Source organism: Velocimicrobium porci (assembly GCF_009696045.1).
GTDB lineage: Bacteria > Bacillota > Clostridia > Lachnospirales > Lachnospiraceae > Velocimicrobium > Velocimicrobium porci.
This window is the reverse complement of record NZ_VUMT01000014.1, coordinates 1-57,671: the sequence shown is the minus strand read 5'-3', so window position 1 is coordinate 57,671 and position 57,671 is coordinate 1. Positions and strand designations below refer to the sequence as shown.

Here is a 57,671-nt window from a genome sequence, read left to right as displayed (position 1 = left end):
TAACAACACGATTCATAACTTCGAAATATAAAATTTCATTCAATGGTATCTGAAAAAATGAATGACCTTTTTTAAAGCGAAATAACTTTTTCTTATTTTCATTAACAATTGAAATAGCTTTATTTAAAACTTCTTTTAAATCCTCCAATGTCAGTTGTTCTTTTAGTAAATAATGCAACGGCATAACGTCAAAACAGTCAAACACATATTCTTTATTCATAGAAAAAAATATTATCTGTTCTATTTGGCTTCTTTTTCTAATTTCTCTTGCCAATTGAATTCCATTTTCCTCTTTAATAAGAATATCTAAAAAATAAATGTCTATTTTCTTATTTAATTCATCAAGCTCAAATAGCAACTGTTTTGCATCTGTATAACATTCAACAACAAACTCCACATCAAGCTCTTTCATAGCTAAAATTAGCATTTTTTTAAAATACTCTAAAAATTCTATATTATCATCACAAATACAAATAGAAATCATATCCATACCCCCTCTTACACTCCATATAGTATAATTTCAACACAAAAATATTGTTCATCATAAAAAATTTCGAATTCACCATCATATTTTTTTACAATTTGCCGTATACTCTCCAAGCCAATTCCATGAAAGTCTTTTTCTTTTTTTGTAGTCATATAACGATTTCCAACCTTTTTAACCATCCCATTATAAGAATTTTTTATTTTAATAATGAACAAATTCTTCTTTGTCAAAATATGAATATCTAATAAACGCTTTTCTTTCTCTAATTTTTCTAGTGCTTCTAGTGCATTGTCCAAAAGATTCCCAAATAAAATACTACAATCTGTTAATTCTATTTGTAATTCTTTTTTTATCATAATCTCCATTTTGGGTTCTATCCCCATTGAATTTGCCTTTTCTAGCTTTTCTGTCAAAATAGCATCTAAAAGATAATTTCCTGTATCAACGTGAGATTTTGTTACTTTAAAACTGTCTACAACTGTTGTTAAATATTCCTTCGCCCGTTCACCCGACTCATTTAATAAATGCTCTAAAGTAAACCATTGGTATTTCATATCATGATGGACTCTACGTAACCTATCCTTCTCTTGCTGCAATCTGTCATAATGAGTTTTATGCTGTTTAATCTGTTCTTTCAAAATCTCATTATCCACACGAATTTTAAATAACTTACTTAATTCATAAAAGAAACTGAGTAGAAAATAAAATATAAATGCAATCACTATAAACAATAACAAATCATAAATTGCAACCTCAGTCTTTTCAGCAAATATAAAGGAATTAAACACAATTAATAAAATAATAAGTACAAGCCATGAAACAATAGTTACCAATTTCTTATTTTTTGCAATTTCTCTCAAAAGAAAATAGCAACTCATTAATAGTGTTATTCCAAAGCAACCTAAAAGAATCCATTGCAAAGTAAAAAAGTCTGTAATTCCAGTAACCTGGCCTAACAATGCAAGAAAAAAGAAAATAAAATGAAATTCACCTAGCCTCCAAATTTTCTTACTACATTTCAACTGATAAAAGTAATAAATAAAACGATAAATAAAAACCGGAAATAAAAATAATGCAATAAATTCTGCATAATAGTCAAAAGCATAATTAAAGAAAAAAAATACTAATCCTTGGCTCTCTACTAAAATAAAAATAGCAAGTGCCAAAATAAGTAACCCTAAATAAATACTTCCCAAACAAAAATAACGTGAAACTTTCCAGAAATGAGCACTCAGAGAAAATATAATAATTGCCAATAAAAATAAAAAACTACCTACAATTAACTCCTTATTGGATAATGTAAATAATTCGTACATTAAATCACTTTTATTGCCAAAATATATTTGAGATATCGCACCAGAAGTTTCCTTATACGAAGAACGAATTCGAATCTGAATTTCCTTTCCTTCACAATTTTTAGGCATTTTAATTAAAAACCAGCCAAGTCCACTCGTTCTTCCATAATTAATTCGTTTCATTCCTTCCATTGAATACAGATGTTCTCCATCCAAATCAACGACAAACTCTTGTTGGGAACTTCCTACCATGAGATATGGTTTGGAATATTTATTTTCCTTTTCTATCCTCTTTCGAAGAATAATCCATTGATTCGGTTCTACATCTTCAATAATTTTGGGAAAATTCGCTTTATAAGTTTCCTTTTTTCCATCGATTTGCACCTGCCATGCATCAGAAAAGTCAACGTTCTCTGCTCTTGTCCACTTATATGGACTTCCAGAATAATCTTTTGTCTGAAAAAACAAAAAAAGAACCATGAAGGTACAAATGACAAATATTATCTTTCGAATAGTATTTCGCAATTGTCTTTTCCTTTCAAAGAATCTTTCTTTTATTACAAAATTCTATCTGATGCAACCTTTTTTGTCAATTTTCTTTTTTCATATTTTTTGTTATAATATTTTCTTTTCTATCTTCATACATGTTATAATAATAAAAAAACAGATTGGATTGGATAAAAATATGAAAGTAATTGATATGCACTGCGATACAATTTCTGAATTGGGAACTCAAGATGCCGTTTTAAGAAAAAACGCTCTTCACATCGATATTGAAAAATTAAAACGTGGAAATTATTATTTACAGAATTTTGCTCTATTTGTTCCGCTGCAAGAGGCAGACTCAAAACCAAATTGCGAAAAAGCAAAACATTTAGCAAAAAACCCCTTGGAAGAAGTTCTCTTTTTAATAGACCTTTTTTATACAGAATTAAAGAAAAATACGGATATTCTTGCTCCGGTTTATAAATTCACTGATATTATGAACAATGAAAAAAACGGAAAAATATCTGCATTTTTGACAGTAGAGGAAGGTGGAGTATGTAAGGGTGAATTAGCAAACTTAAGAAATCTATATCGGCTTGGTGTCAGGATGTTGACGCTAACATGGAATTTTCCAAATGAACTTGGATTTCCAAATCTAACATTTGATTCTGCAACCAACATTCCCGATTTTACTAAGCCAAATACAACCGATGGATTGACAGAAAAGGGATTGGAATTTCTTGATGAAATGGAACGGCTCGGTATGATAATAGATGTTTCCCATCTATCCGATGCCGGATTTTACGACGTATTACATAATACAAAAAAACCATTTGTAGCAAGTCATTCCAATTCCAGAGCAATCTGCCCTAATATACGAAATCTGACTGATGATATGATTCAATCAATGGGAAATCGAGGCTGTGTTACAGGACTTAATTTCTGTGAAGATTTTCTTTTTGAAAAAAATTCCGCTACAGAAAACTCTTATGATTGGATTCTTTACCACGCAAAACATATTGTTGATATTGGAGGAATCGAATGTCTTGGATTAGGGAGCGATTTTGATGGAATTCCTACCAATCATGATATTCCTGATGCTTCTTTTATGCCAACGCTATACGATTCCTTTTTAAAAGCCGGCTTTTCTTCCTCACAGACAGACAAAATTTTTTATGAAAATGTACTGCGTGTGTACAAAGACAATTTATAATTTCCAAACTTATTTTGCACTGCGAACAGACAGTATAACATCCTGTTTTAGTAGCTGCTCTAACAACTGCATCTGATTCAACGCCACTGGAACAATAACTTCAACTTCAATTTGAATTGTTTTCTCTTTTTTACGTTCCATTTTTATATTGGTAACTTGAATCTGATGCTTTTTTAAAATTTTCTGTATGTAATGAATTCCTTCCTCCCCATCAGCAACTACAAAATATAAATGTTCCCTCATTGGTTCTTTCGTGACAAAAAATTTCCGATGCATAACTACCTGAACAAGTAAAATTAAAACCGTCGATACGACCCCTATAATATATAGTCCTGCACCAATTGCCATTCCAATACCGGAAGTTGCCCAGATTCCGGCTGCTGTTGTCAAACCACTGATGCTTTGATTTCTCACAAAAATAATACCTGCACCTAAAAAACCAACTCCAGACACAATCTGCGCTGCAACCCTCGCAGCATCATAAGAATTTACATCAGAAAAACCATATTTTGAAATTATCATAATCATTGCGGCTCCCAACGCAACAATTGCATGTGTTCGGATTCCCGCTTCTTTATAGCGATTCGTACGCTCATATCCAACAACGCAGCCACATATACAAGCTGCCAAAATTCTTAAACATAAGATTCCTTCAAACTGAACTGATTCAAATGACATATTTTTTTCCTTTCTATTGATTCTTTAAACTTTAACTCTCTAATTGAAAATATACTATATTTAAGCTACAATATCTATATCTTTTCATATTAGGAGTGAATTACAATGGAGCAACAAGATATTTTTGAATTGTTAGTCAAAGTACAAGAGCACACCCTATCTCCAGAAGAGGCGTTAAATAAATTAAAGCTAAGCCCTTTTGAAGACCTTGGATATGCGAAAGTCGATCACCATCGCTCATTACGGCAAGGAACTTGCGAAGTTATCTATGGCGCGGGTAAAACCCCCGAGCAAATTCTTGGCATTGCCACTTCCATGGACAAGCACGGCGAAACTAATATTATCATTACCCGATTGTCAGAACAAACTGCCGATTTTTTAAGCGATAAACTACAGCTTTTTTATGATTCTACATCTAAAATAGGTATTGTAAATCGCAAAATCAACTATACAGCGTCCGGTTCCATTGTTATTGCAACCGGCGGTACCAGTGATATCCCCGTAGCAGAAGAAGCCGCTTTGACCGCAGAAGCACTAGGAAACCATGTATTGCGACTTTATGATGTAGGAGTATCCGGAGTTCAAAGGCTTTTTCACAATATGGAATTTATCACAAATGCAAATGTTATTATTGCCGTTGCAGGAATGGAAGGAGCTTTAGCAAGTATTATCGGTGGTCTTTCCGACTGTCCGGTTATAGCCGTTCCGACTAGTGTAGGATATGGCGCTAATTTTGGTGGTCTTTCTGCTCTGCTTGCAATGTTAAACTCCTGTGCAAGCGGTGTCAGTGTTGTAAATATTGACAACGGTTTTGGTGCCGGCTATCTTGCAAGCATGATTAATCACATGGGAGGTAAAAAATCTTGAAATTAATCTTTCTTGACTGTTCTTCCGGAGTTTCTGGCAATCAATTAATTGGGGCATTATACGAATTATGCACATCAGTGCAAAAAAAGAACTTTTTAACTGCAATTTGCTCCGCTTTTCCAGATTCAGAGATAATAACGCCTCAAATCGTTCCTTGTCCTAATCACTCTGCGTCTGGCTTAGCGATAACGGTTTCTTCCGAAATATTAAATCAACCATACTGGAATGAGGAAATTACATTTTCTTCCATCCGCAACTACATTAACACACTTCCCGTATCGTTTGTTATAAGAAAACAGATAGTTGCTATCTATACCTTGATGCAGAAATCCGTTTCAAAAACCCGGAACATTCCAGAAGAACAAATCTTTTTTCCGCCTCTTAAAACTTATAAAACAATTATTCTAATAACCGGGTGCTGTCTGCTCTTTTCAATCCTGCAACCTGACAAAATATATGCTTCCCCTGTTTCACTCTGTTTTGGAACCAGCTCTCCTCCAGTGCCAGAGATGCTCGAATTATTAGCAAACATTCCTGTTTCTATTCAGTATTCTCAACCAGCCATATGCACTTTAGAAGGGGTTGCTATCTTGAACTATTTTGTTACAAATTACGAACCGCTTCCTACTGCTGATATAGAATCCTATGGATTTGGAATTGATTCTAATGAATCAAAAACCTGCCTCTGTGCTATTCTTTTACATAAAAATCAATCGGAGCATGACCAGCCTAAACTTCAAATGCCCGCAATCACAGACACAATTGTTGAAATTCGTTGTAACCTTGATGACATGACCCCTGAATCAATCGGATATGTTTCTTCTCTCCTATTAGAGCAGGGGGCACTTGACGTATATACAACGGCAATCGGCATGAAAAAAAACCGCCCTGCCACCATGCTCACCTGCTTATGTAAAGAACCACTTGTCACAAAATTAAGTCATTTAATCCTTTTACATACAGCGACTCTTGGTATTCGTTTGTACCATTGCGACCGAATAACTTTAAACTCGGAAAAAGTTCCGATTGAAACTTCCTATGGTACTATCCATTTTAAAATCAGCAAAGGATTTGGAATCGAAAAATTAAAACCGGAATATGAAGATTTGCGCTCTTGTGCCGAATGTCATAATCTTCCTCTATCGGTAATCAAAGAAGAAGCTTACCGCTGTTTTTATCATATTTAATTCATTCTAACATTTTAACAATAAGGCTGTTATACGATAAAAACTTTTTTCTTTTATTGTATAACAGCCTTATCACTTTTCTTTTTTATTTTACAATCACTTTTCTAAAGTTTTTCTTACCGCGCTTTACTACAATTCCTTCCCCAGTTAGCGTATCTCTTTCGATTTCAAAGTGAATATCTGTAATTTTTTCTCCATCAATCGAAACTCCACCTTGCTCAATTGCACGTCTTCCCTCTGAACGGGATGGAACAAGTTCAGATTTTACAAGAATAGAAATTAAATCAATTTTTCCATCTTTAAAATCTTCTTCTGCTAATTCTGCTGTTGGCATATTAGCAGCATTTCCGCTGAAAAATAATGCTCTTGCAGCCTCTTTTGCTTTCACTGCCTCTTCTTCGCCATGAACCATCTTAGTTAATTCGTAAGCTAAGATTTCTTTCGCTTCATTTAGCTGACTTCCTTCCCATTTATCCATTTCATCAATTTGTTCAAGTGGAAGGAATGTAAGCATACGAAGACATTTTAGTACGTCAGCATCTGCTACATTTCTCCAGTATTGGTAAAAATCAAATGGAGAAGTCTTATTTGGGTCAAGCCATACTGCACCAGACTGTGTTTTTCCCATTTTTTTGCCTTCGGAATTAAGCAATAATGTTATCGTCATTGCATAAGCATCTTTACCAAGTTTACGACGAATTAATTCCGTGCCTCCAAGCATATTGCTCCATTGGTCATCTCCGCCAAATTGCATATTACAGCCATATTTTTGGTATAAAGCGAGGAAATCATAACTTTGCATTATCATGTAGTTAAATTCTAAGAAGCTAAGACCTCTTTCCATTCTCTGTTTGTAGCACTCTGCTGTAAGCATACGGTTTACACTAAAATGTGGACCTACTTCTCTTAATAACTCCACATAGTTAAGATTCATTAACCATTCTGCATTATTTACTAACAACGCTTTTCCATCAGAAAAGTCAATAAACCGGCTCATTTGTTCTTTAAAGCAGTCACAATTATGCTGAATTGTTTCCGGTGTCATCATTTGACGCATATCTGTTCTTCCGGATGGGTCACCAATCATTCCTGTTCCCCCTCCAAGAAGTGCAATCGGCTTATTTCCCGCCATTTGAAGACGTTTCATCAGGCACAATGCCATAAAATGTCCTACATGCAGACTATCCGCTGTTGGGTCAAAACCAATGTAAAATGTTGCTTTTCCATTGTTAATGAGTTCCTTAATTTCTTCTTCATCTGTCACTTGGGCAATTAACCCTCTGGCAACTAATTCTTCATATACTGTCATGTTTTCACCTGTATGATATCGTATCGTTGTAATACACTCATACTTTTCCTTTCTTTTATTTTTCTCTATTTTCTTTCGATTGACGAAGCGATTTCCGATAAAAGTTCCTACTAATAAGATAGAATCCTGTTTCGCAAGATTCTCCGCCTGCGGCGAGTCGCTTTGGCGACATAATTCATCTCCGACGCAGTGCGTTCCCTCCCGGAAGGCTTTTTGCTTTATAGGAGACGAAGTTTCCTATAAAGTAAAAAAACCCCGTCCTATTAAAAGGACGAGGTATATCTCGCGTTACCACCTTTTTTCTCAAATGGTTCACACCATCTGACTCATCAAGTACAGCCTAATAAAAGCGATACCCTTGCACTATAACGTGTGCCAAGACATCTTTCTGTCTTTCGTCCGTCACTGCCTACTTACAAATCCAATTGTGTTCAGAGTGAAGCTCAAAGAGGTATTCATTATCTGTCTTCCCTGCACCTCTCATCACCCGGTCACTTTCTGTCGGTTCCTCAGATAACTACTTATTCTTATCATCGCCTATGTCAATTAATTGCTATTATAACAGATTATTTTTATTTGTCAAATTATTTACTAAATTAGTTTATCTTTTCATCATGCGAATTTTCTGTTTTTCTTCCTTTGCCACACGTGTTGATTCTATTATCTTTTGTAATGCCTTATTGTAAGTATCAATATCCAACTTGCAATGCTCAAGATACACAATTGTTTCATTCTGATATTTGATGTAACAAATAGAGATCGCCCACGCAACTGCCATCTTTACATAATACTTTTCCCTATTTATTTTATCAAAATATCCAAATCCAATTTGCAAGTATTCTTTTTCCACATAATAATTTAAAAACATAACAACTGCAAATCGCAAGTCATACTCCCGTTCCGAATGAAAATACTCCTGAAGGAATTCCCACATTTGTTCTTTTTCTTTCGCAGTTCTTTTCAAACTGCTACAAAAACTGTCACATACAGACCAGTTATCAATTTTATCAATAAACTCTCTCATATAAGGAATTAGTTCTTCAAGCTCTGCTTTTACAGAACCTATTACCATTCCCTGAAGCATAATTTCTTCGAATGTATCATCTTGTGCTACCTGAAGATACGTCTTCCAGTCATCTTTTGCTATCGTTTTTGCCAAACTTCTCAACTTTGGGAACCGTACTCCCAGTATATTTTCTGTCCCAGGAAGCAGTTTGCTGCTAAATCTTTGATACTTTTGCTCTGACAATTGATTTAAGCAAACTCTTATCTCCTTATGATATCGCTCTTTTGTCCATTCCATTTAAAATTACTCCTGTTAAAGGTTTTTGTTAAAATCAATTTGAGTTTCCTCTGTTAGAGGGACTTTCTCATCCTTTCTGATTAACAAGATGAAAATTACACTGATTCCCATTAAAACAGGATAGAATAAGTATGGAATTATATTTACTGGCGAAAGTTTCGTTAAGCCTGCCGCCAGTAACAGCTGGGCACCATACGGTATCAATCCCTGCGTCACAGAAGTAAAAATATCCAACAAAGAAGCTGTTCTTCTTGGTGATATATTATAATCCTCACTAATTTCCTTTGCTATTGGTCCTGCCATAACAATCGCGATTGTATTATTCGCTGTACACAGATCTACTAAAACTGCCAAAATTGCGATTCCAAATTCACCACCCGAGTGACTCTTAATGCTACGATGAATAATATCTAAAATATATTCGATTCCACCATTCTTTTTCACAAGTGATACAATACATGCAACAATAATAGAAATCACAGTGATATCATACATTGATGTAATTCCTTCCTGCATAACAGTAAAAATTTCATCAACTGCAATCGTACTTGTCAAAAGCCCAGCTAAAATTGACACTAAAGTTCCACTAATTAACACAATAAACACATTAATTCCAATTAACGCTCCTGCTAATACAACAACATATGGAATTACTTGTATCAGATGATAAGGTAATGCTTCATTCATCTGATAGCTTCCATTTCTCGCCAGTACCCCATATAATATAAGCGAAATACATGCTGCCGGCAAAACAAGGAAAAAGTTTTCCTTAAATTTATCTTTCATCTCACATCCTTGTGTCCGAACAGCTGCAATCGTAGTATCAGAAATCATAGATAAATTATCTCCAAACATTGCTCCACTTACAACTGCACCAATACAGATTGCTAATGAATATCCTGTCTTATCACTAATCCCGATTGCAATTGGTCCAAGTGCCCCGATTGTTCCCATACTGGTTCCCATCGACACAGAAATAAAACACGCAATCATCATAAGTCCAGCTACTACAATCCCTGACGGAAGAATCGAAAGACCAAGATTAACTGTACTTTCTACTCCGCCAGCTGCTGACACCGTTCCTGAAAACGCACCGGCTGCCAAAAAAATCAAGCACATCGTAATAATATTATCATTTCCAACACCTCCTGCTATTACATGAATTTTTTCTTGAAAACTCAATGTTCTATTTTGAAGAAACGCTACCAAAAGTGCTATCAAAAAAGCTACAATTGCCGGCATTTTATAAAAATCGCCAGTCGCACATCCAACTCCTAAAAATAAGACTAAAAAAACGCCTATTGGTAATAATCCTGCTTTTTTACCCACAAAAATACTCCTTTCCTTTTCCAGATCGTCATTTTATTTATCCGACTGCTATTTTAGCATAATTCGAAAAGAAATGGAATTTCTTTTTGAGGCTAGTTCTATTGCTTATCATTTTACACATTGTTCTAATATCATTTTGGCTTTCTTTATTGCTTCTTCGTCTGTACGATAAATTTCATATTCACTAAAAAAGGAAAGCCCCATATTTACTTCCATGTTTCGATATTCCATCTGACTTTGTAAAATCTGTTTTCCAGACATATGATAGGCACTAATTTCTGTTTCTTCTAAAAAATATTGTATTACCTGAGGTGTTATCATAGCCCCGGCCATAATTGAAACATCACCAGACTCTGCTTCCAACTCCTTTAGCAATTCAATTCCTTCGATTGCACTTTGCTTTTGACCGGAAGTAAGAATTGTATTAATTCCCAAATCCTGTGCCTGCCTTAATGTTTTTTTGGCATCTTTACAGACATCAAAAGCCCTGTGCAAAGTAACAGACATATCTTTTGCTTCTGACCTCAATTTTTTCATACGACCAAAATCCAGTTCTCCATCCTTTGTCAAACATCCAACTACAACGCCTTCGGCTCCCAACTCCTGAAATAACTGTATTTCTCTCTGAATAATTTCAAACTCTGCTTCTGTATATAAAAAATCACCAAATCGTGGTCGTATTAAAACGTGGATACGGATTGATGACTGTTCTCTGATTGTTTCAAACAGTGCTTTTGTCGGAGTTGTACCGCCTATAATCAAATTAGAACATAATTCAATCCTCGTTGCCCCACCCCGTTCTGCATTCAAAGCAGATTCGACAGAATCTACACAACATTCTAATGTAAAGAAATCTTTCATTTATACACCTTTCTCTTTCTATGATATTCTTTCTGCTGTTTGCTCAAATTCTTCTTTTGCCAACTTAAAGCACTCCACCAGTTTCGGATTAAAGCCACCACATTTTCCACTTAAAATCATATCATATGCCTCTTGTTTCGAATAAGCCTTTTTATAAACCCGGTCACTAATTAATGCATCATACACATCAGCAATTGATACAATTTGTGCTGCAATCGGAATCTTATCTTTTTCTAAACCATCCGGATATCCCGTTCCATCAAACTTTTCATGATGACTTCTAATGATTTGGTAACAATAACTCATATACAAGCTGTCATCAGCAATTGACACTCGATTAAGTATTTCGCACCCTTTTACTGTATGCGTTTTCATAACTTCAAATTCATCTTTTGTCAGCTTTCCAGGCTTTAATAATATATTATCGGGTATCGCTATTTTACCAATGTCGTGCATAGAAGAAGCATAAGCAATAATGTCCGCTATCTCATTCGTTATTCCATATTCTTTATAATATTTTTGGACATATTTTAATAATACAGTTGTTAATTCTCTTACTCGCATAATATGCCCACCGGATTCCAAATCTCTAAATTCAACCATAGTCCCTAATGTATCAATAAGCCGGTAATTCATCTGATTAATTTTATCATTTTTCTCCCTTATCTCTATTGTCTGCTCTTCTACCAACTGTTCAAGATTATTTTTATGAAAATACAACTCAACCAAATTATTGACACGCTTTTGGACAATTTGCTTATCAAATGGTTTTTCAATAATATCAGATACCCCTAAATCATAACCTTTTTTCTTCAATTCCATTGATGTATCTCCAGTAATTAAAATAACCGGTATTTTACTCATCAATTTTTCTTTATTCATATATTCTAAAACGCCAAAACCATCCATATTAGGCATAATAATATCCAAAAGTATTGCAGATAAATTTTCTTTTTCTTCTTTTATTTTTTCTATCGCCTGAAATCCATCCTCTGCTTCAATAATCTGATAACCTTCATCAAACAAAAGACTTAATATTTCACGATTTATCTCTATGTCATCAACGATTAGGATTGTATTATTCATTTCATCTAACCATCCTTTCTCATTTCACTGCTTCGACATGTTTTTCGAATTGCAAAACAAGAATATATTTTTTCACTTTTTGCAAATTATAGTTTCTTTTTCATTCGTTTTTACTTATATTATCATATTTCAGCACAAAAAGCAAAGTGTTTTACACTATTTACGCATTTTTATGCAAAGTGCCTGTATATCTCATTCATAATTTATATAAGAAAACCAAATTGCATTTACAGAAATTAAAAAATTTCTTGCCATCTTGATTTATTTATGTAATAGTAATTATATCTTTTATCTGGAGGCAGCTATGACAAACTATCTTTTTATCGGCATCGGTCTTTCACTACTTATTTACTTTTGTTTTGTAGTATTTTATACTAAAAATCCAATTTCATTTGCTCTTTTTTGGCTAGTTGGAGCACTTACTTGTTTTACGATTTCCTTATTGAAATCTTATATTTTAAAATCTAAGATTTTGAATTGTATTTATTTGCTCTTGATATTTGGAATTTTCTTTTTCCTATTGTTGTTTTGTAGTCATATTTTTTTTATCCTAAAGCAAATCCACTCTGTTCCCAGGACAAATATCGATTGTCTTATCATTCTTGGAGCTGGTTTGAAAGGGGAGCAAATTACAAAATCCCTGCAATTTCGTTTGGAAACTGCATATTCCTATATGGAAGCCCATCCGGATACAACGGCAATTGTATCTGGTGGAAAAGGGAAAGGAGAAACCATAACAGAAGCACAGGCAATGAATAGGTACCTAATTAAAAAAGGTATTTCTTCTGACCGAATTAAAATGGAACCTGATTCAACAAATACCTATGAAAATTTTTTATTTAGCAAAGAACTTCTCGAAAAAAACGTTCTCGCTGTTGGCATTGTAACAAATAATTTTCATATCTATCGGGCACTACAGATTGCAAAAAAATTAAATTTACAAAATCCCGTTGGAATTCCTGCACCTACAGACCCACTTATTTTTGTTCACTTCATGGTTCGTGAACTATTTGCACTTATAAAAGATAAATTAGTAAAAAACATCTAATAATTAGGAGGTTATTATGCAGATTCGCATAGCAGAAAAAAAAGATTTACCAATGATTATGGATATTATCCATCAGGCACAAAATGCTCTCAAAGAATTGGGTATCAGCCAATGGCAGAACGGATATCCTAATGAAAATACCATTCGTTCTGATATAGAACAGGCCATTAGCTATGTTCTTGTAGAAAATGGACAAATACTTGCAACAATTTCCATCTCTTTTCAAGAAGAACCATCTTATCAGCAAATTTTTAATGGTTCATTCAGAAGCAACAATCCATATGGTGTGATTCACCGAATTGCTGTTTCCACTTCTTGTAAAAAACAAGGGTTGGCAACACAGCTTATTTCTTTTGCAAAAAAGTTAATTCAAAATCACGGTTTGAATTGGATTCGAATCGATACCCACGAAGGAAATATTCCAATGCAACAGTTCTTAAAAAAACAAGGATTTCAATATTGTGGTATTATATATTTGTCGGAAGAACAAAATGCTGATACAAAACGACTTGCCTATGATTATCAAATACTCTGATTATTATTGTGCCCATGTTTCAGCCCCGGCTGAATCTGCTCTAATATAAATGGCAATACTTGCTCCTGTTTTATGTCAAGCACAATTGCAAATTCTTCATACAATAACTTTTCAGCCTCTTTAAAAAAACGTTCGTCCGCGGCATGAAGTTTTTTCCCTTTTGCCTGCAGCTGTTGTTGGTGAGTATATAAAGCTTTTATTATCTGCACAAGCTCCCTGCGATTGCCACAGGCAATAATTTCTTTATATTTTTCTTTACGTTCATTTTCATTTTCAATCCAAACCGATTTTTCTTCCGGCATTGAATGAATGATTTCATAAATTTCTGAAACCGACAGGACACATCTCATTTTCTTCTTGAGATTCTCATTATTAACCGGAACATAGATAGTGGAAGCCTGATTATTTAATGGTTTCAATACATAATATTCTGTCTTACTTCCACTAAATTCCTTATCTGCAATATCAACGATTTTACAAATGCCATTCACCCCATAAATAATCATATCATTAATCTGATACATTACTACCCTTCTTTCTTAAAAAAAAAACATATACAAAAATGTAGTTTGCATTAACTGGATTTATGTTCCGCTAAGCAAACTACACGTTAACTTAATATTATTATAGCACTCTTTTCAAGCTAATGTAATAAGAAATACTATTTTTGTTGATTTTATACAAGTTGTTACAATTACTTTTTGTGAATATTTTCTATTCTTATTCGTATGTAAACAATTGTACCCAATATGGTGTTCCGTTTGTATTCTGTACATATCCTACACCGAGAGTTGTGAAATTTTTATTCATAATATTGGCTCTGTGCCCAGCACTATTCATCCATGCATTTACAACCTGCTCTGGTGTTTTCTGCCCCCATGCGATATTTTCTCCAGTGCCACGGTAGTTCACTCCATTTTCTCTTAATACAGTAGAAAAATTACTTCCATTTGGTCTTGTATGAGAAAAACTCGTCTGAATTTCAACTGCCCTTACTCCTGCTGCTTTTGCGACTTGGGTATTCCAAGATAATGGGGCTAATCCTTCCTTGGCACGCTCTGTATTCACAAGTGAAAGCACCTGCTTTGCATAATAAGATTCTGTTACTTCGCTAGTTTCCGGTGTTTGATTTGTTTCATTGTTATTTTGCCCATTGCTTGTGTCATGTTCATTATTTGTGTTTTGTTCATCGTTTGTATCTTGTTCATTATTAATGTTATCATTCGTATCCTGATTACCGTTTTCTTCACCAGACTCTGGTTTGTTATTATCATTTCCTATAATAACCGTTCCCCACTTAATGCAGTTTCCATTTATCACAACTTGCTTCAGTGCATCTTCTACACTTTCTAATTTACAGTTTTGTGATAACGTTGGATTGTTTACTCCATACAATTTACAAATTGGATTGTTTTGAGCTGCCATTGACGTTACAGGAATCATTGTTGCCACCGCAAATGCTGTAATTCCGACTACTGTTAATTTTTTTATATTTCTCATATAAGATATCCTCCTTTTATTTGTTACGAAAATATTACATTTATGTTACAAATATATGTTATCATATCGGAGAACCTATTTCCACTGGTAATCGGTGGTAACCATCTGGCTATTTTAATTAATAGTTTTCACAATACATCTCATAATATCCTTTCGGATATCCACACACAGGACATACTTCAGGTGCACACTCCCCATAATACGTATTTCCACAATTTAAACAAACCCAAATTATTTGCTTATTTTTACAAAAAACAGTTCCATGTCTTATATTGTCTGCCAAAACTTCAAACCGGTAGTCGTGATGATGCTCAATTTCTCCCACCATTCGGAATAAGTCTGCTATATCCTGATACCCTTCCTGTTCTGCAATACGGGCATAATTTTCATACATCTCCGTCCATTCATAAATCTCACTTTCGTATGATTCTACTAAATTACACAACGTACTCGGAACTTTGCCACTATTCATTAGCTTATACCATATTTCTGCATGCTCCTGCTCATTTTTAGCTGTCATATCAAATATATTCCCAATCTGCTGATAACCTTCCTTTTTTGCATTTTCGCCATATAAGCGATATTTTGTACTTGCCTTTAATTCTCCTTCGAATGCTTTCATTAAGTTCTTATAAGTTCTACTATTTCTAAATTCCATAATAACCCCTTATATTCATATCTTAATATGATACCAGGGTCAAAAGGTCATGCTTTTCATGCTGGCATGAAAAAGCATGACTTTGCGACCCGCAAAAACATGAGAAAGTAGCCCGTACAGGGCGGATTTCGAATGTTTTTAGGATGACGGGAGCACAAAGTGCGTAGTCATCTGTAGGTATCAGGGGTCGAAATATCTTTTGACCCCAACATCTTAATATTAATATATGTAACTTTTACATTGGAGTTCCATCGTCAAATGGTTCAAATCTCACCTCACTTTCATCCAAAACCAACTCTATAAACAAAAAATCTGTGCACATCCTCGCGGAGCGTTTTTGCTTTATAGAAGACAAAGTTTCCTATAAAGCAATAAAGACTCCGAAAACTTTCGTTTCGGAGTCTTCATTTCCATTAAATCATACCGTCTTTTAATACATTATGATCACGCAATACTTTTTCAATTACCGTTCCTTTTATTACATGTAGTAAAGGTTTTTTCAATACATTAAGCGGACCCGGTAACTCAATTTCTAATGGAGATTTTCCATCCATCAGCTTCACACTGCTCTCCAGTAATTCACGGATATCGTAAACACTACCCCATACTTCCGGCACACCCCTGTCTACGCCAAGCAAACCATAAACAGCTTCCATAGCAGTTCTTACCGAATATTCTGTCGTAAATACAGTATCTCTTGGTGTTTCTGTAAATTGTCCCAAAAATGCAAAGTTTACACATCCATCCGGAATTACGTCAGGACGATCTCCTTTCGTTCTTGGCATGAAAAATGCTGTAATATAAGGCATCATCGTTGGAACACATACGGCACTATTTTCTGCCAGTTCCGGAATCTGTTCTACCGGAACACCTAAATGATACAACCATTCCTCTGTAATTTCCTTACCGGTACATTCCTTCATTGGTTTTTTCACAAAGTCGCCCGGTACATCTGTAAATAACCCATATACCCAGACACATACTTTATCTTTATCTTGTTCCTTAAATTGTCCCTGTCTGTTAATTGTCCAACTCATCAGCCAGCTGGAATCCTGACAACTTACAATACCACCGGTTACTACCCTTCCACTCTTTGGATCACGTTTACATATATTCGTGATATATGGGATAATCTTGTCATCCAAAGTCGTAACCGTTGCAGATTCCCAATTTGTCTTTGATACATCAGAGCAGAATTTTTCCGGATGTCCAAACGAAGGGTCTTGTTTTGCAATATTTTTCCATAAATTCCAACATCCACTTGTTCTCACTTCTGCATCTCCATTTGGAGCATGATTTTGATCGCCATATATCGTACCTTCTGTACAGCTTCCATTTGTTACGAATACAAGATCATTTTCTGTGAGCATAATTCCATTTTCTACTCCGCCAACTTTACATTCAATTGCCTTTGCTACCTTTCGGTTATTTTCAAATTCAAAGATTACATTTGTTACCTCTGTATTAAATTGGAAGTCAACTCCTGCATCTTCCAAATATTTTTGCATTGGAAGAATTAAAGATTCATATTGATTATATTTTGTAAATTTCAATGCACTAAAGTCTGGAAGTCCTGCAATATGATGAATAAATCTCTGGAAATAAAGCTTCATTTCTAAAGCACTATGCCAGTTTTCAAAAGCAAACATCGTTCTCCAATACAGCCAGAATGTAGAATCAAATACTTCCTCATCAAATACATCTTCGATCGTCTTGTCATATAAATCTTCATCTTTTGTCATAAACAGCTTCATAATCTCCATGCAGCCCTTCTGACTAAGATTAAATTTACCATCTGTATGTGCATCTTTTCCACGTTCCACCGTTGCACGGCACAAAGAGTAGTTCGGATCTTCCTTATTCAGCCAGTAGTACTCATCCAGCACTGATACACCAGGAGTTTCTATTGATGGAATACTCCGGAACAAATCCCACAGACATTCGAAATGATTCTCCATTTCACGTCCGCCACGCATTACGTAACCCCTTGTTGAATCATAAATACCATCACATGCACCACCAGCAATATCCATTGCTTCTAAAATATGAATATGAGAACCTGGCATCTGACCATCACGTACCAGAAAACAAGCCGCTGCCAGTGCAGCCAATCCACTTCCTACAATATAAGCATTTTTATCATCTACTCCTTCTGGTTTCTTAGGTCTTGCAAATGCCTCATAGTTACCATTTGTATAGTAAATTCCTTTACTATTTTTTTGATATTTTCCTCTCTCCGTATTACGGTACTCCTGATTCTTAATATACTCCCCTTTTGAATTTTTACACGCTTTTTTTTCTGCCTTTTTACGATTTTTTAATACAACAGCAGTTGCGCCGGCTCCTGCCGCAATTGCTGCTACCCCAATACCAATATTCTTTTTTGTTGCCATGTAGAATTACCACCTTTCTCCTATCGGTTTGTCCACTTGTCTTTTATGCTTCTATTTTATACCTTCAGAATCAACAATCCTACTTACAAAATAAGCGAAATGATAAAAAACTTATCATTTCTCCTATTTTGATAAAATCTACTTCTTTATCTGCTCAAAATTGTGAATGGAATTCGTAATATTGCCATGAAGTGTAATGCTCATTCTCTCCACAATTTTCTTATAGTCATCCTTCATACCACGGTCAATCCAGTTCAGCACAATTCCCACAAAACCATACTTATAAAATTCTGCAATAAATGCCTTATCTTCTTTGGCTAACTCAGTTCCTACGCATTTTTCCTCAACCACATCGACAATCAAACGATATGTAAGCTCGTATAAATAGCTTTCCATTTTTTCCCTGCTAACAGAGCTGTACACATTAAGAATAAATGCCTTATTCTCCACGACCTCTTCAAAAACCTGAGCCATTCCCTCCTGCCATGTATCATAATTTTTTTTCCCTTGTAAGATTCGTCTTCCATCTTCTATACATATCCACTCAACCAAATCGTAAATATCCTTAAAATGGTAATAAAATGCCATCCGACTAATGCCACAGTCAGATGTCAAATCATTAATCGTTATCTTATCTATCTTTTTATGTAATAACAGTTTCTTAAGCGATGCCTCCAATGCCAATTTAGTTGTATTAGACATAATGTTTTCTCCCCAAATCAAATGCTGCATAACCACATGTAACTTTGTATCACAATGAATACACTATAATTCCTTGTCTTCTATTGTAACATGGTTATTTATGCCCTGCAAATATTTCTTTTCCGTCAAATATAAATGATTTTATAGAATTATCTTCTATTATAAACTTAATTTGCCTTTGTATATTAGCACCAAAGCTATTGTCTACATCAACATATTTCTTACCTTTTTCTTCCCACACTGACCAATTACTACTACTTGGAAACTCTGCGGACGAAGGCGATTTTAAATTGTTTTTATATAAAACTTCTTTTTCGAATCTTATTGTTTGCAATTTCCTTTTTTACAGTTAAATACACATTTCTGTAATCTACAGGCAGTATATATACTTTATTTTCTTCTTTACTATTTTTCTTAATATTAGCTTCTGTAATATTGGTTACCTTACACTTTTCTAAAGTTTTTAATATCTTTTTAGCTTCTTTTTCCTCCCTATGTAACATATTGATACTATTATACAATATACAGGAAGGATTCACCATAGTTTTATATAAAAAGGACGCTCATTTCTGAACGTCCTAGTTGCCTATATATAATTATCTTATAACTGTTCCTTTACTACTTTCAATCCGTTTTTTGTTGCATTTATGAGCATTCCGTTTTTTCACCTAGTTTAAAATTTTTTATTTTTAATACTTTCAAATCAGAATTAGTTATATTTACAACACAATGATGTTCATATCCATTTTTATAAACAATTTTAATAGTACCACTAATGTGATATTTTCCACTATTAGAAATAGTTATTGTACTCCCTATTTTTTCTCCGTACATTGCACCTGACGAATAAAATTTATTTTTTATCCATGTTTCTACTTTTATTCTTACTTTTGCTTCCGTTCTTGGCATTATACATACTTGGTAATTATTTAACGCTTCCGATTTTTCAGTTTGGTTCGAGTTAAACCATATATCTTGATCTAAAACATTTACAGTACATTTCAATGTCTTCCCATCAACTTTAGCTGTTACAGTTGCTTTACCAGTCCAAACAGGATACACCATACCCTTGCTTTCTACTCGCACAATACTCTTATTAGAAGATGACCACTTTACTTTTTTTGTTGTGTTTAATACTTTAAGTTTATAGGTGTCTGCTGTAGATAAATATAGGCTAGTTCTATTTAATTTTGGTACACCTTTAGCTTGTACATTCAAGACTTGTTGGAAAGGTAATATTGATAGAATAAGTAGTATAGTCAATACCTTTTTTACATTTGATTTCATTTTTATAATCCTCCCTAAGCATAATTATGTTACTATTATATTATAATTAGGAAAGATTTACCATACCCTTTGTCTAATTTTGTAGATTTCTGGAGTTTGACAGTTGAATCCTACAAAAAAGCCCTGCAGGTCGCATGAAACCTGCGTTTTTTGTGTCAACTTTTTTGTTTTACTCTATTGCATTTTATTGCAATGTCTTGTAAAATATGGTAAAGGAGGCGTTTTTTTATGAGGGTTACTACGTCAAAATCAAAGAATGCCGAATCGTTTTATATCTCAAAAGGATATATCAACGATAAAGGAGCAAGTACTTCCGTTATTGTTCGAAAGCTCGGAACTCTAAAAGAACTTTTACTTGAACACGGACCAACACGGGATGATGTAATGGCCTGGGCGAAAGAAGAAGCCCGACTTGAAACATTAAAATATAAGCAGGAACAGGAAAACAAACGGATACAGATTACTTTTCACGCCAACAGACAACTCGATTATGAAAAACAGATTTTCTTTCGAGGTGGTTATCTTTTTTTGCAGTACATCTATTATCAGATGCATATAGAAAAGATTTGCCGCAAATTAAAATTAAAATATAAATTCAAGTATGATATCAATGCCATTCTTTCTGACTTGATTTACGCAAGAATTCTGGAGCCTTCCAGCAAACGTGCTTCTTTCAAAGTTGCTTCCGAATTCTTGGAAAAACCTTCTTATGAACTTCACGATGTTTACCGTGCATTGGATATTCTTGGCAGTGAATGTGATCTCATACAGGCAGAAGTTTATAAAAACAGTCATTTTTTAGGTAACAGAAACGATAAAATACTATACTATGACTGTTCAAACTATTACTTTGAAATCGAGCAGGAAAACGGCAGTAAAAAATATGGAAAAAGCAAAGAACACAGACCAAATCCAATCATTCAAATGGGCTTATTTATGGATGGTGACGGCATTCCCCTTGCGTTCTCTCTGTTTCCCAGAAATGCCAATGAGCAGACCTCATTAAAACCTTTGGAAAAGAAAGTACTTGGAGAGTTTGGCTGTCAGAAATTTATCTATTGCAGTGATGCAGGACTAGGTTCTGAAGACATCCGATGTTACAATCATATGGGAGAAAGAGCATATATCGTAACCCAATCGATGAAAAAGCTGAAAAAAGAAGAAAAAGAATGGGCTTTGAATATGCAGGGATTTAAAAAAGTTTCGGATGATACACCTGTGGATATCACACAACTTTCTTCGGATGATAAAGGGCTTTATTATAAAGATGAACCCTATACCACAAAAAAGCTCCATCAACGTTTAATTATTACATACTCTCCTAAGTATGCACTTTACCAAAAATCCATTCGTGATAAACAGATAGAACGTGCACAAAAGATGCTGGATTCCGGAAATACAAAAAAGAACCGTAAAAACCCAAATGATCCAGCACGTTTTATCGGAACAACCGCAGCTGCAAAAGAGGGAAAAGCAGCTGATATCTACCATTATCTGGATGAAAGTAAGATTGCGGAGGAGTCTAACTATGACGGACTTTATGCGGTATGTACGGATCTTTTAGAGGATGAGGTTCGTGATATTTTAAAAGTCAGTGAGGGAAGATGGCAGATCGAAGAATGTTTTCGCATCATGAAAACAGATTTTTCGGCAAGACCTGTTTATTTGCAAGAAGAAAACCGTATTAAGGCACATTTTCTGATTTGCTTCCTTGCACTGACAATCTATCGTTTTCTTGAGAAAAAACTTGATTCAAACTATACCTGCGAAGAACTGTTAGATGCCTTGAAAACAATGAATTTTGTTGAGGTTCAGGAACAAGGATTTATTCCAACATACAAACGAGAGCCAATCATGGACGCTTTGCATGATGCCTGTGGTTTTCGAACAGATTATCAATTTATAACAAAAAGCAAAATGAAAACAATTCAAAAAGAAAGTAAAGGTCGAAAATAAAATACCATACTCCGTGACAACGGACAAAATCGCCGTAACCCAGTAAATATAAGGGAAACAGCGATTTTTTCTTTTGATAACTGTCAAAGACGGGATTATGTTACTATTATATTATAATTAGGAAAGATTTACCATACCCTTTGTCTAATTTTGTAGATTTCAATCCCCATCCCCTACAAGGGAAACGACAGCAAAAATGTACATTTTTGAAATTTTATTTTTCATTGTATCACACTTTTAATACTTTTACACAATAATTTTCCAATTTCCATGCCGTGTTCCCCTATCTTCTCTTCGCTTTCCTATTTCTTTCTGCTGTTTCTTTTCCACTTCTACTCTCGCATCAATACAATTATCCAAAATACCAAGATTGCATACATCCACACGAATCCCTTCATCAATAGGCTTTGTTATCAAGTCACTCGCCTGTGACACGCTCCTTGCAAACCCATCCAATTTTGCAACTACCAACGTATCACCAGCTTTTAATTCTTTCAGCAACTTATCAAATTCTGGTCTGGTCATCTTCGTACCAGTAAATGAATCCATATAGATAACCTCTGCTCCATGCTCCTTAATCAACCTTTCCTGTGCTTCCAGACTGTTCCCGTCCTTTGCCTTTCCTTTTGTGCTAACTCTTCCATAACCATAAATCATAACCTAATTCTCCTTCCGTAATTTAATTTTAGGCGTCAAAAAAGAAGGTATCTTTCAACCTTCTTCTCTGATAACTTATGAATATAAGAAATGACACCGCCTCACCACTTGATTTACCGTTATGGGCGAATCGGTGTCAATACTTAAATATTTGATACCTCGAAAATAATATTCTATCCCTTAAACTATTTTACCATTTATGTCTACATTTTTTACATTCGTATTGCTTACCTATTTTTGATGACGCAAGTCCAACAGCACCTATTGAAACTGCACGATTAAGTGTGGATATAACTTGAGTATTAGTACTCCCACACAAAGGGCATTTAGGATGTTTTAAGGATTCTTCTTCTTTCCTTCTAGCCTCGTTTATTTGTGCTGCTTTATATGCGGTTTCTGCTCGTCTTATTTTTTCACTCTCATATTCGTCACTATTTTTTTGTGCAAGTTCAACATCCTTTACTAAATCATTAGTCGATGCCCAATTTAAACAAAATATAAACCAACCAATAATGCCACAAATAGCAGAGAAAACAATAATTAGTCCGTTAAAATCATATAAGATTGATACCGCCAAAATAATAGTCCAAAAAACAGACCATATTAATAAAGGGATTGCTATCTTTTTACCTTCTTTTATATTTGCTTGTAATTTTGCTATAGTAGCTTCGCTTTCTTTCTGTTTTTCTTTTATTCTTTTCAGTCTTTCTTCCTCTTTAGCCTTTTCTAATATAGCATGTCTTTCTTCGTCTTGCTTGCATTTAATTTCTTCAAAATGTTCCTTAATTCCATAGCCACAATTTGTACACGCTTCTGCACTATCTGATACTTCTCTACCACATTTAGGGCATTTAACAATTGACATAACCTTTTCCTCCATTGCACTTTAAATTTAGAACCATTTAATCCTGCATTGCTCTACGCATATTCACATTTTTCATTTCTTCTAACCATTGATACATTGTATCAAACATTTCATCTATATCGTCTTTTTGAAACATATGGAAATCAAAATCTTCTATATCGTAACATTGTGCCATCTTTTGAATAGCACAAACTGCTCTATATAAAGCCAAGTCCATATCATATGCATCTGAAAATAATCCTTTTATATTCTGAAACTGCTTTACAGTTCCAACGAATCCATTTACATATCTTTTCACATCCGAAATACTCTTTATAGATTGCCATTGTCCTCTTGTCCGCTCATAATCACTTTTCCACTGTCTTTTCAATTCCTTGTCAGAATATGCATTTAAGTAATATTCAACATTATAAGTTTTTCTAAACTCATTTAATCTCTCTTTCAAGTATTCTTGCAAATCTTCCATAGTACAACCTCCATGGTGTATTTTCTTTATTATACCTTACCTAATTAATTTCTCCAATAAAAATTGAATCAACAAAAAGTTATTAATTTATTATTTTTCTGCACATATAGATTAATGAAAAGATTCGTCACCAAATATATTTTATGACAATGACGTTTTAAAAAACCATATCAAAGCATCCTCCGTAATTCTTAATGCCAGCAATGCATCATCAATACTTGTCACTTCGTTATCAACACCAGATATAGTCATATTCCCCTCATTCTTATGAGCTCCTAATGCACAGGTAAACGAATATAATCTATAAAAAAGTTTAAATCTTGGATATTGATATCTTTCATTCTCTTCACTACTATTTTCATTATATTTCATCTCTGCAATTTTATTTGCTTGTACATTATTTATATTTTTATCTTGATGACAAGCTTTTTGCAGACCGTCTAGCCATTTTCTTTGTTGTGACTTTTGACTTGAAAAAATACCTGTTATTATATTTCTACAGTGCATTATACAAGATACACTCTCACCATTCGCAAATTCCTTCTTAGCCGATTCATAACTTTCGTATACATCCTTATGCTCTGTGTATAACCAATTGGAAATGATGTCTAAATCTTGGATACTTTCATTACTCCTTACCGTAAATGGTTGTACACATAGTTCTCCATCACAATACAAAAAATCCAAATTAATAATATTAACATATCTCTTTAATTTATTAAAATCTTTTGATGCAAATTCTGATAAAATAATATTTTTCTGTTCATCACCAACACTTGACATCATCTCATCAAGATATGTCCCTTTAACTTTTGTATATTTTTTCTTAATGGTATCTTCCATATCAGAATCAAAAATACGATATACTGACATTCGATTCGCTACACTATTTAAAAGCATTATTAACTTTTCTGGTTGATATTCCAACTCTTTAAATGTTTCATAAAGACCATTATATGTCCTGTCATTAAAAAACAACTCCTTTTCATAACCATAACCTCTGTCAGCTATACGAAATTGAGGTGAACGTTCTTCAAATAAATCTTCTAATCCTGCACCACAAAATATTTTTTTCCATATGTCTTCGGAAGGTATTATCGGACTTTTATTATTATCCGATAAAATTTCTGCTATCTGTGATAGTGCAGCTAGTTCCCTTGTTTTCATACAATTAATCATCTCCTATTCTATATCACACCAAAGTGCGTCAACGCATCCTTAATATACTCCACCTTCTCCTGCGGACACTGCACTACTACTGGATTCTCCTTCTTTGACTTATTATAATTCTCGCCCAAATCCAGTCCACACATCCGCTTCACCTGTGCAATATATAAGGATGATACATTCACACCATACTTGTCCTTCACATAATCCTTAATCTTCTGATAAGTAGCCTTTTCTTCTGGCGTGTAATTGCTCTCCTCATCAGGCTCCATTGTAACCTCAATTTTCGGTGTATCTTTTTTGAGGGATAATTTGACAACCGTCTCCACATGTGTCGTTGTCGCCTTGTGGAGAAATTATACCACAATCGTTGTGGGTATTGGAACATGAATTTCCAAAAGAAAAAGGTTGCTCACTTGCAACCTCATCTCTTTCATATCCAGTTTTAAATATGAATTTCAGCTTGTACGGATTGATTACTCCGTTTTCTGCTTTCTCACCAACAATAACTCTGTCAATGATGCTTTCAAACACATGGCGGTCAAATTTCTTTAATACTTCATGCTTACTGATTACTTTCTGAAACTCTGACAGACGTTTGTTAATATCCTGTTGGTCTTTCTGTTTACCTTTTAATGACTGCTTCTTTAATAACAGCTCGTCCATTTTTTGATTGACCTCTGCAATTTTCATCTGATAAATTTCTTCGTCTATCTTATCATCTAAACGCATATCAACAAGACCGCTCTTGCGTTCCTTTAAACGTTGAATTTTCTTGTTTACCGATTTCAATTCCTTCTCGGTATCATTATCCTGCAATCCTGCTCTAACATGCTCAATAAACCCATCAACAAAATCTCCATCATAGGTACACAAAACATTGTACGCTCTTACAAATGCTTCTTCTATCAATGCTTCGGGTACACCTTTGCAATATGGACATTCCCTTTTGCCATGCTTAGTAGACTTCACACACTGCCAAATAACCTTTTTATAATCGGTACGTGAGTTCCACGTTCTTCTTGTGAGATTGCCACCACAGAAACCGCACTTTAACATACAACTGAATGAAAATTGTCTGCTGTATTTGTCACGCTTTCCGTTGCTTCTTGAATGTGAGCCTTTTCTTTTATTCAATATTTCATTGGCTCTATCCCACAATTCACGGCTTACAATGGCTTCATGGTGATTTTCTGTGTAATATTGGTCTGCTTCACCCATATTATCAAGTCTACGCTTTGTTATCGGGTCTGTCGTAAAGGTTTTACCCATCAACAGGTCACCCTTGTATTTCTCATTTTTGATAATACCGATTACTCCGTGTTCACTGAAATTACTATCGCCACGTTTGGTTTTGTAGCCAAGATTTTTCAATTCTCTAGCGATTATTTTACCGCCTGCACCCTCAACATATCTGTTAAAAATATAGCGGACTGCTTCGGCTTCTTTTTCATTAATTGTAATGGTTTTATCCTCTTTATGATAATCATAACCCAAACAACCATTGAAACCAACCATTTCACCTCTCTGCATCTTCATAGCCAAGCCCAGCTTAACATGCTCACTAATATTTTGCACTTCCTGCTGTGCCACGGAACTAAGAATTGTCAGCAATAATTCTCCGTCCATTGTGAGGGTGTTAATGTTTTCTTCCTCAAACATGACCGCAACACCCTTTTCCTTTAAACTTCTAACATATGTAAGGGTATCGACCGTATTTCGTGCAAATCTTGAAATACTTTTCACAATGATTAGGTCAATTTCTCCATTCACACAATCATTAATCATGCGGTTAAAGTCATCACGTTTAGCGGTCTGTGTGCCTGTTATCGCTTCATCAGCATACACTCCCACAAACTGCCATTCGGGATTGCTGTTTATCAATTCCGTATAATATTTTACCTGTGACTGATAACTTTCAAGCTGTTCCGCACTGTCTGTTGAAACTCGTGCGTATGCGGCAACACGCAGGGTACTCAAATGAGCACCCTTTCTTCTGTTTACCGCTTGTTTGGTAGCCTTACGCACCATTACTGTTGGATTCGCCATAATTTTACCTCCGTAATAAATTTTAGTAATTTATATGAAGCCTTATGGAATATTTCGCACCGGAGGTGCAAAATATTCTATGAGCTAGGCTGTCATAGCTGTTATATCTGAAAGAACGTGATATTCTTTCATCAGTTTGATTTTTATTCTTTGATACTCTGTTTCTGTAATTTGCTTACTTTGCAGGAGTTGTGCCAACAGGGATAATTCCATGCTGTACTGCAATAACTTTTCAGCATTCACATTTACCACCTCTCGTCATATTGTCAGCAAGCAATTCCATGAAGCCTGCTATGTAATCTATGAAATCTTCAAACTCTGCAACGTCATCACTGTGTGAAAAATAAAAATCAATAATGCTACCGATAAGTACTTCACACTGTTCAAGTGTCATTGGCTCTGCTAAAAATGCATTCGTTTTCGTTGCAATGATTTTCAGATTTTCTCTGGTCTGTTCATCAAGAGTAATGTGTACTCCATTTTTATCATTTATTACTTCACTTCTATAATTACTTTTCATTTTGTCACTCCTTCTCGGCTTCACCACTTCCGCCGTAGGCAATATATTTCATTTGGCTGTAAAGTTTCTTTACAAGACCGCTTAAAATCTTGTAAAGAATTTTTACACCTTACAACCTCTGCCAACTACCGCACTGTTAAATTTCTTTACAAGAGGGATTCCATTTATACTGCCAACACTTGTTAAAAAATTTGACACATATACTATATCTATAGCCATATATACGGTTTTAAAGCTGTTTCCATTTATCAGAAAACATATAAATATTAGACTTACGCAGATTGCGATTGTGTTGTACGACCTCAATAAATCCATGCTCTTCCAGTTCCTTTAATGCTTTGAAGAATGTTGGTCTACTCATGAAACTTTTATACTTCGTATAAGGAAACTTGAAACTTCGCTTTCCTGCTGATTCAATACGCATATAACAATATATACGAAAGGCACTAGCTGATAAGTCTCTCATTGGCTCTGAAGCCATAATGCTTGCACCAAGTCTAAAATATCGTTTCTCAACACCATCGGCATGCTTTGTTTCCCATGGCTGAAAGGGTGTAACTTTAGTTCGCTTACCTGTCGCCATACCTCATCATTCCTTTTCAGCAGTTCTCCTCTGTTTGATAACTTGAATAGCTGTTAAGACTTGATTTTTATGGTCATCCGACATTTCGGTACGGAAACGCTTTATTAGCGTTGTTTCATGAATAACAAGCACCTCAGCTACCTGCCATAAATAAATCTTTTCTTTTTTCATAAGCTCTCTGATTTCTTTATTTGTCATCTCACTACTTCCTTTCTGACATTCGATGTACCTCATACCTACTATTTATTTGGTCGACCGTTTCCTAGTGGTAATTGTGATGGTTGTCTGTTACAATACCTACTATAAGGCATTTCTGTTGAAATTTCTTGGTACTAACCTTGCATTTAGATTACTTTAACTGCCTGTCCAAAAAGGAGTGTTAATATGGCTGATACAACTTTATTACTTGTGGATTTGCAAGATAGTTTTGCTATTATTACAAAACATCAGAAAGTAAAGATTGATTATGGATTGTATTCAATGATGATAAGCAGTGTAAACTTTGATGATATAATTGCGACCTTTAATGACGAACGCTTTACCGACATTATTGGAAAAATTGCAGAACTACGCTCAAGCATCCAATATATAAATATAAATTGCCCTGCACCCGATATGCAGGATAAATGTATTGAATTGATAAAAGAACTTTCTTCTTTACTGTATATACCGCTCCGCAGTTTACTTAACACTGGACATTTAAAAAGCAAACAATTATCTACCATCACAGACCTTTTTGTGAATGAGTTTACAAATCATCTGCTTTCAGACTATTTTTGTTTTGAAGATAGAAGTAGCTACGTACCCTCTGCATTACATAACATTGACTTCAAAGCTCATATAAAAAGTTTAATGTTACGCAGTACAAAAAATTTATTTCCTTCTTTACAACAGGAAATGAATAATCTTAAACTAACTGCGACAATGACTATGATTAATGGAACACCATACACGGTTTACCACATCACAAATACTTTAGAGTTTCTACTTGTGGATTTACAAAAATATCTTACAGGCAAAAAAACTGCAAAAGAATGCTTGTACTGTCAAAGATTATTTTTTCCTGTTCACCGCTCTACTGTTGATTATTGCTCCTTGCCTTATAAAGAAACTGGCAAATCCTGCTACTATCTCAAACGTCATACACCGAAAGATGACCTTGAAGCACTTTATTTCTACGCTAAACGTCAGCAGGCAAAGAAACGTGACTATCCTACTAATGTTGAAAAATATGGATTGTTCTTTTTAAATAAAATTTACCAAGAATGGGAAAAGGACTGTACCATCCAATATGCTAAAGCTCGCAGGACTAACAATATCGAAGCATTTAAAAACTGGATAGAAGATACAAAATTCTTAAAGAAGCGACTGGAAGAACTCTATAATTTACAGAAAAAAGAGGGATGACCTTACAATTTCGATTTTTGAGGTGTATATTATTTAAAGGATTTATCGTTATTAGACCACTTAAAATCGTAGATGCCAATGAAAAAAATCCCTAAGAACCATGAAAGAAATTTAGTGTTTTTCACGGATTGGTACGCAGTACCAATCCGGTAACGGTAGCCTATAATTTTACGATACTAAAAAACAGGAGATACCTTTTACTAATAGGTGTCTCCTGTAATGCTGTGTTACATTTTTATAACAAAAAAGATAATTTATAATTCTCAAGTAGGTACTCCCAACAGACTTTTATAATGATGAGTATTATAAACTGTGTACAGAACTATATTTTATTCTTGAAGTTCTTCAATATCTTCTTTGTACTCTTTAATCATCAGATTATTTAAATCAATTTCACGATTAAGAGCATTGATTTCTTTTGTAGCTTCATCCATATTTTCTTTTGCATAATCTAAATGACGTTGTTCAGGATTAGTCATCGACATGGTACTATCATACATCTCTTTTGCATCGTCGTATTTACTTTGCCAACTATTAATAAATATTTGATTATCCTTATTAGCTTCTTCAAGTTCTGAAATTTTTTGTTCTAATTCCGCAATCTTACTCTCATTGCTTGGCTCACATCCTACTAAAAACATACTAGTTAAAATCAACGTAACAAAAATATATAATATCTTTTTCATAACTATCATTCCTTTCACTTTTTGATTACTACTAATTATAACAACAATTTTACATTGATTCAATTATAAATATCTTTTACGAATTAGATGATTTGTCTTTCCGCACATTCTACAAACTCACAAAATTCACAAGCCACAAAATCGCACTCTCCAAATACAACCCCATCAATAATAACAGGCTGACATGTTTCTAAATAATCGGGGCAGTTCTTACATGGTGCATAGTAAATACATAAAGGTTGATAATTTTTCATACACATATCTTTCACGCTCCTTTAGTTTAATGAATATTGATATGACTGATTTCTGACGGTCTGACAACCATACTTTGCTTTAATATCACTAAGCGGAATTTCCTGCTTATGATGTCTGCGGTATGGTTCACTGTGCCATACCCATGCACGCTTCTTACTACACCACGTAAATCCAAGACCTTTTAACTGGTCTTTGTACTGATAACAGTCAAAACACCATATCCAACTACCGATAATCTGAACGGTCATATTAAACCCTGTAATTTCGTTCAAAATAGCCTTAAATTGCTCATTTTCTTCATAGGTATAAGATTGCCCATCTGACTTATTAACTTTGCTAAAATCGGCAAATAAGCGGTCATACTCTGCATTTATAGATTGCATTTCTGAAACACTACCGCCGTTATCGGGATGATATTGTTTTAATAGTTCCCTGTACCTCTTTCTTAATGTTTCAATGTCTGTTACTCCTGCAAAATAATTACTCATAATGCAACAACTCCTTTCGATAATGTTTTTTTTACAGCAAAAAAGCTAGACTAATACCCTCTGAAAATGACCGTCGGGTATCAATCTAGCTTTGCTTTCCTAAAAAAGAGCTCTAGGTGTCTCTCGAAATTTTATTAAATTTTCCTCTATACTGGCGATTTTAGACATAAAAAAAGCACTATCAGTTATTACCAATAGTGCCACCATTTCTACTCTTCAACTTTCCAATGGATTGCTTCTTTTTCTATCTTATCTGTGAGCAACGATACAATAAGCAACAAGCCATCATCTTCATTCATGATACCATACTTTCTTCTCTCGTTACCTTCGATATACCCAACATAATTAAAGAAGTATAAATTGATTTGTTCATTATCATAAATACTATTGTCAAACACGATAAAGAACTCATCCTTGTATTTTGACGATAAATATTCAACAATATCCTTCTTTTCAAAATGTTCTTCTACTGTTGCAAGAGTTTCTTTCTTACCCGAAGAAATCAAATGCATAACTTCAAGTGCAAATAACCCTATTCCTTTAAGACTTCCTTCACCTATCATAGTAATTCTCCTTTCCTAAGTAACAAATAACTATTACATTAACATTATAAACATTAAAAACAACTTTATCTATAGTTATTCTTGTATAATGGATACTTTTCACATATCCACCACTACCAGTTCTATTCCGACACTCACAGGAATTTCTCTTTTTAACTCCTTTTCAAGCACATTTTCTGCATTTGGAGTAAATACGAAATGGTCGAAAAACTGCGTAAAATCAAGGATTTCTAGGTATCGGCTCTGCATAGCAACACGACGCTCTCCACATGTGTCGTCTCGGAAAACATGTCACAAGCCCTAACTTTCTCTACTCTAAACCCATTTTCCACTAAATATTTCAAATCCCTAGACAGCGTAGCGGGGTCACAGCTTACATAAACAACTTTTTTAGGCTGCATCTTAACAATGGTTTCAAGTAGTGCCTCATCGCATCCTTTTCTAGGCGGATCTACTACAATAACATCTGCTTTCATTTTGCCTTTGCTTTCTGCATATTTTTGTGGCAATATTTCTTCCGCCGCTCCTACAAAAAACTCAGCATTTTCTATATTATTTATTTGTGCATTTTGTTTCGCATCTTTTATTGCTTCTGGAACAATTTCGACTCCATATACTTGTTTTGCTTTTTGTGCCAAAAATAATGAAATAGTTCCAATTCCACAATATAAGTCCCATACGATTTCTTCTCCGGTAAGTCCGGCATAATCTAGCGCTGTCTGGTACAGCTTTTTTGTCTGCACAGGATTGACCTGATAGAATGAAAGAGGAGAAATTTGATATTTTATATCACCGATATAATCTGTGATATAGTCTGTTCCCCATATTGTAACAAGTTCATTTCCTAAAATAACATTTGTCTTTTGTTGATTTATGTTAATTGTTATGCTTGTCATTCCTTCTATTTTTTTCAGCTCATTTACCAATTCTTCCTCAAATGGAATTTTAGTTCCGTTTATTACAAGACATACCATAATCTCCTTTGTTGTATATCCAACACGGGTTAATACATGGCGAACTAAACCGGTATGGGTTGCCTCATCATAAGGCTCGACATGATACTTTTCCATATAACTGCGAATAACAGGGAGAATTTTATCATTTTCTTTTGCCTGAATATAACAGTGTGGTGTATCAATAATCGAATGAGTTCTTCCAGCATAAAAGCCCATTACAACCTGTCCCTCTTTATTCTTTCCAACCGGATATTGTGCTTTATTCCGATAATAATAAGGCTCTTCCATTCCTATAATTGGTTCCATCTCAAAGCCCTCTAATTTTCCAATCCGCTCCAAACAATTTTTCACTTTATTTTCTTTAAATTCCAATTGTTTCTTGTAAGAACAATGCTGTAGCTGACATCCTCCGCATTGTCTTGCCACGGAACAGACAGGATCTACGCGATATGGCGATGGGGTTATAATCTCCATTAATCTTGCGTAACCATAAGTTTTCTTTGTCTTCATTACTTTTACTTTTACAACATCACCCATTACTGTATCCTTAACAAAAAGGGCAAAGCCGTCTGCACGTCCTATGCCCTCTCCTTCTGATGTAATGTCTTCAATTGTAATAATACATTCTGTATTTTTTACTATTTTTTCCATTCTTACATCCTTATCTATCTTTTTTATATCTGATTTCTTTTTATTGCACAAAATGCTCTGATTCTCCATATATTCCAACTTAAATTGAAGTTCTCCTAATATTGGATTCAAATAAACGGTTATATCCAAGCCATTCTGCATTCTGATCTGCACTGTCAAACAATTCTATCATTGTCTGGAATTTTGCATCCGCATTATCTGCAAAATTAAGTGCCATCGCCTCTGCAATTGCCGGTTTCTTTGGAGAACCGTACTCTAATTCACCATGATGAGCCAAGATGCAATGTCTTAATTCATTTGCAAGCTTCGTAGGAAAACCACCAATTTCTCGCATTCTTGTTCCAATCATTTCTGCTCCTAAAAAAATATGACCAAGCAACTGTCCATCATCCGTATAATCATTCTCAGGGAAAGACGATAATTCCTGAATTTTTCCTACATCATGAAAAATAGCTGCTGTAAGTAATAAATCACGATTTAAAATTGTACTATAGGCATCTGCCATATAATTACAAAACTTTGCAACACTAAGTGTATGCTCAAGCAATCCACCAATAAATCCATGATGAACACTTTTTGCTGCCGAATGTTTTTTAAAACGTTCAATAAATGCTTTATCCTCTATAAAATAGCTATCTACTAATTTTCGAAGATGAGGTTCCTTAATTGTTGCAATAATTCCTACTAACTCCTGATACATATCATCAATATTCTTTTTGGAAACAGGCATATAATCTGCCGGATTATATTCGCCCTCCTGGCTCTTTCTAATTCGTCGCACATTTAACTGTAAAGCCCCCTGAAAACTGGTGACCTGTCCTTCAATATGTATGAACTCCATTGATTCAAAATGTTCAATTCCATTGGATAGTTCCCATACTTTAGCATCAATTGTTCCTGTCTTATCCTGTAATAGTAAAGAATAATAACTCTTGCCGGTCTTTGTTTTCAGTGTATTTTTTGTCTTACAAAAATAAGTTCCGGTTATTGCATCACCTTCGTGTAACTCATTTAAATATCTCATAGCCATACCTTTCTTTTCTATTATTATATCCACATTTCTATGACTTAAAGCCCAAAAATTCGTTTTACCGCTTGCCAAGCATAACCGTCGTCTTTATCTCCTTTGGTTCGACAAGTGAAGTTCGCAGAATACTCACTTTTAACTCTTCTTTTGGCTGGTACTTTGATAATATATTATTAAAATTAGAAACAGATGAAACCTCAGCATTACCAATTTTTACAATCACATCTCCGCTTTTAAGACCTGCCTCTAATGCAGGAGAATTATTTTCTACATCTGTAATATAGATTCCATTTTGAATGTCTAATTTTTTCTTCAGTGATTTTGGCATATCATTCGCAACAACGCCAAAATATCCCTGCTGTTTTTGGTTAATCATTCGCTCAATAATTGGTTTCAAACGACTAATTCCTATTGCCGTACAAAGATTAGCATTCAGCCCTTTATCAAAGTTATGCGTAATAATTCCAAGTACCTTTCCATCAAGATTCACAACCACGCCTTCACCATCGGGATTCGGACTTGTATTCGTATGGAATAATTCCAGCTTATTATCAATCACATATTCTTCCTTTAATTCACTTGCTATCATCCCAAACTGCATCGAATACATATATCCATTTGGACTCCCCAGACAGAAAATCGGTACACCTTCTGAAGCATAGTAAGAATCCCCAAGCTCTGCAATCTCAATCTTCTTCCATGTTTCTTTTTTTATTGCTTCCTTGTCTACAGCTAGTACAGACAGATTGGTTCCTTTATCTGTACCATAAAGAGAAGCTTTTACTTTTTTCCCGTCAATAAATGAAATGTAAATGCTAGATGCATCTTTTATTTTATCATTTGTTGTAAGAATAAACAAGCTTTCTGTATTATCAGCAACAATAATACCACATGCAGCTGCTGCATGCTCCGATGGATTATCGAACCAGTCTACTCCATTTACAACACTGGAAACTGTAACAATATAACGATTATATTCTTTTGCCGTATCCGTTAATAAATTATAAGCCTCCTTCACTTTATCCAATGTCAGTGTTTCCTTTATCTCCTCTTTTACTTCCGGTTTCTTGGTTGGAGATGTGCTTGGCTTTGGTGTTGGTGAAGTGCTTGGCGTCTGCGACAGAATAACTACCTGCTCTTCAGCCTTCCCCGTCTTTTTTTTCAAATGTGTTTCCATAGCCATAAATGCTACACTGGCAACCGCCCCAAATACAATTGCAAGAATCGAAATTCCAACCACATATCCTAAGAATTTTTTCGCTTTACTCCGTTTTTTCGGTACTATCTGTTCTTGGATAAAGGCTTTTTTTTCCCCATTCATATGGAATTCTTCTTTTTCCTCAGTAGACATACTTCATACCTCTCAACTAATCTGTATCTTACTTTTTCACGCATATTTATAGATTCATCATAGCATTTACTTGTGAACATGATATGAATGAACTGTGAACAAAAAACCCCCTAAAATAAGGTTCCATTTTTCCTGATTTTAGGTTAGAATAGAAAAAGTAAATATCTTTAGTTTATCATTATAATAGAAATAGATGGAGATTGCAATGAATCAAAAAGTATTAAAAACATTAGAATATAATAAAATAATTGAAAAATTAAAAGAAGCAGCAAGCTCTCCTTTAGGAAAAGAAAAATGTGCTTCTCTTTTACCCGAAACTGACCTTACACATATAAAACAGATGCAGTCTGAAACTTCCGATGCATTGTCACGATTGTTAAAAAACGGAAGTCTGTCTTTTTCCGGTCTAAAAGATATCCGTCCTGCACTTATGCGGCTTGATGTCGGCTCTATTTTAAGTGCAAAAGAATTATTAGAAATCAGTTCTTTATTAAACGTTGCATTACGGGCAAAAACTTATGGACGGGAAAATGGGAAATCTATCCATGAAGACTCAGACTCCGGTAACTTTTCTGATACTCTTACAGAACGTTTTGGAGAAATTGAACCACTTTCTCCTTTAAACAATGAAATCAAGCGTTGTATTCTATCAGAAGAAGAAATCAGTGATGATGCAAGTCCAAAGCTTCGCCAGATTCGCCGTTCCATTAAGCTTACAAACAACAAAGTTCATGAACAGCTGACTTCCATGGTAAATAGTGCAACAAACCAGTCCATGTTACAGGAAAATATCATAACAATGAGAAACGGACGCTACTGTCTTCCTGTAAAGGCAGAACATAAAAGCCATTTCAATGGAATGGTGCATGACCAATCCTCATCTGGTTCTACACTCTTTATCGAGCCAATGGCTGTTGTAAAACTAAACAACGAGCTAAGAGAACTTGCCATTGCAGAAGCAGACGAAATTGAGAAAATTTTGGCTGATTTGAGCAACCAGTCAGCTGAATATATTGAAGAGTTGAAGGTAAATCTTGCTATTTTGACCGAATTAGATTTTATTTTTGCAAAAGCTTCTTTATCAAAACAAATGAAAGCTTCAGAACCTGTATTTAACGAAAATGGTTATATTAATATCAAAAAAGGCCGCCATCCATTAATCGACCCTAAAAAGGCAGTTCCAATTGACGTATACCTTGGAAAAGATTTTGACCTTCTAATTGTGACGGGGCCTAATACAGGTGGTAAAACTGTTTCATTAAAAACCGTCGGACTCTTTACACTATTGGGACAAGCCGGTCTTCACATTCCTGCCTTTGACGGCTCTGAACTAAGTGTTTTTGAAGAAGTATACGCAGATATTGGAGATGAACAGAGCATCGAACAAAGCCTTAGCACCTTTTCTTCACATATGACAAATACAATATCTATATTAGAAAAAGCAAACTACCGATCACTTGTCCTATTTGACGAATTAGGTGCAGGAACCGACCCTGTAGAAGGTGCAGCACTTGCAATGTCAATTTTATCCTATCTTCACAAGCGAAAAGTTAGAACAATGGCGACTACTCACTATAGTGAACTAAAGATATTTGCCCTGTCTACAGAAGGTGTTGAAAACGCCTGCTGCGAATTTGATGTAGAAACCTTACGTCCAACTTATCGTTTGCTAATAGGTGTACCCGGTAAAAGTAATGCTTTTGCAATTTCAAGCAAACTTGGTCTTCCAGATTTTATCATAAATGATGCAAAAGAACATATCGCTTCTGAAGACCAAAGCTTTGAAGATGTAATCAGCGATTTGGAAAAAAGCCGGATAACAATTGAAAAAGAACAGGAAGAGATTACCCGTTACAAAGAAGAAATCGCAACTTTAAAAGAAAAGTTAAAGGCCAAAAATGAAAAAATTGATGATGCAAAAGAACGGATTTTGCGAAATGCGAACGAAGAAGCAAGAGAAATTATCCAGAATGCAAAAGACTTTGCAGATGAATCAATCCGAAAATACAATAAATGGATAAAAGACGGCAATAAAAATAAACAAATGGAAGAGCAACGTGCTGCATTACGTGGAAAATTAAATGAAACAGAATCTAAACTTGCTTTAAAGAAGAAAAAATCTTCTGGAAAAAAACACAAAGCCTCTGATTTCAAACCAGGCGAATCCGTTCAGGTATTGAGTCTTGGTCTAAAAGGAATTGTAAGTTCTGTTCCAAATGAAAAAGGAGATTTGTTTGTTCAAATGGGAATTCTTCGTTCACAAGTTAATATCAGGGACTTAGAGTTAATTGATGAACCGGTCATTACAGCTCCAACGATGAAAAAAACCGGCAGTGGAAAAATTAAAATGTCTAAAAGTGCAACCATTCGCCCTGAAATCAATCTGATTGGAAAGACCGTTGATGAAGCAATTCCATTACTTGACAAATATTTAGATGACGCTTACCTCTCCCATCTTCCTCAGGTTACAGTCATCCATGGCAGAGGGACAGGTGCTTTAAAAAACGCAGTACACAACCATTTGAAAAAAACGAAATATGTAAAATCATTCCGAATCGGAGAATTCGGAGAAGGCGACCATGGTGTTACTATTGTAGAATTTAATTAAAAGGAGTTATTATGGCAACCAAACAAAAAATATTAGTTGTAGATGATGATGAAAATATTGCAGAATTAATATCTCTTTACCTTATAAAAGAGTGTTTTGATACTTTAATTGTTAACGATGGCGAAGAAGCACTCAAACAATTTAAGGAATATAAACCCAACCTAATTCTGCTTGACCTGATGCTTCCCGGCATAGATGGATACGAAGTATGCCGGGAAGTAAGAAAAACCTCTTCTGTTCCAATTATTATGCTATCTGCAAAAGGTGAAATCTTTGACAAGGTATTGGGACTAGAACTTGGTGCTGATGATTATATGATTAAACCATTTGATTCCAAAGAGTTAGTTGCCCGTGTAAAAGCAGTACTACGACGTTTCCATGAACCGACTCAGATTATAGAAACACCTTCTGCTTCCCAAACCGGCGACTATGTAGAATATCCTGATTTAATCATCAATCAGTCTAACTATTCCGTTCTCTACTACGGAGAAACAATTGAAATGCCTCCAAAAGAATTAGAACTATTTTACTTTCTTGCTTCCCATCCCAATCAGGTCTTTACACGCGAACAGCTGCTAGACCATATTTGGGGATACGAATACATCGGAGATACAAGAACGGTCGACGTTCATATCAAGCGTTTACGTGAAAAAATCAAAGATCACAATTCCTGGAGTCTTTCAACCGTATGGGGAATTGGTTATAAATTCGAGGTGAAAAAGTAATGAAACATACCCTGCTTCACAAATTCATTATATGCTATACAATTGTAGCTATTTCCATGTTTGCTATACTAAACACCTATGGCATTGATAGAATTCAGCACAGCCTGATTGAAGGCAAGAAAGATATTTTATATGAAGAAGCAGGCATTATCTCTTCGGAATATATGAACAACTACTATCAGGATAAGCTTTCTATTACAACCTTAACGACTCAGCTAAGAACAATTGACACCTTTTTAAATACCCGGGTCTGGATTGTCCAGAAAGATGGAACTGTAATACTTGATACTAGAAATGCAAACATCGTAAACCAAAACTTTAACATCAATTATTGGGACTCCGACTTTTTAGAAAGTACCTTTTCCCAGTCAGATTCATTTAAGGAAATATTTAAAGAAAAAATGCTAAGTGTAATCTATCCTGTTAATATGAACTATGAATTAAAAGGATACATTGTACTTCATACTTCAATTGATGCCATTAAAAATGACTGTATTTATTACACAGACATGATAAATATTTGCTTTTTAATTTTCTTAATTGTTATGTTTGCCGTATTCGCTTATATATATTATGTAACCGTGCGACCGGTTCATGTCATCACAGCCAGTATCAAAGAACTGGCAGATGGTAATTTCGATTATAAAATTCCAATTACCTCTCATGATGAGTATCATGTACTGGCAAACTCAATTACTTATCTTTCTAACCGAATTAAAAACTTAGATGATTATCAAAGAAAATTTGTAGCGAATATTTCCCACGATTTCCGCTCACCGCTTACTTCCATCAAAGGCTATGCTGAAGCAATGAAAGACGGAACCATTCCACCTGAATTACATGCAAAATATCTTGGAATTATTCAATTTGAAACAGAACGGCTGTCAAAATTGACTTCTGAATTGCTAGAACTTAACCGTTTTGAAAATAATGGAATTTTTCTTGAGATTTCTTCCTTTGACATTAATAAAATTATTAAGCGGACAGCAGAAAGTTTCGAGGGAAGCTGTTTGAAAAAAAATATTAATCTAAATCTGATTTTCTCTGAAAAAGAACTGTTTGTCGATGCTGATATGGGAAAAATCCAACAGGTTCTTTACAATTTGATTGATAATGCCATTAAGTTCAGTCATAATGATTCGATAATTAAAATTAGTACGGAGGAGCAAAACGGAAAGGTATTTGTTTCCGTAAAAGATTATGGAATTGGAATTCCTAAGGATAGTCTAAAAAAAGTATTTGATCGTTTTTATAAGACAGATGTTTCCCGGGGAAAGGATAAAAAAGGAACCGGATTAGGTCTTTCTATTACAAAAGAAATTATTACTGCTCACAATGAGAATATTAATTTAATTAGTACAGAAGGGGTGGGAAGTGAATTTATTTTTACCTTGGCTAAAAGTGAAGGTAAAAATAAATTTTAAAACGAGTTTACGCTTTTTTTATTACTAATCCTTATTATATATAAGTACAGGGGCTGTCGCATCAAATGTACAAATGTTTAATGCAACAGCCCCTTTGCATAGACTTATATTCAATTTAATTTTGAACTGTAACTGCGAATTTGCGACTCACAACAGTTTCTTACCATGAAAGCCGGTGTAAATGTCCTTCTAAATTCATATTGGCAAACTCATTTTGTCTTAATGCCTCATAAAGTACAATTGCAACGGAATTGGATAAATTAAGCGAGCGTATATCTCCAATCATTGGAATTCTAATACAATTGTCCGGATGCTTCACAAGAATTTCTTCTGGTATTCCCGCACTCTCTTTTCCGAACATAATATAGCAATCCGGTTCATAATTGACCTCTGTATATACATGTTGCGCCTTTGTGGTTGCCATATATATTTTCGCTCCAGGATTACGTTCTATAAAATCATCAAAATTGTCATAAACCGTAACATCCAGCTTATCCCAATAATCAAGTCCCGCTCTTTTTATTTCCTTTTCACCCAGACGAAATCCGAGTGGTTCAATTAAATGAAGTCTGGCGCCTGCTGCCACACAGCTTCTTCCGATATTTCCTGTATTAGCAGGTATTTCCGGCTCATGCAATACAATATTTATCATTTTATTTCCATCCTTTCCTCTTTCCTTTGTAAATTTCATAAAGTCCAATCTTTACTATACTCTATCTTCCGGTATTATGCAATTTTTAAGTTTATGCTGTTTCTTCTGCAAAATTTCCTGTATATAATTGATAATATCTTCCTTTTTCACTGATCAGCTGGTCATGGTTTCCTCTCTCTATGATTCTTCCATTTTCTAATACCATAATACAGTCGGCATTGCGAATTGTTGAAAGACGATGAGCTATTACAAATGTAGTCCGCCCATTCATCAGCCTATCCATTCCCTCTTGTACAAGACTCTCCGTTCTTGTATCAATGGAAGATGTCGCCTCATCTAAAATCAATACCGGCGGATCTGCTACTGCCGCCCTTGCAATCGATAATAGCTGTCTTTGACCTTGGCTTAGATTGCTCCCGTCTCCTGTTAATATCGTATTATATCCATCTGGCAGTCGATGTATAAATCCATCTGCATTCGCTAATTTTGCAGCCGCAATACATTCTTCATCGGTTGCATCTAAACGACCATACCGAATGTTCTCTAGTACTGTTCCTGTAAACAGATGCGTATCCTGTAATACCATTCCAAGCGAATGACGCAAGTCTGCTTTTTTAATCTTATTGATGTTAATTCCATCATATCGTATTTTTCCATCCTGTATATCATAAAAACGATTGATTAAGTTGGTAATTGTTGTTTTCCCTGCACCTGTACTTCCAACAAATGCTATTTTCTGTCCCGGTGTTGCAAATAATTTTATTCCATGTAATACAATTTTTTTATCATCGTATCCAAAATCAACATCGTTGAAAACTACATCGCCTTCTAATTTTGTATATGTGATTGTTCCTTCTGCTTTATGTGGATGTTTCCAAGCCCAGATTCCGGTTCTCTCCTCTGTTTCTGTCAATGTTCCATCTTTTTCCTCTCTGGCATTCACTAATTCAACATAACCTTCATCTACTTCCGGCACTTCATCTAGTAATTTAAAGACACGTTCTGCCCCTGCCATTGCCATTACAATTGAATTCATTTGCTGACTAATCTGTATAACCGGTTGTGAAAAATTTTTATTTAAGCTCAAAAAGGACACCAATGCTCCAAGTGTTAATCCACTATAGCCATTTAATGCAAGAATCGCTCCTACAACTGCACATAATACATAACTTATATTCCCTAAATTCGCATTAATCGGCATCATAATGTTTGCAAATTTATTCGCATTGTCCGCACTGTCACGAAGCGTATTATTTAATTTTTTAAAGTCTTCTAAGCTCTTTTCTTCATGACAAAATACTTTTACAACCTTCTGCCCTTCCATCATCTCTTCAATATATCCGTTTACAATACCCAAATCTCTTTGCTGCATTGCAAAATATTTTCCCGATTTTCCACCGATTCTGGACGTTGTAAATAACATAATAACAACCATTACTAATGTTATTCCTGTTAATGGAATATTCATTGTTATCATTCCAAAAAACACACTTACTATTGTTACAAATGAATTGATTGTCTGTGGTATACTCTGACTTATTAACTGCCGGAGTGTATCTACATCATTCGTGTAAATGGACATCACATCTCCATGGGCATGTATATCAAAGTATCGGATTGGTAAAGATTCCATATGGGTAAATAAATCATTTCTAAGGTTGCGCATTGTTCCTTGTGTTATGTTAACCATAATTCTGTTGTACGCATAAGAGCACAAAATACCTAGCCCAAACAAAGATGCCAATCTTACTAATGCCAGCACTAATGCTCCAAAATCCGGATTTGCTTCTTTGGTCATAGGAAGAATATAATCGTCAATTAATACCTGCATAAAGGTCAGTCCTTTTAAATTTACAACTGCAGCTCCTATAATACATATAATTACAATCATAAAAGAATATTTATAATTTTTACAGATATATTTTAACACACGAACCATAACATCTGACTGAAATTTCTTTTTTGCTCTTTTTTCCATATCGCTTCACCTCTTTCTAAACTGCTTCATCAAAGTCACCGCCGCCCTTTGCCTGGGCATCATAGATTTCCCGATAAATCTTATTTGTCTTTAAGAGATTTTCATGTGTATCAAAATCATTTACCATTCCATCTTCCAAAACAATAATCCGATCCGCCTCTTCTACACTTGAGATTCTCTGTGCAATAATTAATTTTGTAGTTCCCGGAATCTGCTCCTTAAATGCTTTCCTGATTTTTGCATCTGTAGCTGTATCTACTGCACTTGTGGAATCATCCAAAATTAATATTTTGGGTCTTTTTAGCAATGCTCTGGCTATACATAAACGCTGTTTTTGTCCTCCAGACACATTACTTCCTCCCTGTTCAATGTAAGTGTTATAGCCATCTGGAAGCTGTTTAATAAACTCATCTGCACATGCTTGCTTACATGCTTCTATACACTCTTCTTCGGTAGCCTTTTCATTCCCCCACCGAAGATTTTCTAATATCGTTCCAGAGAAAAGTACATTTTTTTGAAGTACTACAGCAACTTGATTACGAAGCACCTCCATATCATAATCTCTTACATCTTTTCCGGCTACTTTTACAGCTCCATCTGATACATCATATAAACGGCTGATTAAGTTAACTAAGCTGGATTTTCCACAACCGGTACCGCCTATAATTCCTATCGTTTCTCCTGAATGAATTGTTAGGTTAATATCTTTTAATGTATCCTCACCGCTTCCATGCTTATAGGAAAAGTTTACATGTTCAAATTCAATACTTCCATTCTTTACTTCCATAAGCGGTTGCTCTTTGTTCGCAAGATCAGGTCTTTCCTGCAAAACCTCCACAATACGTTCACAGCTGGCTACACTTAACGTTAACATAACAAAAACCATTGATAACATCATAAGGGACATCATGATGCTCATAATGTAGGTGAACATAGATGTAAGTTCACCTGTTGTCATCGTTTTTGATACAATAAAGCTCGCCCCGAACCATGAAAGTGATAACACACAGCCATATATCGTAAGCATCATAACAGGGTTATTAAATGCAAGTATACTTTCCGCTTTTACAAACATTTCGTAAAGTCTTTTTGCTGCACCTGTAAATTTTTTATTTTCATAATCTTCTCTTACATAAGCCTTTACAACACGAATTGCTGAAATGTTTTCCTGAACACTGGCATTTAAATCATCGTATTTTTTGAATACAACATCAAATATACGCTTTGCTCTTGTCATAATAAAAAATAATATAATTCCCAAAAATAAAATTGCAATGACAAATACAATACTCAAACGTGCATTAATAAAGAAGCACATAACCATACTGCAAATTAACATAAGTGGTGCACGAACAGCAATTCTTAATGACATTTGATAAGCATTTTTTACATTTGTTACGTCTGTTGTCATACGTGTTACTAATCCGGCAGTACTGAATTTGTCAATATTGGAGAAAGAAAATGTCTGAATATTTTCATACATTGCCTCTCTTAAATTACAAGCTAAACCAGATGATGCTCTGGCTGCATATTTACCGGCTAATGCACCAAACAATAAGCTAAATCCTGCCAATACAAGCATAATTGCCCCATAAATGTATATATTTTTAAGGTTTCCCTGTTCAATTCCGTTGTCAATAATTTGTGCTGTTATAAACGGAATTAATACTTCCATTAACACTTCCAGAGCAGCGAAGAGTGGTGTTAAAATAGATGCCTTTTTATATTCTTTTACCTGCCCTAATATCACTTTTATCATGTGGCATTCTCCTTCCTAGTCTTTCTTTGTAAATTTTCAAACATTCTTTTTAAAACATCGTCCATAACCTCGATTTCTTGCTGAGAAATATTTTGAAATAAGCTTTCCTGCATTTTTCTAAAATTATACTCCAGCTCCTGTTCTACCTGCCTCGCTTTTTCTGTTACGATAATCTGTTTTTGCCTATCATCATTTGGATTTCCTTCAAACTCTAAAAAACCTTTTACTCTTAACTTTTTTATCAAAGCCGATACAGTCGCTCTTGATAAATGAAGCTGTTTATGAATCACCGTAGAATTCATCTTACTATTTCCATTCTCTAAAATATAACCTAATATGTCACCCTGTGCAGCAGTCAGCTCATACTGTTCCATGAGTGTATTTACACACTCTTCTATCTGGATATGTATGATTTTCAATAAACGCATTACATCATTAGTTTCCGTTGCCTTCAATTCATATTCACCTCCCGATTTGAAAAACCAAAAAGATTTTCCTAAAATGTTAGAATACAAACAATTCGTTGTTTAATAGTTATACTCCTTTTTCATTTGAAAGTGAATTCAAAAAATGCTATTATTAATAAAGAAATTTTATCAATGGAAAGAGGAAATTTAATGAATACCATACAATTACAATGTTTTTTAGCAGTTGCCGAAAACTTAAATTTTGCCCGAGCCGCAGAAGAAATTCATATTACCCAGCCTGCTGTTACTCATCAGATTAATTCGCTTGAAAATGAACTAGGTGTAAAATTATTCAAAAGAACGACACGATCTGTATCACTGACTACAGACGGCTTTCGTTTTCTTTCTGATGCGAAAAAAATTCTGAATGACATGCACATTGCAAAAATGCGTCTTGTCCATAAAGAAGAAACAGAACCTGTCATATTTTCAATCGGTTGCCATACTTCAAGAGAACTAATATTTTTCCCCGATTTATTGAAAAAAATACAGCTTTTTGCCCCTTCCATTCATCCGGTTATTAAAACACTGCCAATGCGTGCATTAAATAATCTATTACAAACCGATGGAATTGATATATTATTTAGCTTTCAAGAAAATGAAAAAACTGCTCCGGGAAAATTTGTAGAACTTTACAAAGCTCCTATTGTCTGTGTATTTCCTGCCACCCACCCACTTACATTTGCAAAAGTAATTCATATTGAAGATTTACTCTCCGAACAGCTCACTGTGCAGGAACCGCCTAACACACATCCGGCTGTATTTACGCTCCAAAGCCAAATCTTACAAAATCATAATCCTTCTGATATGCTTTTCTGTGAGTCTTATGAAGCAGCTATTACTTTGACAAAAGCCGAAATGGGAATTACCATTTTGCCGGACATTATTCCGATTCGTGACCCAGCTCTTTGCTATGTCCCATTTGAAGGCAATATTAGTGTTCCTTACGGAATATATTACAAGACATTAAAAAATCAACCACTGATAAAAAAATTTATTACACTTGCAAAAGAATATTTTTCTTCTTTTTAACTGCTACCCTTTCTTAATTTTTACACGAATGACAAAACTACGTGAATGATAATTAACAATGTTGTCATTCCCATTAAAATGACTTATAATATAATTAAATTAATTTTGTTTAGAATCAGAAAATATTTCACGAAGGAGAGCAAACTGATGTTTATACAAATATTATCCGCCATACACAATTTGACTACCTTGCTGTTTGGCATATTCATCTCTGCCTTCTTCCTTGGCGTTAAACAGAATCACAAAAACATATTCACACTACTTTTGTTTTCCTGTTTTGAAGGAATCTTGTACATCACTAGCTTTCTTTTATTTGGTGAAATCGTTTCTAATCAAATATACCCACTTATTGTACATCTTCCTTTGACACTGTTTTTATATCTATATTATAAATATCCATTAATTTCCTGTAGCACTTCTATATTTTCGGCTTACCTGTGCTGCCAAATAAGTAACTGGATTGGATTATTTACGTTAAGTATCACAGGTGCAAAATGGTGTTATTATTTTTCAAGAATTATTACAACATTTATCACCTTTTTTCTACTGTGCCACTTTGTATGCCGCACAACAACAGCAATATTTGCAAAAGACAAACGAGAACTTTGTATTATAGGCTTTTTACCTTTTGTATATTATATTTTTGACTATGCCTCCACTAAGTTCTCCAATCTGCTATATTCCGGCAGTAAAGCAATTGTTGAATTCATGGGGTTTGCTTTTTGTATAGCTTATCTTGTATTTCTGTTAGTATATTTCAGGGAATATGAACAAAAACAGGAAATCAGACAGTGCAGTAACCTGATGGAAATGCAGCTTCTGTCCATACAAAAAGAAATCGAACATGTCAAAAGCAGCAAGCATACCCTTTCCATCTTAAGACATGATATGCGTCATCACCTAAGCATTATCCTTACTCTGCTTCAAAATGACAACACTGATAAAGCTATAAAATACATAAAAAAAATCGGGGAAGCTTATGATGACACAATTATTACTACATATTGTAAAAATGAAATGCTTAATTCAGTTATATCCATTTATCAAATGCGTTTTACGGATAGAGGAATCTCTCTTAACTGTAATATCTCATGTGAGAGTATCCCTTTCTCTGAGATTGCTTTTTGTGCAATTTTATCAAATGCATTGGAAAATTCTATGCATGCACTTGAAGATGCAAATATTGAAGAAAAATGGGCAAACCTTACTATCTCTAATAGAGAAAATTGTCTTTTGCTCAGACTTGAAAATCCAACCAGAAAAGTCCCTAAATTTATAGATGGTGTTCCGGTTTCTGGTAAAAAAGGGCATGATATCGGAGTAAAAAGTATTATATATTATGTAGACCAATTAAATGGACAATGGCATTTTTCTGTTTCAAACGGTTGTTTTATTGTAAAAGTTATTATTTGATACAAGGTTCAAAAAACCTCCTTTTTACGTAAAGTTTCATAAAACAAAACTATAATTTATAACTATATTTCCAGAGGTGTCCAATGAAAATAGCAATTTGTGATGATGAGATTCAATTTTTAGATGATATCTGTATTCTATTTAAAAAGTGGGGAAAAAAACATGGTATAAAACTTACTCTCTACCGTTTTACTAACGGGGACGATATGCTTCTTGCCCTACAAAATGAGTGTATAGATTTAATTTTTTTAGATGTAGTCATGCCATTGTTAAACGGAATTGATACCGCAAAAGAAGTTCGCAGTAACAACCAGATGATTCCAATCATTTTTCTTACCTCTTCCAGGGAGTTTGCAGTGGACTCCTATGAAGTAAAAGCCTTTAATTATCTCTTAAAACCAATTACGGAAGAAAAATTATTTACAGTCTTAGATGAATTTCTCAAAACTTTTGAGAAATTAAAGGAATCCTTTATCGTAAAAACCTCTTTAGGCTTTTGCAAAATAAATGTCGCTGATGTTGTTTACCTCGAAGCACAAAATAAGCATGTCATCATATACCTGTCTAACGATTCAACCATTGAAGTTCGTGAAGGTTTTTCCAAATGTGAAGAGTTTTTTTCTCTAAAAAAAGGCTTTTTTAAATGCCACCGTAGCTATATCGTTAATTTAAACCATGTGGAGAAATTTACAAAAACACAGATAAATACAACTAATAACACTTCAATACCAATATCCCGGAATAATTATGTAGCATTCAAAGAAGTTTACTTTAATCATATGTTTGAATAAATTTTTCATCGAAGATTTCGGCAGTAAAAATAACCAATTAATACACACTATCTTTTCGTTATTCACTGTATTAATCAATGCTTCTAGTAATAACTGAGATAATTGTGTCCAGCGTGTACATTAATCTTCATATGTTCCATTCCCTTCCAGAAGAAAAAATCCTGTTTCACAGGATTCTCCGCCTGCGGCGGGTCGCTTTGGCGATATCATTCATCTCCGATGCAGTGCGTTCCCGCCCGGAGGGCTTTTTAATTCATAGACCGTAATTTCCTATGAATCAAAAAAGACACTCCGAAGAGTGCCAAATGTCAACCTCAAATAAATTGCTTCAGACGCTCCGACCGAAGCGAGTCCACTCGCTAATCCACCTAATAGTATTTCAGGTGTAAAATTCTTATTCAGCCATACGTTCAAAATAACTCCCATTACAGCCGTAATAAGCGGTATGTATTTATTTGAAATGACTCCTTATTTCTTCTAATTTATCCTCTGATATTCCAAACTTTTTCTGAAACGGCTCTTCTTCAATCCGAACTACTTCTAATTTTTCCGGATTTATTGCTTTTATTACATTTTCAATTTTTGCAACCGAGTCTTTATCGTCGTTATAGCCTTTTACAATCGTAACCTCGAATATAAATATCCCTTTATATTGTTTATTAAATGCAACCATATTGGAGATATACTTCTCCAAAGTATAGCCCTCCATAGGTCTTTGAAGCTTTTGGAAATCTTCTTCCGTTATCACCTTCAATTCACCAATCACCTGGTCGCATTTGTCAGCAATTCTCATATAGTTATCATCACCTAATAAATACCCATTCGAAAGCAGTCTTACAGACAAACCTTTTCCCTTTATTAGATCAATAAGATCCTCTATTTTATCATTTACTAAAGCCTCTCCTTTTGAATTAATAAAAACCAAATCAATTTGCTCTTGTTCTATCTTATTAATTAATTCAACAACTGCATTTTCAGTTCCAGCAAAGGATTTTTGAACATCAACTTTTTCTTTTGCCCTTCCAATTGGACAAAAAATACAGTCAAAATTGCACTGTTTTAATGGAAGAATATTAACCTCTAATACTCGTTTTCCATTTTCCATATAAATATCTTTATAACTAAAAATACTCATTTTCTTTCCCTTCTTATCTTATTCTATCACTACCTCTTTGTTATTCATGTCAAGAATGGATATCTTATTTGTTCCTCCTAATTCTTCCTGTACTAACTCCGCCAACTCATTCAAGGCTGTTTCAAACTCCTTTGCTCTTGATTCATCAACCAGCTCAATACATAAAAATGCATTAGTTGTTTCTTCTGTAAGCATTGTTCTCACAGATTCACGCCAGTTCCAGCATCGGCAGATTGCACCTTTATCGTCTTTATAAACAAGTTCCCCCTCATATGGAGGTGCGCTTTCCTCAGAACCTAATGTAATAAAATCTTCATCACCGGCTGCCCGTGTTAATCTTATATCTCCTACAAATTTATCAATATCTTCTCCTCCGCAAGGCATTGCATACTTTAACGAAATGGAATTGTAAATATCAACAAGCGGATTAATTGTTCCAATATGATTTCCATTATTTACACGCTTTAGTAAAGCTTCAATCGAAGATCTGGCTCCTCTTTTTGTCTTAAACTTCTGAAATGCTTCGCGCCATACCTTTATAACTGCATTTGAACTAAACTCCTCATTTTCCAGATGTTTTACCGCTTCTGTTTCTGCCTTAGAAAGCAAATCCTCGTATTTATTCTCATCTTTTATCGTGTTATCAATATCCTTACAAACAATAACACCAATTTTTGAATTAGGAAATAGATCCCAAAAATCATTTTCAATCACAAACTTTTTCATCCTAACATACCTCCTTCATAATGCGAAAAAGCCTGAGAGAAATATTTAAAAATCTCTCCCAGGCTTTTATCCCTCCGTGTACACAGTTTCCTGTGCGTCTTCTCTCGGACCTGCCAGTAGCTACTGCGGAACCCTAGAAAACATATTCTATCAATTAGATTGTATAGTTATTTTAACATTTCGATATAATATAGTCAATATTTTTTTTATTTGAACTTTTATTTCAAAAGTTCAGAAAATTTAAATTGATAAAAAATTTGGCAGAATAGTTTCACCTACTCTGCCAATTTTTTATTCGCTTGTTAACGCAATATTAACCTCTATCACCTTGTTATCTTCATAAGTCAATGGAATACATATATTTTTAGCAAATCCTGTAGTAAATTCTACATCACCGCTACAAGTTGTCGGAGGTGTAATGTCAACTCCAATTCCCTTTGTAGAAAATAAGGTTGCAGTATTACCCATAATCATATTTCCCAATTCACAAATTGCACTGATTGACAAATCATTCAATTCCGTAACAGGCATCATACACATTTTAGAAGCAATGTCACAAGCGACTGCATTTTCAAATGCAATCATAACCTGTCCTCTCATTTCTCCCGTAACACCTATCATTATAATTAGACTGTCATGTGTGAATTTTGTATCTTTTAAAAATGGTTTTCCAATTGTTACATCAACAAAACACATATTTTTCAGTACCTCAGTTGATGCAACCAAAAACGGATTAATATGATCAGCGTTCATTCCTGCCATGCAAAGCTCCTCCTACGTCAGATTCCTTAACTTTCTTATAGGTCTATCTTACCATATGATATGTCGATTAACAAGTAATTTTCAATTATTCTGTTTTTTCCTGTTCCAATCGTGCAATAAAGTGCTCCATTCGTTCTAATGCAATTTTCAAATTATCAATGGAATATGCATAAGAAATACGCAAGAATCCTTCTCCGCAATCTCCGAATGCGGTACCCGGAACAACTGCTACTTTCTCTTCTTTTAACAAGCGTGTAGCAAATTCATCCGAAGTCATACCAAAACGTTTGATGCTTGGGAATATATAAAATGCTCCAAATGGTTCAAAACATTCAAGTCCCATTTTCGAAAACTTTTCTACTAAAAATCTTCTTCTCTGATCATATGCCTCTCTCATCCGCTCTACATCGGCATCTCCGTTTCTAAGTGCCTCCACTGCAGCATATTGGCTTGTTGTAGGTGCACACATAATTGCAAATTGGTGAACTTTAACCATCTGTTTAATTAAAATTTCAGGTCCTGTTGCATAACCCAGACGCCAACCGGTCATGGCAAATGATTTTGAAAAACCATTAATAACAATTGTCCGTTCTTTCATTCCAGGCAATGAAGCAATGGATACATGTTTTGTACCATATGTAAGTTCTGAATAAATCTCATCTGAGATTACATATAGGTCCTTTTCGATAATAACATCGGCAATGTCCTGTAAATCCTCCCTTGTCATAATCGAGCCTGTTGGATTATTTGGAAATGGAAGAACTAAAACCTTTGTCTTCTCGGTAATGGACTCTAACAGTTCCTGTTTCGTAAGCTTAAATTCATTCTCTTCTTTTAAGTTAATAATAACCGGTTTTCCGTGGGCTAACTGTACACATGGAAGATAGGAAACATAAGAAGGTTGTGGAATTAATACTTCATCACCCGGATCCAGCATAACCCTAAGCCCGACATCAATTGCCTCGCTGCCTCCTACCGTTACCAATACTTCTTTATTGTAGTCATAATGTAAATCAAATTTTCTCGCTAAATATTTTGTAATTTCAATCTTTAGTTCTTTTAAACCTGCATTCGAAGTATAAAATGTTTTGCCTTTCTCTAAAGAATAAATTCCCTCTTCCCTGATATGCCATGGTGTATCAAAGTCCGGCTCACCTACACCAAGGGAAATTGCATCTGACATTTCACTTACAATATCAAAAAATTTTCGAATTCCTGATGGTTTGATTTCTTCTATATTTTTAGATAATGGATTTCTCATGGTGTAATCAACATCCTTTCGTCATCTTTTACGTTATCAACAAGTGCCATGCCATGTTCTTTATATTTCTTTAGAACAAAGTTCGTTGAAGTACTTGTAACAGACTCCAATGGCGCCAGTTTATTCCATACAAAGTTAGAAATTTCCTGCATATTTTTACCAACAATCATGACCGCAAGGTCAAATCCACCTGACATCAGATATACACTTTCCACTTCTTCGAATTTGTAGATACGTTCAGCAATACGTTCAAATCCCATTCCCCTTTGTGGTGTAACTTTTACTTCAATTAAAGCGGTTACTTTTTCACAGTCGGAATTTTCCCAGTTAATTAATGTAGGATATCCACAAATAATTTTTTCCTGCTCCATCGCTGTAATTTCTGCATCAATAACTTCTTTTTTTATTCCTAGCATAACCGCTAAATCTTCATTTGTTATTTTACTATTTTTTGAAATGGCATTCAAAATTTTATTTCGAAGTTCCATATAATACCCCTTTCGATTCATCTTCATTTATACTTGTCCTATCAATATTTTACCTATTAATTTATTTTCAATATGCTTTATATAATTCATCTGTTTTCGGCGGTTCTAAATACCGCTTTTCATCTTCATTTAAAACAACTCTTTCGCTTCCTTTTGTAAACCGTCCAATCACTGCCGCCGGAATACCTTCCCGTTCCAGCTTATCAACCATTTCATTTCCTCTAGGTGTGGCAATTAAAAGACAGCCGCTTGACATTAACATATAGGGATTTAAATCAAAAAATTCGCATATTTCTATCGTTTCCTGTTTAATTGGAATCTTTTTCAAATCAACTGTTACACCAAGATTGGAGGAAGAAGCAATCTCCCATAATGCACCAAAGATTCCCCCCTCTGTTATATCATGCATAGCAGAAGCTCCCACGCTTTTTGCAATTTTTGCATCATTCACAACAGAAATAAAATTTATCATATCTTTTCCGCCTTGAATAAAGTCTTTATTATATTTTGTTAAAAGTTCCTCTTCTTTATCTGTTGCAAGAATTGCAGTTCCTTCTAATCCAGCCCATTTTGTCATAACCAACTCATCCGATGGTTTTATTCCGGCGGTCGTGGTAATCTCATTCTTTCGAATTTTTCCTACGCCGGTAACCGTTACAATGGGCTGGTTAACGGCGGCTGCTACCTCCGTATGTCCTCCTAAAACTTCTATATTCAATTTCTTGCAGACACCTTCTATTTCCTGCATCATTTCACGCAAATCCGATTCTCTTGCACCGTCCGGTAAAATAATCGTCAACATAATACCAATCAGCTCGGCCCCACTCGAGGCAATATCATTTGCCGTAATATGAACTGCCAGCTTTCCTATTTCATTCGCTGTTCCCGTAATAGGGTCTGTGGAAAGAACAATCGCCTCATCTTCTTCAAGACCGATAATGGAACAATCTTTTCCAACACCTGGCGTTACTAAAACTTCTTCTCTTCGGTGCTGTATCTGCTTAAATATAGAACGTTTTAAGACCGTTTCCGGTACTTTTCCAATTTTCATTCTTATACCCTTGTATTTCCCTTTCTCTATCTTTATTTTCCAAGGAGGGGCTGTCATAAAACATTTCTGTTCTTTTATGACAGTCCCTCCCGCCTTTTTCTCTATTTTACTCCTCTGAATTTTTTTCATCCGAATCTTCTGGCTTATTCGGAGTTTTTGTAGGGGTTGGAGTTGGAGTTTTTTCAGGTTTCTTACTTTCCTCTTCTTCAGAATCCTTATTTTCTTCTTTTTGATTCTCCTCTTCCTTCTCTTTTTCTTCTTTCTCCTTTTCCTCTTCTTCTTTCTTTTTCTTTTCTTCCTCTTCCTTTTTCTGCTTTTCTTTTTCTTTCTCTTCATCTCTTGTTCCGACTGTAACATAAGCCGGTTCTGCCGCATAGGAGCTATAATTTACCTGCTCACGGCTTACTTCAATACCATTTTCATAAACAACTTTCCACAATTTCGCCTTATAACCTTTGTGGGCAGATTGAGTTACTTTACGGTATGTATTTGGAAGCGTCGGATCCTTTGTAATTTTTTCTCCGGTTGGATTAATTACCTGTAACACCTCGGAAACATATTCAACCTTACGATTCACCGTATCTCTTGTTTCATGACCATATACTGTAAAAGTAATGGTTCTGCCCTGTGTTGTCGCTTCAATATATACAGGTGCATCCGTATTATTTTTAAATTTTAAATCTTTATAAGTTCCTGCGATTGCAGCATCCATAGCAGGCTCTACATATCCAACAATCATAGAATGATTTGCACGCTCTACGATTTCTAATTCTGCCTTTAATAAAGCATTATAAAATGTTGTTGCAACCTGACACACACCTCCACCAATGCTGTCTACAACCTGACCACTCTGATAAGCACCTGCCATAGAATAGCCATTTTCTATTGTAATTGGATTAAGTGCCTCTCCGGTTGAAAATGTTTCTCCCGGCCATACAACAGAACCATTCAGCAGTCTGGCACCATTCGCAAGATTATTCGCTCTGGATGCAGAGGAGGAAGCATATGTAGTAGAAAATGTTCCAAGTACATCTTTACACAAAGCTACATTTTCACTTGTGTGCTTTGGCTCATCTTCCCGGACAATTGCCTCAATTGTAATTCCATCTTTTAGATCTATTTTCGTTGAACCTAATTCTGTTCTAATCTTTTCAACTGTTTCATCAACTATTACCTTCCGACCAACCTTGCCATCAGTAACAATAAATTGTCCATTTTCACGTTTTAAATTTGCATTTTTTGCTTTTATATCAAATTGTGTACATTTTTCTTCGACAAATTTCTTTACTTCATTTTCGTCTACCGTTACTTCAAGTGGAAGAACCTTCTTTTCATTTTTCAAATCTTTTATTTCTTTATAACGTTTAATAAAGTTGCCAGTCTTCCCAAGGCTTAACGCCTCTTTAATACTATCCTTTACATCACATTCATAACCAAGCTCTCCAAATGTTGTATCTACTTTATGTTTATCAACAAGAATCTGCACTTTTTTTTCACGCAAGTCCTTTATATATTGATCAACTGCAGCCTCTGCTTCTCTCTCTGTCATTCCTCCAACATCTATTGTATTAATAAATACACCATTACAAATAATATTATCATCTGGCTTTGCCATTACCGTTGTGACTACGACAGTCAAAACAAGAAGAACACTTAATCCAATTAAGACTCTTGGTAAGTATTTCTTTAATTTCATCTTTCTTCATTCCCCTTTAATAGTTTTACTAAATTTAAACTAATGTCCATTTTATCATAACCAACAAAATTATCAAGCCTTAAATCTTTACAGTTTTGTTAAATTTGACTTTTTTTTCTCTTTTCGGTATATTGAAATTGTCCGCCGTTTTACATAACAGCGGACAATACTAGAGGTACTACCATAGAGAGTACTAATACTACGATAATTGCAGTTGAAATTATTTTCTGAGTTTTTCTGTTATTAAAATTCATTTATTTCACCTCTTTTATCTTGCTATAAATTCACAATAATTTTTAAAATAACTATAATTATCCACATTTTATTTAGAAAGGTTATGATATCATGTCCATAATTTTATTACCTATCTCTATCATATTCGCTTTTTGGATTGCATATGAGATAAAAAAAACTAAGCGAAACCAAGAAGAAAATTCTAATGTTTTCTGGCAAAAAGAACGAGGGGCTAATTTTGTGCGTCCTATTGACCTATCGACACTTGAATACATCAAAGTTCCACTAGATCATCTCCCATTCAAGAAATCTACCGACGAAACCCTATGCGAAATACAGGATAAAATAAAAGAGTTGGCAGAGAAAAAAATTTTTAATCTGACCGGTCTTTCTAACACAGAGATTAAATATCAATACGGTGCTGCTAATTTTGATAAACTGGCAACCTATGACCAGAACTTTACTCTGCTGTCCCGTAATCTTTTTAAATGGGGTTCCTATCTTTATGAAAATGGAGATTTTTCTGAAGCACAAACTGTATTAGAATACGCGGTATCCTGCAAGGCAGATATTAGCGGCATCTATACAACACTATCATCAATTTACCAAAAACAGGGTAATTACAGTAAAATTAATGAACTAAAGGAGCAGGCTGCTACACTTAATACATTGATGAAAGATTCTATTTTAAAATCCTTGAATCAATTTTAATTGTTATTTTTATGTATCAAACTCCCTTACATTCTATTACTTTACCAATTTCACAAAAAATATGCAACCTTTTTAAATTAAAAAGACTGTTGCAAAACAAATTTTTCAATATATTTTGCAACAGTACTTTTATTCTTTTTCAATCTCTCTACAAGCCCAATTGAATGATTCATATTCCCACAGAACAAAGCTATAAAGCCAGCCAAAAGTTCCAATATTGGGAAAATGAAAAGGAATGGAATCAGCGTAAAGGTATATTCATAGTAGTTAATTATATGAACAAAATATTTTGAAACTAGCATCGAAGCCAAAATACTCAATATAGCTGATAAAATTGTTGTAAATATAGTATAGAAAGTTCCTTCCCATATAAACATTTCTTTCTAACATAGCTAATTCATTTCTCCTGCTTCTAATATTATAAATCATCGTCATGACAAAATTTATCAGTCCAATCAGCCCCACGATTCCTGATAAGCCAATCCCTATGATTTGAATTAAATGAAAGGTCTCTTCAAACGCTTCACGATAGGTAAGAACAGATTCATGATTTATATCAGGTGCTATTTTTTTTCGATAGTTTACGAGAAATTGATTCATTGTTCTTAAATTTTCTTCTTTTACATCAAATTTATAAGACATCAAATAAGCCTTATCTTCCATTTTAAGATATTGATTTGCCAGATAGATCAAATCACTTTCTTTCATGCTCTTATCTTCTACATGTAAAAAAGTGTCTTCGACACTTCAACTCCCCTGCCCCTCAATCTTGAGGGAATTTAGGGGTTTCTTTTTGTTAATTTTTCCTGCATAATAGGGTTATGAATATCTTACAAAGAATCTTTACCGACTATTATGAAGAAATTAAGTATACTCTTCATCCCAGA

The 57,671-nt window shown here is 34.6% G+C and carries 60 protein-coding genes and 1 riboswitch (1 of these 61 running past the window's edge); of the genes, 14 read left to right on the top strand and 46 right to left on the bottom strand.

What is annotated here, in order from left to right:
- Both FYJ58_RS10035 and FYJ58_RS10030 read right to left on the bottom strand, forming a co-directional pair.
- Window positions 1–490, bottom strand: partial view of a LytR/AlgR family response regulator transcription factor gene (locus FYJ58_RS10035; protein ID WP_154519597.1) — the 5' portion only. It extends 236 nt beyond the left edge of the window; 490 of the gene's 726 nt are visible here — the first part of the coding sequence; it begins with the start codon at window positions 488–490; its stop codon lies off the left edge, out of view.
- Window positions 491–498: 8 nt separating this feature from the next.
- On the bottom strand, window positions 499–2,307 hold the full coding sequence (locus tag FYJ58_RS10030) for a sensor histidine kinase (protein WP_154519596.1): 1,809 nt from the start codon (window positions 2,305–2,307) through the stop codon (window positions 499–501).
- A 160-nt stretch (window positions 2,308–2,467) separates the two neighbouring features.
- Between FYJ58_RS10030 and FYJ58_RS10025 the strand changes: the two genes are divergently transcribed.
- Window positions 2,468–3,481: a dipeptidase gene (locus FYJ58_RS10025; RefSeq protein WP_154519595.1), complete on the top strand. Its 1,014-nt coding sequence runs from the start codon at window positions 2,468–2,470 to the stop codon at window positions 3,479–3,481.
- 9 nt (window positions 3,482–3,490) lie between these two features.
- On the opposite strand, the gene FYJ58_RS10020 is transcribed toward FYJ58_RS10025, so the two are convergent.
- Window positions 3,491–4,159, bottom strand: coding sequence for an MgtC/SapB family protein (locus FYJ58_RS10020; RefSeq protein WP_154519594.1), 669 nt, complete (start codon window positions 4,157–4,159; stop codon window positions 3,491–3,493).
- A gap of 105 nt (window positions 4,160–4,264) precedes the next feature.
- Here FYJ58_RS10020 and larB point away from each other — a divergent pair, with 105 nt between their 5' ends.
- Together larB and larC2 are read left to right on the top strand one after the other, a co-directional pair.
- Window positions 4,265–5,026 (top strand): nickel pincer cofactor biosynthesis protein LarB, encoded by a 762-nt coding sequence (gene larB, locus FYJ58_RS10015; protein ID WP_154519593.1) that lies wholly within the window; start codon window positions 4,265–4,267, stop codon window positions 5,024–5,026.
- Window positions 5,023–6,213 (top strand): nickel pincer cofactor biosynthesis protein LarC2, encoded by a 1,191-nt coding sequence (larC2, locus tag FYJ58_RS10010; RefSeq protein ID WP_154519592.1) that lies wholly within the window; start codon window positions 5,023–5,025, stop codon window positions 6,211–6,213. Before larB ends, larC2 begins: the two co-directional genes overlap by 4 nt.
- A gap of 85 nt (window positions 6,214–6,298) precedes the next feature.
- Here larC2 and tyrS read toward each other — a convergent pair whose 3' ends face one another.
- The 5 genes from tyrS to FYJ58_RS09985 form a co-directional block, all read right to left on the bottom strand.
- A complete protein-coding gene (tyrS, locus tag FYJ58_RS10005; protein ID WP_154519591.1) occupies window positions 6,299–7,522 on the bottom strand; it encodes a tyrosine--tRNA ligase in 1,224 nt (407 codons plus the stop codon).
- A gap of 601 nt (window positions 7,523–8,123) precedes the next feature.
- Window positions 8,124–8,825, bottom strand: a complete 702-nt coding sequence (locus FYJ58_RS10000) for a DNA alkylation repair protein (protein WP_154519590.1) — start codon at window positions 8,823–8,825, stop codon at window positions 8,124–8,126.
- 15 nt (window positions 8,826–8,840) lie between these two features.
- Window positions 8,841–10,154, bottom strand: coding sequence for a Na+/H+ antiporter NhaC family protein (locus FYJ58_RS09995; protein ID WP_328597838.1), 1,314 nt, complete (start codon window positions 10,152–10,154; stop codon window positions 8,841–8,843).
- A 108-nt stretch (window positions 10,155–10,262) separates the two neighbouring features.
- Window positions 10,263–11,015: a copper homeostasis protein CutC gene (locus FYJ58_RS09990; protein WP_154519589.1), complete on the bottom strand. Its 753-nt coding sequence runs from the start codon at window positions 11,013–11,015 to the stop codon at window positions 10,263–10,265.
- A gap of 18 nt (window positions 11,016–11,033) precedes the next feature.
- Window positions 11,034–12,101 (bottom strand): response regulator, encoded by a 1,068-nt coding sequence (locus FYJ58_RS09985; protein WP_154519588.1) that lies wholly within the window; start codon window positions 12,099–12,101, stop codon window positions 11,034–11,036.
- Window positions 12,102–12,405: 304 nt separating this feature from the next.
- On the opposite strand from FYJ58_RS09985, the gene FYJ58_RS15060 reads away from it, so the two are divergent.
- A complete protein-coding gene (locus tag FYJ58_RS15060; protein ID WP_154519587.1) occupies window positions 12,406–13,149 on the top strand; it encodes a YdcF family protein in 744 nt (247 codons plus the stop codon).
- 16 nt (window positions 13,150–13,165) lie between these two features.
- A complete protein-coding gene (locus tag FYJ58_RS09975; protein ID WP_154519586.1) occupies window positions 13,166–13,684 on the top strand; it encodes a GNAT family N-acetyltransferase in 519 nt (172 codons plus the stop codon).
- Here the strand turns inward: FYJ58_RS09975 and FYJ58_RS09970 are convergent.
- From FYJ58_RS09970 to FYJ58_RS09940, 8 genes are all read right to left on the bottom strand, one after another.
- On the bottom strand, window positions 13,672–14,208 hold the full coding sequence (locus tag FYJ58_RS09970; RefSeq protein WP_154519585.1) for a CarD family transcriptional regulator: 537 nt from the start codon (window positions 14,206–14,208) through the stop codon (window positions 13,672–13,674). The genes FYJ58_RS09975 and FYJ58_RS09970 overlap by 13 nt on opposite strands.
- A 196-nt stretch (window positions 14,209–14,404) precedes the next feature.
- Entirely contained in the window at window positions 14,405–15,184 is a 780-nt protein-coding gene (locus tag FYJ58_RS09965) for a CAP domain-containing protein (RefSeq protein WP_154519584.1), read from the bottom strand.
- A 118-nt stretch (window positions 15,185–15,302) separates the two neighbouring features.
- Window positions 15,303–15,842, bottom strand: coding sequence for a rubrerythrin family protein (locus FYJ58_RS09960; protein ID WP_154519583.1), 540 nt, complete (start codon window positions 15,840–15,842; stop codon window positions 15,303–15,305).
- Between the two features lie 413 nt (window positions 15,843–16,255).
- Window positions 16,256–18,235 carry an oleate hydratase gene (locus FYJ58_RS09955; protein WP_154519582.1) on the bottom strand — a complete coding sequence of 660 codons (1,980 nt, stop codon included), beginning with the start codon at window positions 18,233–18,235 and terminating at the stop codon, window positions 16,256–16,258.
- Window positions 18,236–18,373: 138 nt separating this feature from the next.
- On the bottom strand, window positions 18,374–18,937 hold the full coding sequence (locus tag FYJ58_RS09950; protein WP_154519581.1) for a TetR-like C-terminal domain-containing protein: 564 nt from the start codon (window positions 18,935–18,937) through the stop codon (window positions 18,374–18,376).
- A gap of 94 nt (window positions 18,938–19,031) precedes the next feature.
- Entirely contained in the window at window positions 19,032–19,178 is a 147-nt protein-coding gene (locus FYJ58_RS14760) for a hypothetical protein (protein WP_205839223.1), read from the bottom strand.
- Window positions 19,179–19,233: 55 nt separating this feature from the next.
- Window positions 19,234–19,440, bottom strand: a complete 207-nt coding sequence (locus FYJ58_RS14755; RefSeq protein ID WP_205839222.1) for a hypothetical protein — start codon at window positions 19,438–19,440, stop codon at window positions 19,234–19,236.
- A 142-nt stretch (window positions 19,441–19,582) separates the two neighbouring features.
- Entirely contained in the window at window positions 19,583–20,224 is a 642-nt protein-coding gene (locus FYJ58_RS09940; protein ID WP_154519579.1) for an Ig-like domain-containing protein, read from the bottom strand.
- Between the two features lie 228 nt (window positions 20,225–20,452).
- On the opposite strand from FYJ58_RS09940, the gene FYJ58_RS09935 reads away from it, so the two are divergent.
- Complete coding sequence (locus FYJ58_RS09935; protein WP_154519578.1) at window positions 20,453–22,180, top strand: IS1634 family transposase; 1,728 nt, start codon at window positions 20,453–20,455, stop codon at window positions 22,178–22,180.
- Window positions 22,181–22,426: 246 nt separating this feature from the next.
- Here FYJ58_RS09935 and FYJ58_RS09930 read toward each other — a convergent pair whose 3' ends face one another.
- The 10 genes from FYJ58_RS09930 to FYJ58_RS09885 all read right to left on the bottom strand — a co-directional run bounded on the left by FYJ58_RS09930 (window position 22,427) and on the right by FYJ58_RS09885 (window position 28,685).
- A complete protein-coding gene (locus tag FYJ58_RS09930; RefSeq protein ID WP_154519577.1) occupies window positions 22,427–22,837 on the bottom strand; it encodes a recombinase family protein in 411 nt (136 codons plus the stop codon).
- Between the two features lie 190 nt (window positions 22,838–23,027).
- Window positions 23,028–23,702: a zinc-ribbon domain-containing protein gene (locus FYJ58_RS09925; RefSeq protein ID WP_205839221.1), complete on the bottom strand. Its 675-nt coding sequence runs from the start codon at window positions 23,700–23,702 to the stop codon at window positions 23,028–23,030.
- A gap of 37 nt (window positions 23,703–23,739) precedes the next feature.
- Window positions 23,740–24,168 carry a hypothetical protein gene (locus FYJ58_RS09920; RefSeq protein WP_154519575.1) on the bottom strand — a complete coding sequence of 143 codons (429 nt, stop codon included), beginning with the start codon at window positions 24,166–24,168 and terminating at the stop codon, window positions 23,740–23,742.
- Between the two features lie 141 nt (window positions 24,169–24,309).
- Entirely contained in the window at window positions 24,310–25,335 is a 1,026-nt protein-coding gene (locus tag FYJ58_RS09915; RefSeq protein WP_154519574.1) for a hypothetical protein, read from the bottom strand.
- A 20-nt stretch (window positions 25,336–25,355) separates the two neighbouring features.
- A complete protein-coding gene (locus FYJ58_RS09910; RefSeq protein WP_235912619.1) occupies window positions 25,356–25,607 on the bottom strand; it encodes a 23S rRNA methyltransferase in 252 nt (83 codons plus the stop codon).
- Window positions 25,608–25,614: 7 nt separating this feature from the next.
- On the bottom strand, window positions 25,615–27,384 hold the full coding sequence (locus FYJ58_RS09905) for a recombinase family protein (protein ID WP_235912618.1): 1,770 nt from the start codon (window positions 27,382–27,384) through the stop codon (window positions 25,615–25,617).
- Between the two features lie 84 nt (window positions 27,385–27,468).
- A complete protein-coding gene (locus FYJ58_RS09900; RefSeq protein WP_328597837.1) occupies window positions 27,469–27,627 on the bottom strand; it encodes an SHOCT domain-containing protein in 159 nt (52 codons plus the stop codon).
- On the bottom strand, window positions 27,617–27,904 hold the full coding sequence (locus FYJ58_RS09895; protein ID WP_154519573.1) for a hypothetical protein: 288 nt from the start codon (window positions 27,902–27,904) through the stop codon (window positions 27,617–27,619). The genes FYJ58_RS09900 and FYJ58_RS09895 overlap by 11 nt, the downstream gene beginning before the upstream one ends.
- Window positions 27,905–28,133: 229 nt before the next feature.
- Window positions 28,134–28,487 carry a helix-turn-helix domain-containing protein gene (locus tag FYJ58_RS09890; RefSeq protein WP_154519572.1) on the bottom strand — a complete coding sequence of 118 codons (354 nt, stop codon included), beginning with the start codon at window positions 28,485–28,487 and terminating at the stop codon, window positions 28,134–28,136.
- A 6-nt stretch (window positions 28,488–28,493) separates the two neighbouring features.
- Window positions 28,494–28,685, bottom strand: a complete 192-nt coding sequence (locus tag FYJ58_RS09885; protein ID WP_154519571.1) for a hypothetical protein — start codon at window positions 28,683–28,685, stop codon at window positions 28,494–28,496.
- Window positions 28,686–28,871: 186 nt separating this feature from the next.
- On the opposite strand from FYJ58_RS09885, the gene FYJ58_RS09880 reads away from it, so the two are divergent.
- Window positions 28,872–29,894: a hypothetical protein gene (locus FYJ58_RS09880; RefSeq protein WP_154519570.1), complete on the top strand. Its 1,023-nt coding sequence runs from the start codon at window positions 28,872–28,874 to the stop codon at window positions 29,892–29,894.
- Between the two features lie 329 nt (window positions 29,895–30,223).
- On the opposite strand, the gene FYJ58_RS09875 is transcribed toward FYJ58_RS09880, so the two are convergent.
- From FYJ58_RS09875 to FYJ58_RS09845, 8 genes are all read right to left on the bottom strand, one after another.
- Window positions 30,224–30,580, bottom strand: coding sequence for a coiled-coil domain-containing protein (locus FYJ58_RS09875; protein WP_154519569.1), 357 nt, complete (start codon window positions 30,578–30,580; stop codon window positions 30,224–30,226).
- Window positions 30,581–30,663: 83 nt separating this feature from the next.
- Window positions 30,664–30,840: a hypothetical protein gene (locus tag FYJ58_RS09870; RefSeq protein ID WP_154519568.1), complete on the bottom strand. Its 177-nt coding sequence runs from the start codon at window positions 30,838–30,840 to the stop codon at window positions 30,664–30,666.
- Window positions 30,841–30,855: 15 nt separating this feature from the next.
- On the bottom strand, window positions 30,856–31,323 hold the full coding sequence (locus FYJ58_RS09865; RefSeq protein ID WP_154519567.1) for a J domain-containing protein: 468 nt from the start codon (window positions 31,321–31,323) through the stop codon (window positions 30,856–30,858).
- Window positions 31,324–31,532: 209 nt separating this feature from the next.
- Complete coding sequence (locus FYJ58_RS09860) at window positions 31,533–31,886, bottom strand: hypothetical protein (RefSeq protein WP_154519566.1); 354 nt, start codon at window positions 31,884–31,886, stop codon at window positions 31,533–31,535.
- A gap of 99 nt (window positions 31,887–31,985) precedes the next feature.
- Window positions 31,986–32,135 (bottom strand): hypothetical protein, encoded by a 150-nt coding sequence (locus FYJ58_RS14750; protein WP_205839220.1) that lies wholly within the window; start codon window positions 32,133–32,135, stop codon window positions 31,986–31,988.
- Window positions 32,117–33,493 (bottom strand): 23S rRNA (uracil(1939)-C(5))-methyltransferase RlmD, encoded by a 1,377-nt coding sequence (rlmD, locus tag FYJ58_RS09855; RefSeq protein ID WP_154519565.1) that lies wholly within the window; start codon window positions 33,491–33,493, stop codon window positions 32,117–32,119. Before rlmD ends, FYJ58_RS14750 begins: the two co-directional genes overlap by 19 nt.
- Window positions 33,494–33,572: 79 nt before the next feature.
- A complete protein-coding gene (locus FYJ58_RS09850; protein ID WP_154519564.1) occupies window positions 33,573–34,517 on the bottom strand; it encodes a 3'-5' exoribonuclease YhaM family protein in 945 nt (314 codons plus the stop codon).
- A gap of 64 nt (window positions 34,518–34,581) precedes the next feature.
- A complete protein-coding gene (locus FYJ58_RS09845; RefSeq protein ID WP_154519563.1) occupies window positions 34,582–35,871 on the bottom strand; it encodes a S1C family serine protease in 1,290 nt (429 codons plus the stop codon).
- Window positions 35,872–36,076: 205 nt separating this feature from the next.
- Here FYJ58_RS09845 and FYJ58_RS09840 point away from each other — a divergent pair, with 205 nt between their 5' ends.
- Genes FYJ58_RS09840 through FYJ58_RS09830 form a run of 3 tightly spaced genes read left to right on the top strand, consistent with a single transcriptional unit; the run spans window position 36,077 to window position 40,628 of the window.
- A complete protein-coding gene (locus tag FYJ58_RS09840) occupies window positions 36,077–38,479 on the top strand; it encodes an endonuclease MutS2 (RefSeq protein WP_154519562.1) in 2,403 nt (800 codons plus the stop codon).
- Window positions 38,480–38,490: 11 nt separating this feature from the next.
- The gene (locus FYJ58_RS09835; protein WP_154519561.1) at window positions 38,491–39,204 is read left to right on the top strand and encodes a response regulator transcription factor; all 714 of its coding nucleotides are present in this window, start codon (window positions 38,491–38,493) and stop codon (window positions 39,202–39,204) included.
- A complete protein-coding gene (locus FYJ58_RS09830) occupies window positions 39,204–40,628 on the top strand; it encodes a sensor histidine kinase (protein WP_154519560.1) in 1,425 nt (474 codons plus the stop codon). Before FYJ58_RS09835 ends, FYJ58_RS09830 begins: the two co-directional genes overlap by 1 nt.
- A 160-nt stretch (window positions 40,629–40,788) precedes the next feature.
- Here the strand turns inward: FYJ58_RS09830 and FYJ58_RS09825 are convergent, their stop codons facing one another.
- From FYJ58_RS09825 to FYJ58_RS09810, 4 genes are all read right to left on the bottom strand, one after another.
- The gene (locus tag FYJ58_RS09825) at window positions 40,789–41,280 is read right to left on the bottom strand and encodes a tRNA (cytidine(34)-2'-O)-methyltransferase (protein ID WP_154519559.1); all 492 of its coding nucleotides are present in this window, start codon (window positions 41,278–41,280) and stop codon (window positions 40,789–40,791) included.
- A 91-nt stretch (window positions 41,281–41,371) separates the two neighbouring features.
- Window positions 41,372–43,258, bottom strand: a complete 1,887-nt coding sequence (locus tag FYJ58_RS09820; protein ID WP_154519558.1) for an ABC transporter ATP-binding protein — start codon at window positions 43,256–43,258, stop codon at window positions 41,372–41,374.
- 16 nt (window positions 43,259–43,274) lie between these two features.
- The gene (locus FYJ58_RS09815; RefSeq protein ID WP_154519557.1) at window positions 43,275–45,017 is read right to left on the bottom strand and encodes an ABC transporter ATP-binding protein; all 1,743 of its coding nucleotides are present in this window, start codon (window positions 45,015–45,017) and stop codon (window positions 43,275–43,277) included.
- A complete protein-coding gene (locus FYJ58_RS09810) occupies window positions 45,014–45,472 on the bottom strand; it encodes a MarR family winged helix-turn-helix transcriptional regulator (RefSeq protein WP_154519556.1) in 459 nt (152 codons plus the stop codon). The genes FYJ58_RS09815 and FYJ58_RS09810 overlap by 4 nt, the downstream gene beginning before the upstream one ends.
- A 162-nt stretch (window positions 45,473–45,634) precedes the next feature.
- On the opposite strand from FYJ58_RS09810, the gene FYJ58_RS09805 reads away from it, so the two are divergent.
- The 3 genes from FYJ58_RS09805 (at window position 45,635) to FYJ58_RS09795 (ending at window position 48,720) form a co-directional block, all read left to right on the top strand.
- Window positions 45,635–46,516: a LysR family transcriptional regulator gene (locus tag FYJ58_RS09805; protein ID WP_205839219.1), complete on the top strand. Its 882-nt coding sequence runs from the start codon at window positions 45,635–45,637 to the stop codon at window positions 46,514–46,516.
- Window positions 46,517–46,804: 288 nt separating this feature from the next.
- Entirely contained in the window at window positions 46,805–47,929 is a 1,125-nt protein-coding gene (locus FYJ58_RS09800; RefSeq protein WP_235912617.1) for a sensor histidine kinase, read from the top strand.
- A gap of 83 nt (window positions 47,930–48,012) precedes the next feature.
- Window positions 48,013–48,720 (top strand): LytR/AlgR family response regulator transcription factor, encoded by a 708-nt coding sequence (locus FYJ58_RS09795; protein WP_154519553.1) that lies wholly within the window; start codon window positions 48,013–48,015, stop codon window positions 48,718–48,720.
- Between the two features lie 451 nt (window positions 48,721–49,171).
- Here the strand turns inward: FYJ58_RS09795 and FYJ58_RS09785 are convergent, their stop codons facing one another.
- From FYJ58_RS09785 to FYJ58_RS09755, 7 genes are all read right to left on the bottom strand, one after another.
- Window positions 49,172–49,855: a radical SAM protein gene (locus FYJ58_RS09785; RefSeq protein ID WP_154519551.1), complete on the bottom strand. Its 684-nt coding sequence runs from the start codon at window positions 49,853–49,855 to the stop codon at window positions 49,172–49,174.
- An 18-nt stretch (window positions 49,856–49,873) separates the two neighbouring features.
- Window positions 49,874–50,581 (bottom strand): B3/B4 domain-containing protein, encoded by a 708-nt coding sequence (locus FYJ58_RS09780; protein WP_154519550.1) that lies wholly within the window; start codon window positions 50,579–50,581, stop codon window positions 49,874–49,876.
- A gap of 53 nt (window positions 50,582–50,634) precedes the next feature.
- Window positions 50,635–50,729, bottom strand: a riboswitch (guanidine-I (ykkC/yxkD leader).
- Window positions 50,730–50,872: 143 nt separating this feature from the next.
- Window positions 50,873–51,343, bottom strand: coding sequence for a chemotaxis protein CheX (locus FYJ58_RS09775; RefSeq protein WP_154519549.1), 471 nt, complete (start codon window positions 51,341–51,343; stop codon window positions 50,873–50,875).
- Window positions 51,344–51,428: 85 nt separating this feature from the next.
- The gene (locus FYJ58_RS09770; protein WP_154519548.1) at window positions 51,429–52,604 is read right to left on the bottom strand and encodes an aminotransferase class I/II-fold pyridoxal phosphate-dependent enzyme; all 1,176 of its coding nucleotides are present in this window, start codon (window positions 52,602–52,604) and stop codon (window positions 51,429–51,431) included.
- Entirely contained in the window at window positions 52,601–53,119 is a 519-nt protein-coding gene (locus FYJ58_RS09765; protein ID WP_235912616.1) for an Lrp/AsnC family transcriptional regulator, read from the bottom strand. The genes FYJ58_RS09770 and FYJ58_RS09765 overlap by 4 nt, the downstream gene beginning before the upstream one ends.
- Window positions 53,120–53,159: 40 nt before the next feature.
- Window positions 53,160–54,143, bottom strand: a complete 984-nt coding sequence (locus tag FYJ58_RS09760) for an AIR synthase family protein (RefSeq protein ID WP_154519547.1) — start codon at window positions 54,141–54,143, stop codon at window positions 53,160–53,162.
- Between the two features lie 106 nt (window positions 54,144–54,249).
- On the bottom strand, window positions 54,250–55,839 hold the full coding sequence (locus FYJ58_RS09755) for a VanW family protein (protein WP_154519546.1): 1,590 nt from the start codon (window positions 55,837–55,839) through the stop codon (window positions 54,250–54,252).
- A 474-nt stretch (window positions 55,840–56,313) separates the two neighbouring features.
- Here FYJ58_RS09755 and FYJ58_RS09750 point away from each other — a divergent pair, with 474 nt between their 5' ends.
- Entirely contained in the window at window positions 56,314–56,784 is a 471-nt protein-coding gene (locus tag FYJ58_RS09750) for a tetratricopeptide repeat protein (protein ID WP_154519545.1), read from the top strand.
- Window positions 56,785–57,051: 267 nt separating this feature from the next.
- Here FYJ58_RS09750 and FYJ58_RS09745 read toward each other — a convergent pair whose 3' ends face one another.
- Entirely contained in the window at window positions 57,052–57,492 is a 441-nt protein-coding gene (locus tag FYJ58_RS09745; RefSeq protein ID WP_154519544.1) for an ABC transporter permease family protein, read from the bottom strand.
- Between the last annotated feature and the right edge of the window lie 179 nt (window positions 57,493–57,671).

Bases quoted from the DNA above. Each gene is read 5' to 3' on its own strand.
- FYJ58_RS14750 (WP_205839220.1), bottom strand. From the start codon at position 32,135: ATGCAGAGCCGATACCTAGAAATCCTTGATTTTACGCAGTTTTTCGAC.
- FYJ58_RS09860 (WP_154519566.1), bottom strand. From the start codon at position 31,886: ATGATAGGTGAAGGAAGTCTTAAAGGAATAGGGTTATTTGCACTTGAA.
- FYJ58_RS09765 (WP_235912616.1), bottom strand. From the start codon at position 53,119: ATGAAGATGAATCGAAAGGGGTATTATATGGAACTTCGAAATAAAATT.
- FYJ58_RS09795 (WP_154519553.1), top strand. From the start codon at position 48,013: ATGAAAATAGCAATTTGTGATGATGAGATTCAATTTTTAGATGATATC.
- FYJ58_RS09950 (WP_154519581.1), bottom strand. From the start codon at position 18,937: ATGTCTAATACAACTAAATTGGCATTGGAGGCATCGCTTAAGAAACTG.
- FYJ58_RS09850 (WP_154519564.1), bottom strand. From the start codon at position 34,517: ATGAGATATTTAAATGAGTTACACGAAGGTGATGCAATAACCGGAACT.
- FYJ58_RS10000 (WP_154519590.1), bottom strand. From the start codon at position 8,825: ATGGAATGGACAAAAGAGCGATATCATAAGGAGATAAGAGTTTGCTTA.
- FYJ58_RS09840 (WP_154519562.1), top strand. From the start codon at position 36,077: ATGAATCAAAAAGTATTAAAAACATTAGAATATAATAAAATAATTGAA.
- FYJ58_RS14755 (WP_205839222.1), bottom strand. From the start codon at position 19,440: ATGTTACATAGGGAGGAAAAAGAAGCTAAAAAGATATTAAAAACTTTA.
- FYJ58_RS09775 (WP_154519549.1), bottom strand. From the start codon at position 51,343: ATGGCAGGAATGAACGCTGATCATATTAATCCGTTTTTGGTTGCATCA.
- FYJ58_RS09745 (WP_154519544.1), bottom strand. From the start codon at position 57,492: ATGAAAGAAAGTGATTTGATCTATCTGGCAAATCAATATCTTAAAATG.
- FYJ58_RS09940 (WP_154519579.1), bottom strand. From the start codon at position 20,224: ATGAAATCAAATGTAAAAAAGGTATTGACTATACTACTTATTCTATCA.
- FYJ58_RS09955 (WP_154519582.1), bottom strand. From the start codon at position 18,235: ATGGCAACAAAAAAGAATATTGGTATTGGGGTAGCAGCAATTGCGGCA.
- FYJ58_RS09920 (WP_154519575.1), bottom strand. From the start codon at position 24,168: ATGGAAGATTTGCAAGAATACTTGAAAGAGAGATTAAATGAGTTTAGA.
- FYJ58_RS09845 (WP_154519563.1), bottom strand. From the start codon at position 35,871: ATGTCTACTGAGGAAAAAGAAGAATTCCATATGAATGGGGAAAAAAAA.
- FYJ58_RS09875 (WP_154519569.1), bottom strand. From the start codon at position 30,580: ATGAAAAAGATATTATATATTTTTGTTACGTTGATTTTAACTAGTATG.
- FYJ58_RS09985 (WP_154519588.1), bottom strand. From the start codon at position 12,101: ATGAATAATACAATCCTAATCGTTGATGACATAGAGATAAATCGTGAA.
- rlmD (WP_154519565.1), bottom strand. From the start codon at position 33,493: ATGGAAAAAATAGTAAAAAATACAGAATGTATTATTACAATTGAAGAC.
- FYJ58_RS09785 (WP_154519551.1), bottom strand. From the start codon at position 49,855: ATGAGTATTTTTAGTTATAAAGATATTTATATGGAAAATGGAAAACGA.
- FYJ58_RS09895 (WP_154519573.1), bottom strand. From the start codon at position 27,904: ATGAAAAGTAATTATAGAAGTGAAGTAATAAATGATAAAAATGGAGTA.
- FYJ58_RS09870 (WP_154519568.1), bottom strand. From the start codon at position 30,840: ATGTGTATGAAAAATTATCAACCTTTATGTATTTACTATGCACCATGT.
- FYJ58_RS09830 (WP_154519560.1), top strand. From the start codon at position 39,204: ATGAAACATACCCTGCTTCACAAATTCATTATATGCTATACAATTGTA.
- FYJ58_RS15060 (WP_154519587.1), top strand. From the start codon at position 12,406: ATGACAAACTATCTTTTTATCGGCATCGGTCTTTCACTACTTATTTAC.
- FYJ58_RS09770 (WP_154519548.1), bottom strand. From the start codon at position 52,604: ATGAGAAATCCATTATCTAAAAATATAGAAGAAATCAAACCATCAGGA.
- FYJ58_RS09960 (WP_154519583.1), bottom strand. From the start codon at position 15,842: ATGGAATTTAGAAATAGTAGAACTTATAAGAACTTAATGAAAGCATTC.
- FYJ58_RS09885 (WP_154519571.1), bottom strand. From the start codon at position 28,685: ATGACAAATAAAGAAATCAGAGAGCTTATGAAAAAAGAAAAGATTTAT.
- FYJ58_RS09880 (WP_154519570.1), top strand. From the start codon at position 28,872: ATGGCTGATACAACTTTATTACTTGTGGATTTGCAAGATAGTTTTGCT.
- FYJ58_RS09815 (WP_154519557.1), bottom strand. From the start codon at position 45,017: ATGATAAAAGTGATATTAGGGCAGGTAAAAGAATATAAAAAGGCATCT.
- FYJ58_RS09975 (WP_154519586.1), top strand. From the start codon at position 13,166: ATGCAGATTCGCATAGCAGAAAAAAAAGATTTACCAATGATTATGGAT.
- FYJ58_RS09930 (WP_154519577.1), bottom strand. From the start codon at position 22,837: ATGATTTATGGTTATGGAAGAGTTAGCACAAAAGGAAAGGCAAAGGAC.
- FYJ58_RS09760 (WP_154519547.1), bottom strand. From the start codon at position 54,143: ATGAAAATTGGAAAAGTACCGGAAACGGTCTTAAAACGTTCTATATTT.
- FYJ58_RS09935 (WP_154519578.1), top strand. From the start codon at position 20,453: ATGAGGGTTACTACGTCAAAATCAAAGAATGCCGAATCGTTTTATATC.
- FYJ58_RS09805 (WP_205839219.1), top strand. From the start codon at position 45,635: ATGAATACCATACAATTACAATGTTTTTTAGCAGTTGCCGAAAACTTA.
- FYJ58_RS09820 (WP_154519558.1), bottom strand. From the start codon at position 43,258: ATGGAAAAAAGAGCAAAAAAGAAATTTCAGTCAGATGTTATGGTTCGT.
- FYJ58_RS09915 (WP_154519574.1), bottom strand. From the start codon at position 25,335: ATGAAAACAAGGGAACTAGCTGCACTATCACAGATAGCAGAAATTTTA.
- FYJ58_RS10025 (WP_154519595.1), top strand. From the start codon at position 2,468: ATGAAAGTAATTGATATGCACTGCGATACAATTTCTGAATTGGGAACT.
- FYJ58_RS09905 (WP_235912618.1), bottom strand. From the start codon at position 27,384: ATGGCGAATCCAACAGTAATGGTGCGTAAGGCTACCAAACAAGCGGTA.
- larB (WP_154519593.1), top strand. From the start codon at position 4,265: ATGGAGCAACAAGATATTTTTGAATTGTTAGTCAAAGTACAAGAGCAC.
- FYJ58_RS09990 (WP_154519589.1), bottom strand. From the start codon at position 11,015: ATGAAAGATTTCTTTACATTAGAATGTTGTGTAGATTCTGTCGAATCT.
- FYJ58_RS09835 (WP_154519561.1), top strand. From the start codon at position 38,491: ATGGCAACCAAACAAAAAATATTAGTTGTAGATGATGATGAAAATATT.
- FYJ58_RS09925 (WP_205839221.1), bottom strand. From the start codon at position 23,702: ATGTCAATTGTTAAATGCCCTAAATGTGGTAGAGAAGTATCAGATAGT.
- FYJ58_RS09780 (WP_154519550.1), bottom strand. From the start codon at position 50,581: ATGAAAAAGTTTGTGATTGAAAATGATTTTTGGGATCTATTTCCTAAT.
- FYJ58_RS09865 (WP_154519567.1), bottom strand. From the start codon at position 31,323: ATGAGTAATTATTTTGCAGGAGTAACAGACATTGAAACATTAAGAAAG.
- FYJ58_RS10020 (WP_154519594.1), bottom strand. From the start codon at position 4,159: ATGTCATTTGAATCAGTTCAGTTTGAAGGAATCTTATGTTTAAGAATT.
- tyrS (WP_154519591.1), bottom strand. From the start codon at position 7,522: ATGACAGTATATGAAGAATTAGTTGCCAGAGGGTTAATTGCCCAAGTG.
- FYJ58_RS09825 (WP_154519559.1), bottom strand. From the start codon at position 41,280: ATGATAAATATTGTATTGCATGAGCCGGAAATACCTGCTAATACAGGA.
- FYJ58_RS09890 (WP_154519572.1), bottom strand. From the start codon at position 28,487: ATGGCGACAGGTAAGCGAACTAAAGTTACACCCTTTCAGCCATGGGAA.
- FYJ58_RS09970 (WP_154519585.1), bottom strand. From the start codon at position 14,208: ATGTATCAGATTAATGATATGATTATTTATGGGGTGAATGGCATTTGT.
- FYJ58_RS09755 (WP_154519546.1), bottom strand. From the start codon at position 55,839: ATGAAATTAAAGAAATACTTACCAAGAGTCTTAATTGGATTAAGTGTT.
- FYJ58_RS09910 (WP_235912619.1), bottom strand. From the start codon at position 25,607: ATGGAGCCTGATGAGGAGAGCAATTACACGCCAGAAGAAAAGGCTACT.
- FYJ58_RS09965 (WP_154519584.1), bottom strand. From the start codon at position 15,184: ATGAGAAATATAAAAAAATTAACAGTAGTCGGAATTACAGCATTTGCG.